This window comes from Pseudomonas sp. A25(2017), from assembly GCF_002001065.1.
In the GTDB taxonomy this organism is placed as follows: domain Bacteria; phylum Pseudomonadota; class Gammaproteobacteria; order Pseudomonadales; family Pseudomonadaceae; genus Aquipseudomonas; species Aquipseudomonas kilonensis.
Genome location: NZ_MUOA01000121.1, coordinates 1 through 56,010 on the forward strand (window position 1 = coordinate 1; position 56,010 = coordinate 56,010).

The following is a 56,010-nucleotide window of genomic DNA, read 5'->3' on the forward strand; positions in this document are numbered from 1 at the left end:
GAGCGGGCTTGCTCGCGAAAGCGGTGGGTCAGCTTGCATCCATTTTGAATGGGCCGACGCCTTCGCGAGCAAGCCCGCTCCCACAGGTGAGATGTGTACGCCGGCCGAACTGTGGGAGCAAAGCTTGCTCGCGATGGGGCCAGTCCAAGTGCCACATTTCTTGCAGGCAAAAACCAAAAAGCCCCGCCATTCACATGGCAGGGCTTTTGTTTTTCAGCGCTCGGTCACTCAGACCATCGGGTCGCCAACATGCAGGATTTTCATCCCGTTGGTGCCGCCGATGGTGTGGTAGCTGTCGCCCTTGGTCAGGATGACCCAGTCGCCGGTCTGCACCACGCCGCGCTTGACCAGTTCATCCACCGCCGCCTGGCTGACTTCGCCCGGTTGCAGGGCGGCCGGGTCGAACGGCACGGTGTAGACACCACGGAACATCGACGCGCGCGCCTGGGTTTCGCGGTGCGGGGAGAACGCGTAGATCGGCACCGAGGAACGGATGCGCGACATGATCAGCGGCGTGTAGCCACTTTCGGTCAGGGCGATGATCGCCTTCACGCCCGGGAAGTGGTTGGCGGTGTACATCGTCGCCAGGGCGATGCTCTCGTCGCAGCGCTCGAAGGTCTTGCCGATGCGGTGGCTGGAGGTCTTGCTGGTCGGGTGCTTTTCAGCGCCGATGCAGATGCGTGCCATGGCCTGCACCGCTTCGAGCGGGTAGAGACCGGCGGCGCTTTCGGCCGAGAGCATCACGGCGTCGGTGTAGTCGAGTACGGCGTTGGCTACGTCGGACACTTCGGCGCGGGTCGGCATCGGGTTCTGGATCATCGACTCCATCATCTGGGTCGCGACGATCACCGCTTTGTTGTGGCGGCGTGCGTGCAGAATGATCTTCTTCTGGATGCCCACCAGCTCGGCGTCGCCGATTTCCACGCCCAGGTCACCACGGGCCACCATCACGGCGTCGGACGCCTTGATCAGGCCATCGAGGGTTTCGTCGTCGGCCACGGCTTCGGCGCGTTCGATCTTGGCCACCAGCCAGGCAGTACCGCCGGCTTCGTCGCGCAGTTGACGGGCGTATTCCATATCGGCGGCGTCACGTGGGAAGGACACGGCCAGGTAGTCGACTTCCATTTCCGCGGCCAGCTTGATGTCGGCCTTGTCTTTTTCGGTCAGGGCCGGTGCGGTCAGGCCACCGCCGCGACGGTTGATGCCTTTGTGGTCCGACAGCGGGCCGCCGATGGTCACGACGCAGTGCAGTTCAGTGGCGGTGGCGGTTTCGACGCGCATCACCACGCGACCGTCGTCGAGCAGCAGCTCGTCGCCCACGCCGCAGTCCTTGACCAGGTCCGGGTAGTCGATGCCGACCACTTGCTGGTTGCCTTCGGTCAGCGGATGGCTGGTGGAGAAGGTGAAGGCGTCACCGATCTTCAGCTCGATGCGCTTGTTGGCGAATTTGGCGATACGGATCTTCGGGCCTTGCAGGTCACCCAGCAGGGCAACGAAGCGGCCGTGCTTGGCGGCGAGGTCGCGCACCAGCTTGGCACGAGCCTTGTGCTCGTCGGGGGTACCGTGGGAGAAATTCAGGCGGGCAACGTCCAGGCCAGCCAGAATCAGCTGTTCGAGAACTTCCGGCGAATTACTGGCCGGGCCAAGGGTAGCGACGATTTTGGTGCGACGGACGGACATGCAAGACTCCTCAAGTTCAAGCGCCAGCGAAGGCTACTATGCTCTTTGGGTGTAGTCATTGTTCATATGCACTACTTTTTCGTTTGTTTTTCGAAATGAACATTCCTGAAAATTTTTGCGCCTTGGATGAGCTTTCAAGTACAGCTTGGTGGTGAGCTGGAATGATCTGTGGGAGCAAGGCTTGCTGGTGTGGTGGATGATCTGTGGGAGCATAGCTTGCTCGCGATGGCGATCTCGAGTGTGCCATCGCGGGCAAGCCTTGCTCCCACAGGTCTTCATTCACATCTCTGCTCCCCAGGCCATCATTCCCATCCAGTTCCCATGGCTCATCATTCCCCTTGCCAGAGGGACAGCGTCCGGTCCATTTTCAGGCTGAAGATTTTCCCAGCCAGGTCGATACAGAGCTCAAGACAGGAGAACCTCCCATGCGATTCGTGCTTTTTGTTGCCCTGGCCCTGAGCGTCACGGGCTGCACCCGTTGGTCGATGAACCATCACATGAACCTGGCCTACAAGGCCTATGAACGCGGCAATTGCGAGCAGGTCATGCTCGAACTGTCCCAGGTCGACCGCGCCAGCCGTGCCCGCCGCTATATGCAGCCGGAAGTCTCGATGCTGCGCGGCCAGTGCCTGGAACGGCAGAAGCTGTTTGTCGATGCGGCGCAGACCTACCAGTTCATCATCGTGCAATACCCTAACAGTGAATACGCCTTCCGCGCCCGCGCTCGGCTCGAGACCCTGCAGAGCCTGGGCCATTACCCGACCCGCAGCGCGTCGGCGATCCGCCCGTCGGCGTCCTGACAGGCTCACCAAGCCATTGGCCGGGGCGATCCCCGGCCACAAGCGCCTGGCGTGTTTTTGTTTATGAAAGGTTTGCGCAAGGACTGGCCGCCACACCACCTTGAGCTATATTTGTACAAATCGTCATTAGAGCTAAATCTCTAACTTCAAGCGGCACCTGTGACCGGCAGCACTAGGGCCTGAACGCTTGCGAGCGTCTGGCACCGGGATCGGGGAGAGCGAGCTGACGTGTGCTCGTTCCGAAGTATTAGGTTGCCCCGATTCGGGGTCGTTCAAAAAGCGATACAGGACATGTACAAAAAACGGCGAATCGAACGGCATCAGCTGCCGTGTTTCCTGAGAGTGTTCAATGGCGTCAACGGCAAGCCCATCGGTTTTTTGGGCAACGTTTCTGCAGATGGCCTGATGCTGATCAGCCATTTACCGTTGATGGTCGGCGCGGACTTTGACCTGCTCCTGAAAATCCCTGCCGATGAGGGACCGCAGCAGAACATTGTGCTCAGGGCCAATTGCCTGTGGTGCCGCGAAGACGTGACGCCGCAGCATTTCGACGCCGGTTTCAGCCTGAAATGGGCGCCGCCGGAGTACGGGCAACTGATCAGCGCGTTGCAGCAATATTTCAGTTTTTATCCGTTGCCGGAATCGGCCTGAGATCGGGCTATGGAATAACCAGCCTGGTTGATACCTCTGTGGGAGCAAAGCTCGCTCGCGATGGCGATTCCACGGACGCCATCGCGAGCAAGCTTTGCTCCCACAGGTTACTTAGAAACAGTCCAAAGCTTCAGCGCTGAACCTTCGCCTCGTTATCCAGCATCTTCTCCAGCAACAACACCCCCATCTCGCCCATCTGGTGAATCGCCAGGGCCAGGTTGCGCGGGGCGCCTTCCAGGTCTTCCGATAAATCCAGGATCAGCGTGCTCACCGAACAGAAGGTTTCGTAGGTGTGCGCGAGCATGCCTTCGGGGTCGGCGTCGGGGGCGACGATGAAGTAGTCCGGTTGTTTGTAAGGCTTTTTGTCGGGTTGGCCGTGGTTGGGCTTGAGGTAGTAGTCGAGGGCTCTTTGAGCGGCTTCGTCGAGCTTTTCGGGGTCGAGGGTTTCGTGGGGTGGATTTGGAGTTGGCTTAATCATATTTACTTTTCCATGATGGGGCTGCCACCCGGTTCGCGACTAAACGAAGGGTGGCGGCTGGACGCAGGTTAGTCGACCGGTGGAAAAGCGAAGCCCGGCGCGCCCGAGGGCGCCCTGCGCACAGCCACCATCAAGTACGGGGATAGGGAACCCGACTGGATGAAGCTTGTGCACATCACTTTTACCGCCGGGCGACTAAACCCGATCGCTGGATATCAGCGACGCGAATCAAGTTACGGGGCGACGTCAAAGCGCACAAGCCGGCGGATTCTGGCGGATCTGTAGTCCGTTGCGCAAGGCGTTGTAGTCAGCCGGAGTTTTGCTGGCTCGCTGTAGGACCTAGACGGTCCCGGCCTTTTTCCAGGCCAGGTATTGGGTCACCAGGTCCGCACCTAATTCACTAGGACGCGAATCCAGGGCCGGGACGCCGTGGGCGGCCAACTGCTTGTGCAGTTCGGCCCGGGCATTCAAATAATCCACCGTCCCGCAGTAGGCCAAGGCCTCGGGCAAGGTTTGCACCGGCGCCTGGCGCAACCGGTCGAGGGCCTCTTCCCGCAGGCTGGCCACCAGCACCCGATGCTGCTGGCCCAACCGTTTGACGGCCGCGAGCAGATCCGCGTCGTCCTCATCCCGCAGGTTGGTCACCAGCACCACCAGGGCCCGGCGTTTTTGCCGGGCCAACAGCTGGGTGACGGCGGCCTGGTAGTCGGCGGGGCGTTGGCTGCTGTCGAGGTCGTACACGGTGTTGAGCAGGACGTTGAGCTGGCCGGTGCCTTTGACCGGGGCGAGGTAGCGGGTCTGATCGCTGGCGAAGGTGTTCAGGCCCACGGCATCGCCCTGGCGCAGCGCGGTGTAGCTGAGCAGCAGGCAGGCGTTGAGGGCGTGGTCGAAGTGCGACAGCTCGCCGTCCTGGCTGCGCATGCGCCGGCCGCAGTCGAGCATGAAGATGATCTGTTGGTCGCGCTCGTCTTCGTATTCCCGGGCAATCGGCGTGCGATGGCGGGCCGTGGCCTTCCAGTCGATCTGGCGCAGGCTGTCGCCCTCGCGAAATTCGCGCAGTTGATGGAATTCCTGGCCCTGGCCGCGCCGTTGTCGCTGACGGATGCCGAGCTGGCTCAGCCAGTTGTCCACCGCCAGCAGTTGACCGTCGTAGAGCCTGGCGAAATCCGGGTAGACGCGGGTGTGGTCGACAGCGTCCAGCAGGCGTCTGTCGGTCCACAGGCCTAGCGGGCTTGGCAGGCTGGTTTCGCACCGGGCGAAGGTGAAGTGACCGCGCTTGAGCGGGCGCAGGCGGTAGCCGGCCTGGCTGCGCTGGCCGGGTTGCAGCTCGACCGACAGCGGCAGGTTTTCGAAGTCCAGGCCATCGGGTACATGGTCGAAGAGCTGCACGTGCAGCGGTTGGGCAAAGTCATGGCTGATGTCCAAGCGGATTTCACCCCAGCGACCCAGGGCCAGGCTGCCGGGCATCTGCCGTTGTACCCGCGGCGAGGGCAGGCGCCTGACGCGCACCGCGTCGAGCAGCGCCAGGGCCAGCAAGGCCAACAGCAGCGCCCAGTTGATCGACAGCAGCGTCGATGGCACCGCCATGCCCAAGGCCCGCAGCGCGCCGAGCACGATACTCACGGCCAGCAGCACGGCGAGCCAGGTCAGCAGCAGGCGCGAGGGTTTCATGGGTGCGTGCCCTTTAGAGGAGATGCAGAGCGGGCTTTTGTGGCGAGGGGATTTATCCCCGCTGGGCTGCGAAGCGGCCCTAAAGCCAGGCAACTCGGTGTGTCAGGCTGATTGAGCTGATGGTTTTGGGGCTGCTTCGCAGCCCAACGGGGATAAATCCCCTCGCCACAGATAAATCCCCTCGCCACGGAAGTCTCCTTTCCCTCAGTGAGTATGTTCATCACCCTACCGATGCTCACAACCGCGGCGCCGGCACTTGATCGAGCAGTTGCCCCAGCACCTGGTCCACCGACAGCCCTTCGATGTCCAGTTCCGGCGCCAGGCGCACGCGATGGCGCAGCACGGCCAGGGCGCAGCCCTTGATGTCATCCGGCACGACGAACTCGCCGCCGCGCAACAACGCCCGGGCCCGGGCGCAACGTACCAGCGCAATCGACGCGCGCGGGCCGGCGCCGAGGGTCAGGCCCGGCCAACTGCGGGTGGTGCGGGCCAGGCGTACGGCGTAATCGAGCACCTGGTCGTCCATCGGCAGGTCGCTGGCAATGCGTTGCAGTGCTTGCACGTCCTTGGCCTGCAACACCATGCGCAGCGGCTGCACGTCGAGCATGTCGGCGCGGGTCGAGCGGCTGACCTGGCGCACCATGTCCAGCTCCTGGTCGGCGTCCGGGTAGTCCATGCGCACCTTGAGCATGAAGCGGTCGAGCTCGGCTTCCGGCAGCGGGTAGGTGCCTTCCTGTTCGATGGGGTTCTGGGTGGCGAGGACCATGAACGGCTGGCTGATGGGCAGGGCGCGGCCTTCGAGGGTGACCTGGCGTTCCTGCATGGCTTCGAGCAGCGCGGCCTGGGTCTTGGCCGGTGCGCGGTTGATCTCGTCGGCCAGCAGCAGGTTGGTGAACACCGGGCCCTTGCGCAGCTTGAACTGCTCGGTCTGCAAGTCGTACACCGCGTGCCCGGTGACGTCGCTGGGCATCAGGTCGGGGGTGAACTGGATACGCGCGAACTCGCCGTTGAAACACCGGGCCAGGGCCCGCACCAGCAAGGTCTTGCCCAGCCCGGGAACGCCTTCGAGCAGCACGTGCCCGCCGGCGATCAGCGCGGTGAGCACATCGTCGATCACCGCGCTCTGGCCAACCACCGCTTTGCGCAGCTCGGTGCGGATGGCCTGGGCCAACTGACTGGCGCGCTGGCGCTGTTGGGCGGCGTGGGCCTGGCCGTCGACAGGTTCGTTCTGTTCAGTCATAAGGCATTCCTAAGGGTTTGCAAATGGGCAACCTGGCGGCAGAAATCGGCGCGGGACAGGCGCTGTTTCGGCCGTGGGCTCAAGGCCTGGCTGATGGCCCGCGTCGGTTGTCGGGTCAGGCGGGCGAGTACCTGCCATTGTTCGGCGACGGCCAGTTGTTCGAAGCCTGGGTGGAGATGACGTGCCCGGCGCAGCACGTCTTGTTGCAAGGCATGCAACAGGTACTCCTGGCCGTTGTGCCGCAGGTGGAAACCGGCGCCGGCCTGCACATGCTCTTCCAACTGACGCCGCGCCTTGGAGGCCGGTTGTTGCAGTGGGCCATGGCGCACCGCTGAACGCCAGAACCACAGGGCAATCAAGGCCAGCAGTGCCACCAATGCCTGGGGAAAATAGCGCAGCAGCAGGGTCAGCAGGTTGTCGTGGTCGGTGTTGAACAGCAGCGTGACGTCCGTGTCGGCGCTCAAATACCAGAGCAGCCAGGCGTTGTCGTACTGGTCGATCTTCTCGTTCTTCCACAGCTCGGCGTCGGTGATCACGGTGATCGAGCCGAGGCCGAGGTTCAATTGCATCATGTGGGTCGCCAGCGCGCTGTTGGCCCAGGCCTGGGCCAGGTCATGCGGGTCCTCGAGGTGGAAGTCGGTGTCGAAGCCGACATACGCCGGCGCCTCTTCGTCTTCCAGATAGAGTTTGGTCAGTTCCGGGTAACGGTCCTTGATCAGTTTGGGCGCCGGTTCCTTGAGGTCCTTGCTCAAGGATTGGCGCAGGCGCACGCGGTCGAGCAGCAGGTCGCCGCTGTTGCCGGTACTGTCGTCCCACAAGGCTTCGGCAACGAAAAGCAAGCGCCCGCCGGCCCGGGTCCAGTTCATCAACTGCTCGACTTCCCGTGGCGTCATGTGGGTTCGTTCGCCTAGCAACAGCAGGCTGTGCTGGCGAGGTTCCAGGGTGGGCAGCACACCCAGGCTGTTGGCGTGCTCGATGTTGATACCCTTCTGGCGCAGGAAAAGCTCGGCGGCCAGATAAGGATTGGCCTGGGCTTCAGGGGAGGGGCCGTGCTCGACGACCTCCTCATAGGGCACGGCCTTGGTGTAGAGGTAGAGACCGAATGCGCACACCAGCGCGGCCAGCACGGCGCCGATCAGCCATCCCGCGTGCCGGCTCATCGAGACGCCCCCGGACCGAACAGCGCGCGCCAGCCGTCACACAGTTCCTGTTGCAGGTGTGTCGGTGGGGGGCGATGCCCATAGGCAATGTTCTGCCAATGCAGGGTGAGGTTTTTGCTGAAGCCCAGCAGGTTGTCCTGCTTGAGCTGTTCGACGCGTTCCAGCACCTGACCTTCGGTGTCGGCCGGTTTCAAGGGGATCTTGAAGTCATGATGCAACCGGCTGAGCAGCGCCCGGTACAGCAGGCCCAGGGCTTCACGGGGTTGCGTGGCCCACAGTTGCTCGACGTTGGCCGCCACGTCGGCGGGCAGGCTCTCTTCGCGAATATCCAGGCCGAACATGCGCGCCGGTACGGCGCGTTCCACCGGCAGGCGCTGCGTCGGTCGGCGATTGGCCAGGGCCTTGAGTCGTTCACGGTAGCGCCAGGCCAGCCAGACGATCGCCGCCACCAGGCAGGCCCACAGCACCACCTGGATCAGTGCGGCGGCGATGTCGAAACGTTGGCTGCCGAGCCATTTGAACAGGTCCTTGAGCCAGCTCGGTTTGGCCTCGGTTTCGGTCTCGGACTCGGGGGATTCGGCCGTTTCTTCGCCGAAACGATAACGAATGACGGTCTCGGGGTTCTTGAACGGCGGGGCGTCGAGGATTGCCTTGATACCGTCCCGGGAGGCTTCGCTGGTGAGGGGCTGGTTGAGCAGTCGGGGGCTGTCGGGGCCGCTGCGGTCCTCATCGGCAAACGCCGGGGGCGCCAGCGGCAGCAGCATGAACACCAGCAGCATCAGCACCGGGGCCACGCCGCTCAGGCGTTGGCGCAGGCGTCGGAACACCAGCTCGATGTCCCACGCCTCGAGGATCGTGCGCCGGTTCAGGTAGAGGCTGAAGCCACAGGCGACATATATCGGCTCCCATAAGATCAGCAGCAGCGGATAGAGGAAGTTGACCAGGTGTTCGAACCACAACCAGTCGTGCTCGGCCGCTGACACCAGCGTCTCCCAATCCCATTGCAGTTCGACTTGTTGCGGCACGAACAGATAGAACAGGGCCATCAGGCCGAACCACAAGGCGGTTTCCAGGTGCACGCCGATGACGGTCAACCATTGCGCCGCGCCGCGGTTGCGTTGCTGCAATACCCGCAAGCGCTGCGTCCGGGCCTCACCGCTAAGCCCCTCGAGTTGCACCACCGGCATCAGGAAACTGCGGCTCAGGCTCAACCGGCGCCAGGTCAGGCTGGCCAGCAATTGCGGCTTGAGCAGCGCAGGCCACTGGCGCAACGCCTGCCGCAAGGTGGGGGTTTCGCCAAACAGTGCCTTGGACAGAATGTACAGCGGCAGCCGGTCGAAGGCCGGCTTCAACCACCAGAACAGCATCACCACCAGCGACGGTGACTCCCACAGCAGCAGGGTCAGCAACAGGTACACCGGCAACGTGATGATCGCCCAACTGGTCATCAGCAGGCGTCGATGCTGCTGACTCATCAACACGCCAAGGTCCATGGCTTCCCAGGTGGTGCGTGGGCGGATGACGACGGTGGCGTCACTCAGGCGCATGGCGGACCCGTCCGGCAAGCGACAGATAGCTGATCACCAACAGCCACAACAAGGCGCCTACCGTGTATTTGGTGGCGGGCGTCACGGCGCTGGAAGACCAGTAGGCCTCGATGAACGCGGCAATGAGCAGGAACAGCATCACGCCGCCGATCATCAGCACGCTTTTGCCCGCCGCGAGCCGCAAGGCCTCGCCTCGGGTCAGGCGTCCCGGCGCAATCAAGGCCCAGCCCAGTTGCAGGCCTGCGGCCCCGGCCAGGGCGATGGCGGTGAGTTCGAAGGCACCGTGGCCGATCACGAACGACCAGAACGTTCCCCCAGAGCCGATCTGGGTCAGGTGCCCGGCCACCGCGCCGATGGTCAGGCCATTGAAAAACAGGAAAAACGCGCTCCCCAGGCCAAACATCAAGCCACTGGCAAAGGTCTGAAAGGCAATGCCGATGTTGTGCATGATGTAGTAACCGAACATGACCCAGTCCTCGCTGGCGGCCCGCTCGACCGAGCGCCCCAGGTGCCCGGACGCCGGGTCATACATGCTGCGGATCTGGCTGATTTCGTCAGCGCCGAGCACGCTGTAGACCAGTTCCGGGAACAGATAGACCAGCAACCCAATGCCCACCAGGCTGCCCAGGAACATCAGGCTGGCGGCCAGCACGAATCGCCATTGTTCACGCACCAGTCGAGGAAAACCGGCCAGGATAAACGCCGAGAGACTGGCCGATGGCCGGCTGCGGTCCCGGTAGAGTTGCTGGTGACCGCGCAGCGCCAGTTGTTGCAGGGTGTCGACCAGCAAGCTGCTGTAGCCCCGGGCCTGGGCCAGTGCCAGGTGATGGCAAAGCCGTCGGTAGGTGGCAGGGAAGTCGCTGCTCTGGGGTACGCTGCGGCTGCGCTCCAGTTGGTCGAGTTGCCGGGTCAGGTGCTCCCATTCCCCCTGGTGACGGCTTTCGAACAGGCTTTGCTTCATGTTGGCCCCAGCAGGCCGCGGGCGACGCCATTGAGTTCGGCCGCGGCGTTTGGCACCTGGACGTTCAGTGGCGCGGCCAGGATGGCAGCCAGTTCGTTGACCCGCGCCTGGGACAGTTCTGTCTGGCGTTCGGCGAAGCCCAGCACGGCGCGTTGCTCATTCAGACTGAGGGTGAAAGGCGTGCGTATCGGCGGGGCCATCGGCAAGGCGGGGCGTTTGACCGGCTGTTCGCGATACACCACCAGCGTGCCGGCCGCGAGGTCGCCCAAGCGCTTGAACGCCGGATGCTGCAGGCAACTGATGGCCCCGAAGGTGTAGCCGAAGGGCAGCATGTCGACGAAACGCAGCAGGTTGCGGATCAACGACGCCGACCAGCCGATGGGCCGGCCATCGTCCTGCACCACGCGCAGCCCCATGATCTGCTTGCCGGGAGAGCGCCCCTGGTTGAGCACCTCGAACAGCACCATGTACCACCAACTGACGACAAACAGCAGGATGGACCCAAGGCCCATCCCCAGTTCGCCGAAAAACGCCAGGACCAGGAAGAAAAGCCCCAGGACCAGCCCGCGTATGCCCAGGTCGATGGCGAAGGCGATTGCACGCGGCATCAGTCCCGCCGGGCGCAGCGGCAGGTCGATGCCTTCGGGCGTTTCAACCTGATAGCGCGTGTCCAGGGGCGCGGGCAGCGTCGCGTTCCTTTGCAGTGCTGGTGTCTCGAGCATGGGCAACCTGTGATGGGCCAGACCGAACGTTCAATCTCGGCCCAGATGCTAGCAGTCTTCGTGCGGGCAAACGATAGAGCTGTGTGTGTCATTTCATGGTTTGTAACAGGATTGAGCGCGTGAACGTTGTCTGCATCATTCTGCGCCCCCTCAGTGTTCACAGATCCTTGTGGGAGCGGGCTTGCTCGCGAAGACGGCGGTACATTCAACATCGATGTCGCTGACCCACCGCTTTCGCGAGCAAGCCCGCTCCCACATGGGTTCTCGGGTGTTTACAGATCCAATATCCACCCCCGTGTCGGCATTCAAAAGTTACAGGACTGCTGGTCGCAGGCGGGTTCGAGCGCCTAGACTTCGCCAGTCTTCAGTTCAGGAACAGCCCGTGACTTCCATTTTCTGGTACGACTACGAAACCACTGGCATCAACCCGCGTTGCGACCGGCCCTTGCAGGTGGCGGGTATCCGTACCGATTTCGAACTCAATGAAATCGACGAACCGGTGAACCTGTATTGCCAGCCCAGCGATGACATCCTGCCGCATCCGGCGGCCAGTGCGATTACCGGTATCACGCCGACATGCCTGGCCGAAAAAGGCTTGAGCGAAGCCGATTTCATGACCCGCGTCCACGGCCACCTGGCCGCGCCCGGTACCTGTGGCGCCGGCTACAACACCCTGCGCTTCGACGATGAAATGACCCGCTACAGCCTCTATCGGAATTTCTTCGACCCGTACGCGCGGGAATGGCAGGGCGGCAACAGTCGCTGGGATTTGATCGACCTGGTGCGCGCGGCCTATGCGCTGCGCCCGCAAGGCATTGTCTGGCCGCAAGAGGACGGTCGCGTGACCCTCAAGCTCGAGCGCCTGACCGCCGCCAATGGCATCGACCATGGCCAGGCCCACGATGCGTTGTCGGACGTGCGCGCGACCATCGCCCTGGCCCGGTTGATCCGTCAGCAGCAGCCCCGGCTCTACGACTGGCTGTTCCAGTTGCGCAGCAAACAGAAGGTGATGGACCAGATCCGTCTGTTGCAGCCCATGGTGCATATTTCCGGTCGCTTCTCGGCGGCGCGCAACTACATCGGTGTGGTCTTGCCGCTGGCCTGGCACCCGAAAAACCGCAACGCCCTGATCGTCTGCGACCTGCATCTGGACCCCCAGGGCCTGCTGGACGACGATGCCGAAAGCCTGCGCCAGCGTTTGTATACCCGCCGTGAAGAATTGCTCGAAGGTGAGTTGCCGGTGCCGCTCAAGCTTATCCATATCAACAAATGCCCGGTGATCGCGCCATTGTCGGTGCTGCGTGCCGAGGACCAGCAGCGACTGGAACTGGACATGGAGGGCTATCAGCAGCGGGCATTGCGGCTAACTGACGCACAGAAAGTTTGGCAAGATAAACTTCAGGCTATTTATGGGCGCGAGGATTTCACCGCCAGCGAGGATCCCGAACAACAGTTATACGCGGGCTTCCTGGGGGATCGCGATCGACGTTTATGTGAACAAGTGCGCATGGCTGACCCCGCGCAATTGGCTCAAGAGCGCTGGCCTTTCGATGATGAGCGTTTGCCAGAACTATTGTTCCGATATCGCGCGCGCAACTTTCCAGACACGTTGAGTCCTGAAGAGCAGGCGCGTTGGAGACTTTTCTGTCAACAACGGCTGTCATCCCCGGAGTGGGGGGCGCCTAATACCTTGGAAAGTTTTGATGCGGCGATGGGAGAGTGGATGGCTCTGTCTACACCCGTGCAGCAAGAAGTACTCAGGGAGTGGCAGGGCTACAGCCAGCAATTGCGCAAACGTTTAAGCCTTGAGCCGTGATGAAGTAAAAAGATGACAGGCATAAAAAACGCCAGCAATCGCTGGCGTTTTTTTGTTCGCTAAGAACGGTGCGAACCGGTGAGGCTTAGCCCAGCAGGGTTGCCCAGCCTTCAACCACGTCACCGCCCCACTTGGCTTTCCACTCTTTCAGAGTCTTGTGGTTGCCACCTTTGGTTTCGATGACTTCGCCGTTGTGCGGGTTCTTGTATTGCTTAACTTTGCGAGCGCGTTTGGTGCCGGTAGTTTTCACGGCGCCACGTGGTGCTTTGCTCGACTTGGCTTCTGGATCCAGCAGGGCAATGATGTCGCGCAGCGACTTGGAGTATTCGCCCATCAGAGTGCGCAGTTTGCCTTCGAATTCAAGCTCGGTTTGCAGTTTGTCGTCTTGGGACAGGTTTTTCAGGCGAGCTTGCAGTTCTTTGATGGCTTCTTCTGTGGCGCGGTATTCATTGATCAAGGACATGTGGACTACCTTATGTAGGACGCGGGTGACAAGGACACAGTGCGGCAATAGTAATCAGACAGTTTCATCAAGTAAACATTTAACCGGTGTTTTATTTAATTAATTAGTGCTGTGCCACAAAAACGCCTGTTGCAGTTAAATGCCGCGACAGAGTCTTCACATCTTTTCACACATATAGCCTGCTTCCCCAGGCCACGCAGATCGCAGCGATAGGCCGTCGCGGAGGGTTTGGCGTGTCATCGATACTGCAGTTTTGCCGCGCAATGGCTAGAATGGCCGCCTTTGCGAAGTTCTGGAGTTTCCCTAATGCGCACTTTTCGTCTGGTGATTGCTTGCCCGGACCGCGTCGGCATCGTTGCTAAAGTCAGTAACTTTCTGGCGTCCCATAACGGCTGGATCACCGAAGCAAGCCATCACTCGGACAATCAAAGTGGTTGGTTTTTCATGCGTCACGAGATTCGTGCCGACTCGCTGCCCTTCGGTATCGAAGCCTTCCGTGAAGCATTCGCCCCCATTGCCGAAGAGTTCTCGATGGACTGGCGAATCACCGACACCGCGCAGAAAAAACGCGTGGTGCTGATGGCCAGTCGTGAGTCCCACTGCCTGGCCGACCTGTTGCACCGCTGGCACAGCGATGAGCTCGATTGCGACATCGCCTGTGTGATTTCCAACCATGACGACTTGCGCAGCATGGTGGAATGGCACGGCATCCCGTACTACCACGTACCCGTCAACGCGCAAGACAAGCAGCCGGCGTTCGCCGAAGTCTCGCGGCTGGTCAAGCAGCACGATGCCGAGGTGGTGGTGCTGGCCCGCTACATGCAGATCCTGCCGCCGGCCTTGTGCCGCGAATACGCCCATAAAGTCATCAACATCCACCACAGTTTCCTGCCGTCGTTCGTCGGTGCCAAGCCGTACCACCAGGCGTCGATGCGTGGTGTGAAGCTGATTGGCGCCACCTGTCACTACGTGACCGAAGAGCTGGATGCCGGCCCGATCATCGAGCAGGACGTGGTGCGCGTCAGCCACAGCGACAGCATCGAAGACATGGTGCGTTTCGGCCGTGACGTAGAGAAGATGGTGTTGGCCCGGGGCCTGCGTTATCACCTGGAAGACCGGGTGCTGGTGCACGGCAACAAGACCGTGGTGTTCTGACTGCACTGCAAAGGGCCTGGACGAGCGATCGCCAGGCCTTTTTTCTGAAGAGCAATGATGTCCCTGTGGCGAGGGGATTTATCCCCGTTGGGCTGCGAAGCGGCCCCAATCCAGGCAACCCGGTATGCCAGATTGAGCTCGCCGCTTTAGGGTTGCTCCGCAACCCAACGGGGATAAATCCCCTCGCCACAGGAACTCATACAGTTCAAGGGAGACGCTCGCGCCATGACCGATCCATTGGACAAAGCCACCTCCAAGGCGCCGGCGACCCTGGGCGAGGGCTGCCTCAGCCGCTATGACCCAGATGCGTTGGGCCCGGAGGACGGCACTGAGTTTCCCGATGCCGCCCAATTGTGGGAGCAACTGCATCCCCAGGACGAGCCCGAACAGAAGCCGTGATACGTCAGGCCTGCCTGAGCCTGATCAGTTTCTTGAGCAACGGTCGCCCGACCATCAGGAAGAATACCGGCCCGCCGGCCACCAGATAAAAGTAATAGGTCACCGCCCGCCAGATCAGGATCGCCGCCGCTGCGGTGGATTTGCCCACCATGGGTGCCAGCAGCGCCGCCGACGTCAATTCGGCCGCCCCGGCGCCGCCCGGCAGCAGGCTGAACTGTCCCGCACTCAGGGACAGCATCTGGATCAGGAAACTCCAGGCCCACTGCAAATCCGCCCCCAGTCCCCTCAATGCCAGGTACAACACGCTGTAGCGCAGCGCCCAATGCAGGCAGGTCAGGCCGAAGACCTGGAACAGCGTCTGTCGCGGCAACTTCAAGGTGTCGGTGAACGCCGCCAGAAAGCTCAGGATCTTGCGCGCCCAGCGTCGACGGGTGACGGTTTTTACGCGCAGGTGGCGCAGCAGTCGAGCACCCAGCAGAATCAATCTGCGGTGATACCGGGCCACCAGCACGCAGCCGAACAACCCGCCAAACAATGAAATCGCGCTTAACGCCAGCATCCATTCCATGCGCTGGCTGAGGTTCTGGAACAGCGCGTAAAACAGAATACCCACCAAGGCGCAGAGGAAGAACAGCAAGTCGCTCAACTGATCCATGGCAAACACCGCGCTGCCATGGGCCGGGCGCACGCCGTTGCGCGCCAGCAGGGCCATCAGCGTCAGCGGGCCGCCACTGCCACCGGGCGTCGCGCACATGGCGAACTCGGTGGACATCACCACGCCGATGCTTTTCAGCCCGCCGATGCGCCCACGGTGCTCCCCCAGCAGCAGGCGCAAGCGCACGGAGTTCAAGCCCCAGCACAGCACGATCATGCCGAGCATGGCCAGCAGTAGCGACAACGGAAAGCGCTGCACCCGCGACCACATTTCCCCGCCGCCGACCAGCAGCGGCACCAGTAGCGCCGTGAGCAGGGCGGCACCCAGCCAGATCAGCCGTTTCATGCGGCGCTGCTGACCCGCAGCCCCTGGGTCGCCAGCCAGTCGACTTTGGTCATGGGTATGCGACCGTCGTTGAGCAGGCGTTCGAGGGTGCGCAGCCAATAGTCCCGGGAAAAGGCATGGCGCATGTCCACCGGGTGCAGGCCCAGGCGAATCACCGGGGCCTGGCGCCAGCGCTGTTCGCGTTGGTCGCTGATGACTTTCGACAGGCCACGGCGCCAGGCGCTGCGGGCACTCCAGACCAGCCCCGGCGCATCGATGGCGGTGAAGTCAGGCAGGCGATAAAGGTGTTGGGTGTCACTGGTGTAGCTCAGCGGCAACTGGCGCAAGGCCTGGCGCGTGCCTTCGCTCATCAGCCAGGCCGGGGCGACGAAACCCTCCAGTGGCCAGTGGTAGCGTTCAAAGGTTTCGATACCGGCGCGCAGGCGGGCGAGGGCGGCGGCCTCGGACAGGTTGTAGAACTCCCCCTCATGGGTATAGACCCGGCGCATGAACCACTCCTTGGGGTGGCGGGCGGCAGGGCCGTCGTCGCAATGGTAGTAGCCATGCAACACCAGTTCGTCGCCGCGCTCGACCCGGCTGTCGAGCAGGCGTCGAAAGCCGGGGTCAGCCTCCAAGGCATTGTTGCGGTGAAAGTCCGGCACCACCAACCAGGTCATCGGCACCTGGCCGAGGGCGTCAACGGCTTCGACGAAGGGCTGGTAGTCGGGCCAGGTTTGCGGTGCCACGTCATGCAGCACCAGGAGCACGCTAGTGTCCTGTATCACAAATACTGTTCCTTTTTGACGGTGTCTGTTGTCGTCATGCTGCGTTGCCGCTCCTCGCCATAGCGGGCTATGACTCGTCGCGGCGCCTTGCCTGACGACAACAGCCACTCGCCAAGAAAGAAACGTATTTGCGAAACAGGACACTGGGCGAATGATTCATCGACACGGACCTCGCCTCAACCATTGGCCAGCAGTGGCATCTGCCCGCCGAGCACGGCGTAGTAGTGCCCCAGCAAGCTGTTGACCACGGTATCCCAGGCGTAATGCTGCTCCACATGCTGGCGCGCCAGCACACCACGGCGCTGGCAGCCTTCGGCAAACAGTTGCCGCACGGCATTGGCCATGGCCTGTGGATTGTTGGGTGTGCACAGCAGGCCGCAGTTTTCATCGACGATTTCAGTGAAAGCCCCGGCCGCCACTGCCACGACCGGAATACCGCTGGCCATGGCTTCGAGAATCACCAGGCCGAAGGTCTCCTGGTCGCCAGCGTGCAGCAGGGCATCGGCGCTGGCCATGAGCCGGGCGACTTGTGGCGCCGGGCAGAATTCATCGACCACCGTGACGTTGTCCGGCACCACGGCGGGCATCGACGAGCCCACCAACAATAAGTGGTAGCGCTCGCCCAGGCGCTTCATGCACTTGAGCAGCACCGGCAGGTTTTTTTCCTTGGAGCCGCGCCCGGCGAAAATCAGCAGGCGCGTGTCTTCGGCGATGCCCAGCTCGGCGCGCAGCTCCGGGTCGCGGGCGGCCGGGTTGAAGGTTTGCAGGTCGACGCCCAACGGTTGCACGAAGACGTTCTTGACCCCCAACCCGGTCAGTTTGTCGGCCATGACCTGGCTCGGCGCCAGGACCCGGTCGAAATTGCCGTACAACTTGCTGACATAAGCTTCGATGTTGGGGGTGAACCAGTTGCCCATGCGGTTGCTGACCAGCAGTGGCAGGTCGGAGTGATAGAAACCGATGACGGGGACGTCGAGCTGGCGACGGGCATCCAGCGCGGCCCAGGCCGTGAGGTAGGGATCGCCGACTTCAATCAGATCGGGCTGTAGATCGCGCAGGACATTGCGCCAGGGGGCCAGGCGAAGGGGGAAGCGGTAGCCCTTGCCGAATGGCAGTGCTGGGGCTGGAACCTTGTAGACTCCGTCATGCACGCTCAAATGCGCGCCGGGAATCAGCAGGCTGTGGCGAATACCGGGCCGATCGCCCAGGCGCCGGTGCTTGGCATCCAGATAAGTGCGCACGCCTCCGCTGGCGGGGGCGTAGAACATGGTTATGTCCGCTATATGCACGATGAACGTCCCTCCGGTCAGTGTTCTCCTGTGTTGACCTTTAGTAAGAATAGATGTTCGGTTGGGGTTGTGGTGACGTAGCGGTCATGCAGATTCCTGTGGCGAGGGGATTTATCCCCGCTGGGCCGCGAAGCGGCCCCAAACCATGCAACTCGGTGTGCCAGGATGATGGAGTACGCTGCTTTAGGGCTGCTGCGCAGCCCAGCGGGGATAAATCCCCTCGCCACATAGGTCCGGCCAAATACAGTGTTGACTGTGCATTCAAGCCTTAATGCGCCAGACATGCTTTTATATAAGCGTGCAAAATGGCGTCATATCGCAAACACCACGGGTGACCACATGCCTGACTCATCGCAACTCATTATCGGCGCCGACCTTAGCGGCCAGCCCATCGCCCAGGCCATGCGCCTGGCGAATCGTCATGGTCTGGTGGCGGGCGCCACCGGTACCGGCAAGACCGTCACCTTGCAGCGCCTGGCCGAAATGTTCAGCGATGCCGGCGTGGCGGTGTTCGCGGCGGACATCAAGGGTGACCTGTGCGGCCTCGGCGCGGCCGGCAACCCCCAAGGCAAGATCGCCGAGCGTATCGCCGGCATGCCTTGGCTCAACCACAAGCCCCAGGCTTATCCGGTGACCTTGTGGGATATCCACGGCCAGTCCGGTCATCCACTGCGCACCACCTTGAGTGAAATGGGTCCGTTGTTGATCGGCAGCCTGCTGGAACTGACGGACAGCCAGCAGTCGGCGCTCTACGCCGCGTTCAAGGTGGCCGACCGCGAAGGCTTGTTACTGCTGGACCTCAAGGACCTGAAAGCGCTGCTCAACCATCTCAAGGACAACCCTGAGTTGCTGGGGGACGACGCGGCGCTGATGACCACGGGCTCCAGCCAGGCGTTGTTGCGACGCTTGTCCACTTTGGAACAGCAGGGTGCGGATGCGTTGTTCGGCGAGCCGGCCTTGCAGCTCGAAGACATCCTGCAACCGGCCAGCGATGGCCGTGGCCGCATCCACTTGCTCGACGCCAGCCGCCTGGTCCACGAAGCGCCGAAGGTCTACGCGACATTCCTGTTGTGGCTGCTGGCCGAGCTGTTCGAGCAGTTGCCTGAGCGCGGTGATGCGGACAAGCCGTTGCTGGCGCTGTTCTTCGATGAGGCGCACCTGCTCTTTGCCGGGACGCCCAAGGCCTTGCAGGAGCGCCTGGAGCAAGTGGTGCGGCTGATCCGTTCCAAGGGCGTCGGGGTGTATTTCGTGACCCAGTCGCCGGGCGACTTGCCGGACGACGTGCTGGCGCAGTTGGGCTTGCGCATCCAGCACGGGTTGCGGGCCTTTACGGCCAAGGAGCAGAAATCCCTGCGGGCGGTGGCTGACGGTTTCCGGCCCAACCCGCAATTCGATGCCCTGGCGGTGCTGACCGAACTGGGCATCGGTGAAGCCCTGGTGGGCACCTTGCAGGAAAAAGGCACGCCGGAAGTGGTCCAGCGCGTGCTGGTGGCGCCACCGCAATCGCGCATCGGGCCGCTGAGCGAGGCCGAACGCGCCGGGTTGATCGCTAGTTCGCCGTTGCAAGGACGCTATGACAAACCCATTGATCGTGAATCAGCCTATGAAGTGCTGATGGGCCGCAAAGGGCTGGAACCGCAGGCCGAAGAGGCGCCGGGCAAGCCGACGGCGGAAGAACCGAGCTTCACCGAAAAGGCCGGCGAGTTCCTCGGCACCGCGGCCGGCCAGGCGCTTAAATCGGCGATGCGCCAGGCGGCCAATCAGTTGGGCCGGCAATTGGTGCGTGGGTTGATGGGGTCGTTGCTGGGGGGCAGCAAGCGCCGGTAGTCAGGACCGAGTCGCCCCTTTCGCGAGCAAGCCCGCTCCCACAGTAGATTTTTGCCAGACACAGAATGTGTGCCCGCTGCAGATCCACTGTGGGAGCGGGCTTGCTCGCGAAGACGGTTTAGCAGGCGAAAAATAGGCTGGCTGATCTGCCGCCATCGCGAGCAGGCTCGCTCCCACAGTGGGTTTCTGCCAGACACAAAATTTGTGTTCGCCTAGATCCACTGTGGGAGCGGGCTTGCTCGCGAAAGCGATTCAACAGGCGCCGAAAATCTCAATCCTTGGGCCGCGCATGCGCCGCCAACCGCTCCAGCGCCGCCCGCAGGTTGGGATCGCTGATGCCATCCGCCGTGGCTTGAATGGTCGCGGCGGCGTCGGTGGACAAATCCAGCGTGTGCCCCTTGGCGCCGACCTGGACGGTGGGCGGTTGTACCTTGAACAGGATCCGCGTCAGGTTGGCGAATTCTTCGAACGCCTGGAGTTGGCGCAGCAGGCGTTTTTGCTGGTAGCGCAGGCGTGTGGCCCAGTGGCCGTCGGTGACGATCAGCAGCAGGCTGCCTTCGCGCCAGGACGCCACGTGGCAATGTTCGCGCGCGGCCGGTTGCAATTGGCTGTCGAGCAGGCGTTGCAAGTGACCCAGGCGTTTGGCGTGGCCGAAGATGGCTTTCAGCGGCTTGGCTTCGCGCAGCAGAACGGCGGGCGCCTTGGCTGGAAGAGGGCGAAAGGCCATGAATGAATACCGCAAGTGACAGAGGCACCATGGTAGCAGAAAGCACCGGATGCGCCTCGACCCTCTCGCCCAGTGGCTTTTAGCTGCACAATCAATAAGTAACTTCTGCGCTTTGTGGGTTGAAGTTCGCGCAAAAGCCCTTATTTTAAGCAAGCCCCGTCACAGCGCTGTGCCAGCATCGTGGAATAACGCCACTTTCCTCTCCATCGTTTCCGGGTAGAATGCTCGTTCGCATGCGGCCATGAGGGCTGCACGGGCGACTCACGGGGCCGCCCTCCATCCCTTTAGTGTGGAAGATCCTGCCGATATGTTTGCGCCTTTGTTAAAGAAACTTTTTGGAAGCAAGAACGAGCGTGAAGTCAAACGCATGCTCAAGACGGTACAGACTGTCAATGCCTTCGAAGAGCAAATGGTGGCCCTTTCGGACGATCAGTTACGCGCCAAGACTGCCGAATTCAAGGACCGCATCGCCAAGGGGGAAACCCTTGACCAACTCCTGCCCGAAGCCTTTGCGGTCGCCCGTGAAGCCGGCAAGCGGGTCATGGGCATGCGCCACTTCGACGTCCAGTTGATCGGCGGCATGACCTTGCACGAAGGCAAGATCGCCGAAATGCGTACCGGTGAGGGCAAGACCCTCGTGGCGACCCTGGGTGTCTACCTCAACGCGCTGTCCGGCAAGGGCGTGCATGTGGTGACGGTCAACGACTACCTGGCCCGCCGCGACGCCAACTGGATGCGCCCGCTCTACGAATTCCTCGGCCTGAGCGTCGGCGTCGTCACGCCGTTCCAGCCGCCGGAAGAGAAGCGCGCCGCCTACGCCGCCGACATCACCTACGGCACCAACAACGAATTCGGTTTCGACTACCTGCGCGACAACATGGCGTTCAGCATGGAAGAAAAATTCCAGCGTGAACTCAACTTTGCCGTGATCGACGAAGTCGACTCCATCCTCATCGACGAAGCCCGTACCCCGCTGATCATTTCCGGTCAGGCCGAGGACAGCTCCAAGCTGTACATCGAGATCAACAAGCTGATCCCGCAGCTCAAGTTGCACGTCGAGGAAGTCGAAGGCGAAGTGACCCAGGCCGGGCACTACACCGTTGACGAGAAGACCCGTCAGGTCGAGCTCAACGAAGCGGGTCACCAGTTTGTCGAGGAAATGCTCACCCGTATCGGTTTGCTGGCCGAAGGCGAGAGCCTGTACTCGGCCCATAACCTGGGCCTTTTGACCCACGTCTATGCCGGCCTGCGTGCCCACAAGCTGTTCCATCGCAACGTTGAATACATCGTGCAGGACGGCCAGGTCGTGCTGGTGGACGAACACACCGGTCGTACCATGCCGGGCCGTCGCCTGTCCGAAGGCCTGCACCAGGCCATCGAAGCCAAGGAAGGCCTGAACATCCAGGCCGAGAGCCAGACCCTGGCCTCCACCACCTTCCAGAACTACTTCCGCCTGTACAACAAGCTGTCCGGCATGACCGGTACCGCGGACACCGAAGCGTTCGAATTCCACCAGATCTACGGCCTGCAAGTGATGGTGATTCCACCGAACAAGCCGCTGGCCCGTAAAGACTATAACGACCTGGTGTTCCTGACCGCCGATGAGAAATACGCGGCGATCATCAACGACATCAAGGAATGCATGGCCCAGGGCCGTCCGATCCTGGTGGGTACCGCCACCATCGAGACCTCCGAGCACATGTCCGCCCTGCTCAACAAGGAAGGCATCGAGCACAAGGTCCTCAACGCCAAGTTCCACGAGAAGGAAGCCGAGATCATCGCCCAGGCCGGTCGCCCGGGTGCGCTGACCATCGCCACCAACATGGCCGGTCGTGGTACCGACATCCTGTTGGGCGGCAACTGGGAAGTGGAAGTCGCCAGCCTGGAAAACCCTACGCCTGAGCAGATCGCGCAGATCAAGGCCGACTGGCAGAAGCGTCACCAGCAGGTACTCGAGTCCGGCGGTTTGCAGGTGATCGCTTCCGAGCGTCACGAATCGCGTCGTATCGACAACCAGTTGCGTGGTCGTGCCGGTCGCCAGGGCGACGCCGGTTCCAGCCGTTTCTACCTGTCCCTGGAAGACAGCCTGATGCGCATCTTCGCCTCTGACCGGGTGAAGAACTTCATGAAGGCCCTGGGCATGCAGCCAGGCGAGGCGATCGAGCACCGCATGGTGACCAACGCCATCGAGAAAGCCCAGCGCAAGGTCGAAGGCCGCAACTTCGATATCCGCAAGCAACTGCTGGAGTTCGACGACGTCAACAACGAACAGCGTAAAGTGATCTATCACATGCGTAACAGTTTGTTGGCCGCCGACAACATTGGCGAAACCATCGCCGATTTCCGCCAGGACGTGCTCAACGCCACTGTCAGCGCCCATATCCCGCCGCAGTCGCTGCCGGAACAGTGGGACGTCGCCGGCCTGGAAGCCGCCTTGCAGAGCGACTTCGGCGTGGCATTGCCGATCCAGCAATGGCTCGACGAAGACGATCACCTGTACGAAGAAACCCTGCGCGAGAAACTGCTGGCCGAACTGATCGCTGCCTACAACGAGAAGGAAGACCAGGCGGGCGCCGAGGCGCTGCGCTCCTTCGAGAAGCAGATTGTGTTGCGAGTACTGGACGACCTGTGGAAAGACCACCTGTCGACCATGGACCACCTGCGTCACGGTATCCATTTGCGTGGTTACGCCCAGAAGAACCCGAAGCAGGAGTACAAGCGCGAGTCCTTCACGCTGTTCTCCGAATTGCTCGATTCGATCAAGCGCGACTCGATCCGTGTGCTGTCCCACGTTCAGGTTCGCCGCGAAGACCCGGCCGAAGAAGAAGCTCGCCTGCGTCAGGAAGCCGAAGCCCTGGCTGCCCGCATGCAGTTCGAACACGCCGAGGCCCCGGGCCTGGAAGTGGTCGCCGAAGAGGGCGTCGATGTGGATGTCGCCCTGGCGACCGCACCGGTGCGCAACGAGCAGAAGCTGGGCCGTAACGAACTGTGCTATTGCGGTTCGGGCAAGAAATACAAGCATTGCCACGGGCAGATCCAATAAACCCGTTCCAACGCTGAACCACCCGCGCCGCGACCGGATTCTATCCGTCGCGGCGTTTTGCCATTTTCAATCGCCGTCCCGATGAGGACGGCGTCGATAGACATCTCATTTAGGAGCGCATTCATGGCTGTTGGTCTTGGTCCGTTGCCAACGTTGCACCCGGTTGCCGGTTTTGAACTCGGTATTGCTTCGGCGGGCATCAAGCGCCCCGGGCGCAAGGATGTCGTGGTCATGCGTTGCGCCGAAGGCTCGACGGTGGCTGGCGTGTTCACCCTCAACGCCTTCTGTGCCGCTCCAGTCATCCTGGCCAAGCAACGCGTGCAGGGGCCGGTGCGTTACCTGTTGACCAACACCGGTAACGCCAACGCCGGCACCGGTGCGCCAGGTTTGGCCGCCGCCGAGCGCACCTGCGCCAAGCTGGCGGAACTGACCGGCGTTGACGCCAGCCAGGTGCTGCCGTATTCCACCGGCGTGATCGGCGAACCGCTGCCGGTCGAGAAGATCGAAGGCGCGCTGCAAGCCGCCCTTGATGACCTGTCGGAGAACAACTGGGCTGCGGCCGCCACCGGCATCATGACCACTGACACTTTGCCCAAGGGCGCGAGCCGCCAGTTCGAGCACGATGGCGTGACCATCACCGTCACCGGTATCAGCAAAGGCGCCGGCATGATCCGTCCGAACATGGCGACCATGCTCGGCTACATCGCCACCGACGCCAAAGTCTCGCGCCAGGTGCTGCAAGACCTGATGCTCGACGGTGCCAACAAGTCGTTCAACCGCATCACCATCGACGGTGATACCTCCACCAACGATTGCTGCATGCTGATCGCCACTGGCCAGGCCAACCTGCCGGAGATTACCGAGGCCAGCGGCGCGCTGTTCGCCGCCCTCAAGCAGGCGGTGTTCGAAGTGTGCATGGAAGTGGCCCAGGCTATCGTGCGTGACGGCGAAGGCGCGACCAAGTTCGTGACCGTGCAGGTCAATGGCGGTGGCAATCACCAGGAATGCCTGGATGTCGGCTACACCGTGGCCCACTCGCCGCTGATCAAGACCGCGCTGTTCGCCTCCGACCCGAACTGGGGCCGCATCCTCGCCGCCGTGGGCCGTGCCGGCGTGCCTGAGCTGGACGTGAGCAAGATCGACGTGTTCCTCGGCGAAGTTTGCATCGCCAGCCAAGGTGCTCGTGCTGCGACCTACACCGAAGCCCAGGGCGCGGCGGTCATGCAACAGGAAGAAATCACCATCCGTATCGAGCTGGGACGGGGTGATTGCAGCGAAACCATCTGGACCACCGATCTGTCCCACGAGTACGTCAAGATCAACGCTGAGTACCGGACTTAATCCGCTCGGGACCGAGTCGCTCCTATCGCGAGCAGGCTCGCTCCCACAGGGATCTGTTGGGTGACTGAGAAAGTCCTCACACCACCAATCCCCTGTGGGAGCGGGCTTGCTCGCGAAGGCGCCAGTACGGCCTCTACAAAACCACAAGAAAGGAATCCACATGAGCCTGCACCTGATCATCGGCGACCAACGCATTTCTTCCTGGTCCCTGCGCGGCGCGCTGGCCCTGGCGCTGACCGGCGCGAAATACACCGAAGAGCTGGTCAGGCTCGACCAGCCCGACACCCGCGAGAAGCTGCTCAAGTATTCGGCCACGGCCAAGGTCCCGTTACTCAAGACCGAGTTCGGCGTGATCGCCGATTCCCTGGCGATTGCCGAATACCTGGCTGAACAGTTTCCCGAGGCTAATCTCTGGCCCAAGGATGTGGCCGCCCGGGCCCAGGCACGCTCGGCCTGTGCACAGATGCACAGCGGTTTTTTCGCCCTGCGCAGCCACATGCCCATGGACCTGCTGCACGATGCGCCGTTGTCGCCGATGCCATCTGATGTGCAGGCGGAAATCCAGCGGATGCTGGCGCTGTGGGCCGAATGCCGTGCCGCGGCGACCGAAGCCGGTCCCTACCTGTTTGGCCGCATCAGCCTGGCCGACGTGTTTTTTGCCCCTGTTGCCGTGCGCTTGCGCACTTATCAGGTGAAACTGTCGGAGGTCGATGAGGCCTACGTCGAAACCCTATATCAATGGCCAGCGTTCAAGGCGTGGCAACAGGCTGGCCTGGAGGACACTGCGCGGTGAAACGAGTCCATGTGGCGGCAGCGGTCATCCGCGATGCCGCCGGTAAAATCCTGATCGCCCGACGGGCCGACACCCAGCACCAGGGCGGCCTGTGGGAATTCCCCGGTGGCAAGGTCGAGGCCGACGAGTCCGTCGAAACCGCCCTGGCCCGCGAGCTTCATGAGGAACTGGGTATCGTTGTCGGTGCCGCCCGGCCGTTGATCAAGGTGCGTCACGACTACCCGGACAAACAGGTGTTGCTGGATGTCTGGGAAGTCTCGGCCTTCACTGGCGAGCCTCACGGTGCCGAAGGGCAGCCGTTGGCTTGGGTGACGGCCCGCGACCTGACGAACTATGCGTTTCCGGCGGCCAATCAGCCGATCGTCGCGGCGGCCCGTTTGCCGGGTGAGTACCTGATTACCCCTGAAGGCCTGGAGACGCCGGCCTTGCTGCGGGGTATGCAGAAGGCGATTGCCGGCGGGATCAAGTTGGTCCAACTGCGTGCCCCCGGTGGCTACGACCCGAAATACCGCGATCTGGCGGTGGATGCGGTGGGGTTGTGTGCCGGCAAGGCCCAACTGATGCTCAAGGGGCCGTTCGAATGGCTGGGGGATTTTCCCTCCGCCGGTTGGCACATTACCGCCGCGCAACTGCGCAAGCATGCCGCGGCCGGTCGCCCGTTCGGCAAGGACCGCTGGCTGGCGGCCTCCTGCCATAACGCCGAAGAACTCTCCCTGGCACAGCAGATGGACGTGGACTTCGTGACGCTCTCGCCGGTGCAACCGACCCAGACCCATCCTGACGCACAGCCGTTGGGGTGGGCAGAGGCGGCGCGGTTGATCGAGGGCTTCAACAGGCCGGTCTATCTGTTGGGTGGGGTCGGGCCCGGCGAGCGGCAAAAAGCCTGGGAGACCGGGGCGCAGGGTGTGGCGGGGATTCGGGCGTTTTGGCCTGAGGCTTGATGGTGTGGTGTGACTGCTGGCCTCTTCGCGAGCAAGCCCGCTCCCACAGTAGATTTCTGCCAGGCACAGAATGTGTGCCTGCCGCAGATCCCCTGTGGGAGCGGGCTTGCTCGCGAAGGCGGCCTGACAGGCAATACACCTCTCTGATCAATTCCCAGGCTTGGCCGCCGCCACCCAAAGCACTTCCGCCACCCCTTGCCGCCGGGCAATGACCCGTGCGGCCACGAACAGCAGATCCGACAATCGATTGATATAGGCCAGCCCCGGCCCGGCCAGCGGTTCCACCGCGTTCAGTTGCTGGCAACGGCGCTCGGCGCTGCGGGCCAGGCTGCGGCAGACATGGGCCTGGGCGATCAGCGTCGAACCACCGGGCAGGATGAAGTTTTCCAGGGGCCCCAATTCCTCGTTCCACACGTCGATCGCCGCTTCCAGCCGCTCGATTTCCGCCACGTTCAAGGCCTGGTAGGCCGGCATCGCCAGTTCACCACCGAGGTCGAACAAGCGATGCTGACAAGGCCCCAGCACTTCACTGACTTCCTTTAGCGCCGGGTATCGGGCCGTTTCAGCGGCGAGCCCGGCCAGCAATAAGCCCAGCTGGCTGTTCAGCGTATCCACTTCGCCGATGGCCTCGACCCGTGGGTGGTCCTTTGCCACGCGGCGACCATCGCCCAACCCGGTTTCACCCTTGTCGCCGGTGCGGGTGTAAATCTTCGACAGGCGAAAACCCATGCTCAGCGCTCCAATTGTTTGTGTTCCTGCGGCACCATCGACGTGCCGGCCAGCGGCAGGCGCAAGGTGAAGCAGGTGCCTTGGCCCGGCGCCGACTGCACTTCCATCTGGCCCTTGTGGTTATTGGTGATGATGAAGTACGAGACCGACAACCCAAGGCCTGTGCCTTGGCCGATCTCCTTGGTGGTAAAAAATGGCTCGAAGGTGCGTTTGCGCACGTTCTCGCTCATGCCGATGCCGTTGTCCTCGACCTGGATTTCCGCCCATGGCGGGTTCAACCGCGTGCGCAGGACGATGCGTCCCGGTTCGCTGTCGTCCTGGCGTTGATGGATCGCCTGGGCGGCGTTTTTCAGCAGGTTGAGCAGCACCTGTTCCAGTTCGTTGGCCGTGCCGGGCACCGGGCCCAGGTTCGGATCGAACTGGCGGATGATCGCTTGGCCCTTGAAGTCGAAACCGATCGCCAGGTCGAAGTCGTTACCGGCGATTTCTACCGCCTGGTCGATCAGCGCCGGTAGGTCGCAGGGTGCCATCTGCCGCGTGCTGAGCCGGCTGAAGCTGAGCATATGGGTGACGATTTTTGCCGCTCGGGCGCCGGCTTGCTGGATGCCGTCGAGCAACTGCGGGATCTCCCGACCCTGGAGGTAGCGATTGACCTCCTCCAACGGGATACCCAATTGTTCGGCCTGTTCGAGGTTCTTCGGCAATTCCGGCGACAGGCGTCGGCGGATGTTCTGCACGTTGTGCAGGATGGCGCCCAGGGGGTTGTTGATCTCATGGGCCATGCCCGCCGCGAGGCCGCCGACCGAGAGCATTTTCTCCGATTGCACCATCATTTCTTCCAGCGACAGGCGCTGGGTGATGTCATCGATCCGGATGACCACGCCACGTCCGGCACCGCCCATCAGTGGGTAGAACGTGAGGGCGTAGTGGCGGGCTTCGTCGTCCTTGGTCCAGGTGACGCGTTCGATCTTGGCGACCGTATGTTGCTCGACGGTCTGCTTGAGCTGGGGCAGGTACGGCTTGAGCGGTTCGAAAGCGAGGAAGATCGGCTGGTTCAGCGCCTCGTCCAGCCGTGTGCCGGAGAGGGCGCTGGCTTCCTGGTTCCATTGGGTGACGTAGAGTTGCTCGTCGAGGGCGATCAGCGCCGAGGGCATGGAGTCGATGATGCTGTTGAGGTAATTCTGAAAGCCGGTGAGCTTTTTCTCGATCTTGCTGCGCACCTGGACTTCCAGCTCCAGCTTGCGATTGGTATGGCGGGTTTCTTCCGCCAGGCCCTGGGCCTGGTCGTAGGCGGCCTGGGAGTCGTCCCGCGCGCGCTTGAGTTGCTGTTCCCGGGCTTCGATCCGCGACAACATGGTGTTGAACGCCTCGGCCAGGCTACCGATCTCATCGTGGTTGCCGCGTGCGGCACGCAGGGCATAGTTTTCTTCGCGGGTGACCTGGCGTGACAGTTCTTCAAGCTGATGAATCGGCTGGGTGATCAGGCGCTTGATCTGCTGGGCAATGATCAACCACAGCAACACGCTGAAAATCAGGATGCCGAGGCTGGCGGTCAGGGTGCCGGTGTAGAACGCGGTCGGCAATTCACTGCTGGCCACCAGCAACAGATGGCCAGGCGCCGTGCCGGGACGGGGCAGGGTAATGACCTGGTTGCTGCGAAACTCACCGGCCTGCCAGGCCTGCATGTTGCGGTAATGGTCCGGCAGCTTGAGCTTTTCGCCCTGTTGCAGTTGTGCCAGGCGTTCGCCCTGGCCGTCATACAGCGCCGCCGCCCGCAGCGGTGCATAGCTGTTGAGCTCATCGAGCAAGCGCTGGGCATTTTGTGGCGATTGCAGGGCGTCGGAGATCAGGCTCGGATTGGCCACCAGTCGGCCAATGGTCTGCAGGGCCTGGGGCGCCATGCTTTCCTGGGAGATGTAGTAGGCGGCGCTGATAAAGGTCAGGTTGGCCACCAGCAGGACAGTGGTCAACAACACCAACAGGGCAGCCAGCAGTTTCTGGCCGACCGGGAGGTTTTCAAGGCGCTGGCGCAATGGCATCAGACTCGTCGCTAAAAAGGAACACGAGGGCCAGCGTAGCCGCTGCTCAGTCGCTGGGCAATGCGAGGTTGTGCAAGTGGGCAATCAGTCGCTGGCGCAGTTGCTCCAGGTGCGGCACGGTCAGCTCGTGGCGTTGGGCGACCTTGCAGGCGTAACCGAGCAAGTAGCTGATTTCGGTGCGGCGCCGATTGGCGACATCCTGGTACATCGAGGAGTAATTGGCGGCCGTGGCCTGGATCACCCGTTCGACTTCCGGCTGCAAGTCTTCGGCAGCCGCAGGCTGGCCGCAACGTTCGAGCAGGTCGGTGAGTTCCACGCACAGGGTCGCCACTTCGCAACGGTGTTCCTGCAAGCCGCCATTCTTGCAGTGGTGCAGTACGGTCAGCGGATTGATTGCACAGTTGAGCGCCAGTTTGCGCCAGAGCCGGGTGAGGATGTCGGCGCTCCATTCGTGGGGAATGCCGGCGGCGCTCAGGTCGTCCAGCCAGAACGGTGCCACCGGGTGCGCGGGGTCGCCCAACCAGGTGTAGCCGTGGCCGGCGAACACCACGCGCCAATCACCGTCGCGGAACGCGCCTTCGGTGCTGGAAGCGCTGATGCAACGGGCCTGGGGCACACAGTTGGCTACTGCGTCCTGGCTGCCGAGGCCGTTCTGCAACAGGATCAGTTCCGATTCGGCGTCCAGGCGATGGGCCACCGAGGCCACGGCCGCTTCCGCGTCGTAGGCTTTGCAGGCCAATAGCAGGCGCCTGATCGGTTCCGGGCTGTCCGCCGTTTCGCCAGGTATCGGGTAGCTCTGCGCCTGTCCCTGTTCCACCAGCGTCAGGCCGCCGGCGCTGCGGTAGGCCTGCAAGCGGGCTTCGTTGCGCAGCACCAGCCGCACCGGCAACCCGGCCCGGGCCAGGCGCGTGGCCCACAACGTGCCGAGACTGCCGGCCCCGAGGACATGCCAGGTAGTGGACATCAGTTTTTTACTCGGATTGGCGCAGGCATCTGAGGGCTCGCAGTGTCGGCAGGAAAAGAGCCGTTATAATGAGCCCGATTTTAACCACAAGCCAAGTGCGCGCCGTTGATACTGGCGCGCCTTTTTATTTGGAGAACACTACATGCCGTCATTCGACGTGGTATCCGAACTGGACAAACACGAAGTCACCAACGCGGTTGAAAACGCCGTCAAGGAACTCGACCGTCGTTATGACCTCAAGGGCAAGGGCAGTTTCGAGTTCAAGGAAAAAGACCTGACCGTGAACCTGACTGCCGAGGCCGATTTCCAGCTCGAGGCGATGATCGAGATCCTCAAGCTGGCGCTGGTCAAGCGCAAGATCGACGTGCAGTGCCTTGAGGTCAAGGACGCCTATGCCTCCGGCAAGCTGATGAAACAGGAAGCCGTGCTCAAGGAAGGCATCGACAAGGAACTGGCGAAGAAGATCGTCGCTCATATCAAGGACGCCAAACTCAAGGTGCAAGCCGCCATCCAGGGCGAGCAAGTGCGGGTCACCGGCAAGAAGCGTGACGACTTGCAGGAAGCCATTGCCGCACTGCGCGGCAAGGAATTCGGCATGCCGCTGCAATTCAACAACTTCCGCGACTGATACTGGATTGTATTAAACATTGTGGCGAGGGGATTTATCCCCGCTGGGCTGTGCAGCAGCCCCCAAACCAGACAACTCGGTGTGCCAGGAAGATTGAGTTGATTTAGGGCTGCTGCGCAGCCCAGCGGGGATAAATCCCCTCGCCACAAAATGCCGCGTGCAACAGGAATAGGAGAGAAAGATGGATTTGAATGCTGAAGTGGACAACCTGGTCAAGGCTTCCCAGACCTGGATCCCCATGATCATGGAATACGGCAGCCGCGTGCTGCTGGCGGTCATCACCCTGGCCATCGGCTGGTGGTTGATCAACAAAGTGACGCAGAAACTGGGTGCGTTGCTGGCCTTGCGTAACGCCGACCTGGCACTGCAAGGGTTTATCAGTACCCTGGCCAACATCATCCTGAAGATTTTGCTGATCGTCAGCGTCGCTTCGATGATCGGTGTGGAAACCACTTCGTTCGTCGCCGCCATCGGTGCCGCCGGCCTGGCCATTGGCCTGGCCTTGCAAGGCAGCCTGGCGAATTTCGCCGGTGGCGTACTGATCCTGCTGTTCCGCCCATTCCGCATTGGTGACTGGATCGAAGCCCAGGGTGTGGCCGGTACGGTCGACAGCATCCAGATCTTCCACACCGTGATTCGCACCGGTGACAACAAGACCGTGATCGTGCCAAACGGCAATCTGTCGAACGGCATCATCACCAACACCAACCGCCAGCCGACCCGCAAGGTGGTGTTTGATGTCGGCGTGGATTACCAGGCCGACCTGCAAAAGGCCCGGGAAGTGTTGCTGGCGCTGGCCAAGGATGAGCGCGTGCTGGCGGATCCGGCACCTGAAGCGGTGATTTCCATGCTCGGCGACAGCTCCATCACGGTGTCGCTGCGTATCTGGGTCAAGACGGCGGACTATTGGAGCGTGATGTTCATGCTCAATGAACAGGCGCGGGATCGCTTGAAGGACGCGGGCATTGATATTCCGTTTCCACAGCGCGTGATTCGGGTCGTTCAGGAAGGGCCAGCGCAATAACGATTCGACGATAACTTGGCACTGGGGTCAGGTTATGTTTAGTTAGCTTGCTATTTAACAAGTTGTGTTAAAGCGGGCGTTGCAATAGATACAAAAAAACCGCTCACCTGGATCAGGTGAGCGGTTTTTGTTTGTTGCGGGTGCAGCTATCGAACTAGCACTGAATTACAAGATGCTCAGTGGGTATTCGACGATGAAGCGGAAGTCGTTGTTGTCGCGGTTACCGGTACTGTCGGAATAAGAGCTGTTAGCGCGGTAGAACGCGCTACGAACACGGAACGACAGGTCTTTGGCTGGACCGCTTTGCATAACGTACTTGGTTTCGAAGTCCCACTCGTGCTCTTTTGCTTCGCCGTCAGCGGTGGAGATGTTGTCACCGGTGACATAACGGGTCATGAAGCTCAGGCCAGGAACGCCGTAAGTTTTCATGTTCAGGTCGTAGCGCGCCTGCCAGGAACGCTCGTCCTGACCGTTGAAGTCGGAGTACTGGATGGAGTTGGCGAGGAAGATAGTGCCGTTGCCGTCAGTGCCGTAGACGTAGCCGGTGTCACCGGTGGAGCGCTGGTGAGCCAGGGTGAATTTGTGGGCGCCGATGGCATAGGCTGCTGCGAGGGACCAGATGCGGTTGTCAACGTCGCCGCTGAGCTTCTGGCCTTGGTCCTGGCTGTCATAGCCGTTGAAGTCGAAGTTCAGGGACTGATCTTCGTTGATCGGCAGGGTGTAGTTCAGGTTGATGTATTTCTTTTTGTAGTGATCTTCAACATCGGAAGCCGCTACACCGGCTACGAAATTGTCGGTGAACTGGTAGGTTGCGCCGACGATATCAGCGGATGTCAGGTCAAGGCCGTCATCACCCATGCCAGTTTGCGAACTGATGGCGTTGAAATGACCTGCGCTCAGCTCCAAGCCTTTGATTTCTTTACTGGTGATCAGCGTACCGGTAGCAACTTCTGGCAGCAGACGGCTGTCGTCAGTAGAGAAAACCGGGCTGGCAACCACTTGATTACCGTATTTCAAGACAGTGTCGGACAGACGGAACTTAACCGCGCCGCCAGCCTTCGATTGGGTGTGTTCCAGGTCGCCATCGTCTTGCTGGGCGAACAGACCGTTACCGGCACGACCAGCACTGCCGTCGAAACGGGCGGAGCCGAATGCGAAGGCATCGGCGCCTACACCAACGGTACCTTGGGTGAAGCCCGATTCGTACGTGGCACGTACGCCAAGGCCGGCTTCTTCACGATAACTTTGACGAGTGCTTACTTCGTTCTTGAAGTCGCGGTTCATGTACAGCATGCGGCTCAGAACATTCAAGCTCTGATCTTCAAAAAAGCCCTTGGATTCTTCCTGGGAAGAGGCCATTGCGAACTGCGAGGTACTGGCCGATACAGCCAGTGCGATCATGCTCCACTTCATCACGCGCATCGTGATTTGCTCCTTTGGTTTTTAGAAGAGTACTGCCGTCCCACCTGTTTTTTTATCTGGGCGGCTCTTTCTTTTTGTGTCGGCGCAAACTTATATCACGTCGACATTCTTTGGCGATACTTGCCCATTCAACCTTTCAGCTTCTTTACGACCGTGTCGCCAATGGCTCGATCCATGTCGCATTTCAGCTGATCCGACGCAACCGTATTCACAACTTTAATGTTGTTTTTTCTTTCCGGCATCGGTGTAAAGAGTCCGTCATTACCGCGCTTGAAGCTCCTGTGGGCAGCCTTGCCACTTTAATTTGTATGTCGGCAGGTTCTCGCTTCCGGCGAGACCTTTGGACAGTGCGAGTATGCTTGCAACAAGCATGCTCAAACCCGAATTTTGTTTACATTTTTTTCACATTTGACCGGTTGACGCGGTGAAACCTCATGAAACCGGGCTCCAAAGGCCTTGTTTTAAATAGGGTTGACTCGTGTGCGGCTCTCGTGATTGACGCCCATAAACGTGGCGAGACCACCAAAAACGTTACCGGTTCACCCTACCCAGTGAGTAAATCACGGATGCTCTGTGCACTGAGCGTAGACGCACTGTGCTGTTTTGGTGCAGAAAATTTTCCGGTTGTACGAAAATCTTACAACGTCGAAGCCTTGCCTGGGCCCCTGGCACGGTCCTGTCAGGACGGTGTGGTGCCGCCTGCGCTGTGTTGGTGCGTCAGCTTGCACAGGTTGATGCTGTGTGTTGAAAAAACTTCGCAGGACGAGCATCAGGACGGTACGCCGTGATCGATTCGGCGTTCGCGGGTATGCTGCGCACCTGAGTCCGATGCAGGCCTGCGGGCCGCCAAACCGGGCAGAACCGATAACGAGCGAGGAGTACGCGCGGTGTTTGCTTTAGATCCACGACTGCAACAAGACACATTGCCCATCGGCGATTTCCCGCTGTGCCGGTTGCTCTTGTCCAACGATTCGAATTATCCGTGGTTCATCCTCGTGCCGCGGCGGGAAGATATCAGCGAATTATTTCAATTGGATGACGCTGATCAACAGCAACTGTGGAAAGAAACCACGGCGCTGGCCGAAACCCTCAAGGATTCGTTCGATGCCGACAAGATGAACGTTGCAACCTTAGGTAACGTTGTCAGTCAATTGCACATGCACGTCATCGTGCGCAAACGGGATGACGCCGCCTGGCCTGCGCCTGTCTGGGGCAAGCACCCGGCCCAGCCTTATAATGCAGGGCAGGTCACGGCTATTCGTGAACGGTTGCGAGTGGCCTTGACCGATGATTTCAAGTTTCTGGAGGGCTGAACCATGAACCTTGAAGACCGTGTAACCGATCTGGAAAGCCGCTTGGCGTTTCAGGATGACACCATCCAGGCGTTGAACGATGTGCTGGTCGAGCAGCAGCGGGTCGTCGAGCGTCTGCAGCTGCAGATGGCGGCGTTGCTCAAGCGCCAGGAAGAGATGGTCGGGCAGTTCGAGTCGTTCGAAGAAGAGGCGCCGCCGCCTCACTACTGACTTGCCCGATTCCCGATTGATGGGCAATAAAAAACCGCGAGCAGCCAGGCTGCATCGCGGTTTTTTACGCTTGGATCAGCGGCGCGGCAGCGCGGCGATCACATCTTCGGCCTGCAGGCCCTTGTCGCGGTTCATCACGGAGAACTCCACACGCTGGCCTTCCACCAGGACGCGATGGCCTTCGCCACGAATGGCCCGGAAATGCACGAAAATATCATCGCCGGAGTCGCGGGAGATGAAGCCGAACCCTTTGGACGTGTTGAACCACTTCACCGTGCCGGTATCGCGGTTGGACATGTCGTAGTTCTGCGCAGCGGCGGCCGGCGACGACTTCTTGTAGAAGCTGACGGCCAGGTGCAGTGCCACGGCGAGCAGTGCTGCGCCCAGGCTGAACAGAATGGCCGGTTGACCGCCGATTTCCGGCATAGGCGCCAGCAGGGCCAGGGTTTGCAGGGCAACGGCCAGCACCAGCAGGGCGCTGACCAGGTTTTGCAGTTGGTGACGTGGACCTTTGTTCCAGTAAGGGATGACGGGTGCAAGGGTCAGGTTGAGCAGGCCGAAAAAGGCCAGGTACAGTGCATCGGGGTGTTGCAGGTAAGGTGTGGCTTCGGAACCCAGGCTAGGGATGAAGGACAGCAGCAGGGCAGCTGCGCCCATTAGCAAGTGGACGATTTTCAACATTTTGATTGGCTCACGGTTAAGACAGATCACAAGGAAGAGCGGGTCGGGGACGGTTCGCTTCGAAACAATGAGAGGCGTTGGACACGTACCCGAATCAGCCTATGCGTTACGCCCGGAAAAATAGGCGTAGCGACACACTGCCTATTTAACAGCAAAGCCCCGGCCTTCTCAAACGCGTTACGGGCGCGTACCGCGCTGTTCGTCGGCCAGAAAAGCCCCGCCGGTGCTTACTCGGTGTATGCGCGCCTGTCTTCTATTAAAGAAGAGGAAGGTGTGCCGGGTGCCGAAGACATGATCCGGCAAGTGATGACGTGGCGTGGGCCACATTCCCAGCGTGCGGCGTGTAGGACGGCGTAATTCGTCGCCTGCCTACTGTTGGCTTGTCCTACGTCCACGGTCATAAAGTCGTCTGGAACTGGCGATGCCGTTGAGCTTCCATAGAGCCACAGATGGAGTGTTCCAACTGAGAGGTTCGTATGGCAAAGGAGTGTCAACGGTATGATTCAAGGAAAAGAACCGGGGGAGGGTGTGCATGGGCGCTTTCAGTCCATCCGCGTCGATCCGTTCGTCAGGGGGTTCGACATGCAGCTGGCGCGTCCCCTGGCCCGATCCATTCGTCTGAACGGGTTCGCCACCTGCCTGCGGCTGGAGCAGGTCTATTGGGATATCCTCGGTGACATGGCCCAGCTCAACAGCTGCTCCATCAGTACGTTGCTGTCCCATGTGGACAGGGAGGTGCACCTGCGCCATGGCGGGGTGCGCAATTTCAGCGCACTGGTGCGTGTGGTTTGCGTGGTGCACAGTTTGAAGGAAGCCGGGATGGATCATGGTGGGGCGTAGGAGCTGCCGAAGGCTGCGATCTTTTGATCTTGATCTTGATTTCTCGCTTGCGACTCAAGTCTCTGGGGCAAGATCGCAGCCTCGTTGCACTCGTCAGCTCCTACGCGCGGTCTTACGGCTGCACAGGCCGCATTTAATGGATATAATCTCGCTCTTTGCCGCAAAGCCCAGCCTTTGCGCGAGTAACCTGATCGCCGAGACAACCCCATGCCGATGTACGACTATCAATGTGCTTCCTGTGGTCATCAGATGGAAGCCATTCAAAAGATCAGCGCGGCACCGCTGGTCGACTGCCCTGCCTGCCAGGCGCCGGAACTGAAAAAGATGCTGTCCATGCCTGGTTTCCGCCTCGGCGGCACAGGCTGGTATGAAACCGACTTCAAGACCGGCGCCAAGAAGAATCTGGCCGGTGGCGACAAAGCTGATTGAGTTGAACACGCGCGAGTGCTTGCACGGGCAGGTCCTCCAACCGAATTTCGAATTACGAGAAGTGAAACCACTACCATGATGCGCAGCCATTATTGCGGCCAACTGAACGAAAGCCTGGAAGGTCAGGAAGTTACTCTTTGCGGATGGGTCCATCGTCGCCGTGACCATGGCGGGGTGATTTTCCTCGATATCCGTGATCGTGAAGGCCTGGCCCAGGTGGTGTTCGATCCGGACCGCGCTGAAACCTTCGCCGCCGCCGACCGCGTGCGCAGCGAATATGTGGTCAAGGTCACCGGCAAGGTGCGTCTGCGCCCGGCTGGCGCCGGCAACGCCAACATGGCGTCTGGCATGATCGAAGTGCTGGGCTACGAGCTGGAAGTGCTCAACGAATCGGAAACCCCGCCGTTCCCACTCAACGAATACTCCGACGTGGGCGAAGAAACCCGCCTGCGCTACCGCTTCATCGACCTGCGTCGCCCGGAAATGGCCGAGAAGCTGCGCCTGCGTTCGCGCATGACCACCAGCATCCGTCGTTACCTGGACGAGAACGGCTTCCTCGACGTCGAGACGCCGATCCTGACCCGCGCCACGCCGGAAGGCGCTCGCGACTACCTGGTGCCGAGCCGTACCCACCCCGGCAGCTTCTTCGCCTTGCCGCAATCGCCACAGCTGTTCAAGCAACTGCTGATGGTCGCCGGGTTCGATCGCTACTACCAGATCGCCAAGTGCTTCCGTGACGAAGACCTGCGTGCCGACCGTCAGCCTGAGTTCACTCAGATCGACATCGAGACCAGTTTCCTCGACGAAAAAGACATCATGGGCCTGACCGAAGGCATGATCCGCAACCTGTTCAAGGAAGTGCTGGGTCTGGAATTCGGCGAGTTCCCGCACATGACCTTCGAAGAGGCCATGCGCCGCTACGGTTCCGACAAACCAGACCTGCGTAACCCGCTGGAGCTGGTGGACGTGGCCGACCAGCTCAAGGAAGTGGATTTCAAGGTGTTCAGCGGCCCGGCCAACGACCCGAAATGCCGTATCGCGGCCCTGCGCGTTCCTGGCGGAGCCAGCATGCCGCGCAAGCAGATCGACGACTACACCAAGTTCGTCGGCATCTACGGTGCCAAGGGCCTGGCCTACATCAAGGTCAACGAGCGCGCCGCGGGTGTTGATGGCCTGCAATCGCCGATCGTGAAAAACATCCCTGAAGCCAACCTCAATGTGATCCTCGATCGCGTGGGCGCGGTTGACGGCGACATCGTGTTCTTCGGTGCCGACAAGGCCAAGATCGTCAGCGAAGCCCTGGGCGCGCTGCGCATCAAGCTGGGTCACGACCTGAAGCTGCTGACTTGCGAATGGGCGCCAATGTGGGTCGTTGACTTCCCGATGTTCGAAGAAAACGACGACGGCAGCTTCTCCGCGCTGCACCACCCGTTCACTGCGCCGAAGTGCTCGCCGCAAGAGTTGGAGGCCAACCCGGCCACCGCTCTGTCGCGCGCTTACGACATGGTCCTGAACGGCACCGAATTGGGTGGCGGTTCGATCCGTATCCATCGCAAGGAAATGCAACAGGCCGTGTTCCGCCTGCTGGGCATCAACGAAGCCGAGCAGGAAGAGAAGTTCGGCTTCCTGCTCGACGCCCTGAAGTATGGTGCGCCGCCCCACGGTGGCCTGGCCTTCGGCCTGGACCGCCTGGTGATGCTGATGACCGGCGCCCAGTCGATCCGTGAAGTGATCGCGTTCCCGAAAACCCAGAGCGCGGCCGATGTCATGACCCAGGCGCCGGGTGTGGTGGATGCCAAGGCATTGCGCGAGTTGCACATTCGTCTGCGTGAACAGCCAAAGGCTGAGTAAGGCTGGCACCTGAGAGGGCGCATCTTCGGATGCGCCTTTTCATTGGGGTCGATATTTCTGATTGCCGGCCACTGCGTACGCGCAGGGCGGGCAATGTTCCAAAGAGAAACGGAGCGAGTTATGGCAGGTCATTCCAAGTGGGCGAACATCAAGCACCGCAAAGAACGTCAGGATGCCAAGAGAGGCAAGATCTTCACCAAGTGGATCCGTGAGCTGACGGTCGCGGCCCGCCAGGGCGGCGGCGATCCGGGTTCCAACCCGCGCTTGCGCCTGGCCCTGGACAAGGCGCTGGGTGCCAACATGAGCCGTGACATCATCGACCGGGCCATCGCCCGTGGCGCCGGTGCGACCGAGGCTGACAACGTTGAAGAGCTGACCTACGAAGGTTACGGCCCGGGCGGTGTGGCGGTGATGGTCGAATGCATGACCGACAACCGCAACCGCACTGCGGCAGCCGTGCGTCACGCGTTCAGCAAATGCGGTGGCAACCTGGGCACCGACGGCTCCGTGGCCTATCTGTTCGAGCGCAAGGGGCAGATCAGCTTCGCGCCGGGCCTCGATGAAGATGCCCTGACGGAAGCCGCCCTGGAGGCCGACGCCGATGACGTGGTCAGCCACGAAGACGGCTCGTTCGACGTGTTCACTTCGTTCGCCAGCTTCTATGCCGTGCGTAACGCCCTGGAGGCGGCCGGTTTCAAACCCGCCGACGCAGAGATCGTCATGCAGCCGACCACCAGTGCCGAACTGGACCTGGAAGGTGCCGAGAAGGTGCTCAAGCTGATCGACATGCTTGAAGACCTGGACGATGTGCAGAACGTCTACTCCAACGCCGACATTCCGGAGTCGGTGGCTGAACAGCTGGGTTAATGATCTTCTATTGAGGCGCATGATTATCAGGGTGGGAGCGGGCTTGCTCGCGAATGCAGTGCATCAGTCGACATCGATGTCGAATGTGACGACCTCTTCGCGAGCAAGCCCGCTCCCACAAGTTCAGGTAACCCCCTTCAAACCGCAGGCGCTATGACTTTAATCCTTGGTATCGACCCTGGTTCGCGCATCACCGGCTACGGTGTGGTTCGCGATACCGGGCGCGGCTGCGTGTACGTCGCGTCTGGTTGCATCCGCACTGGCGCGGGTGAGCTGCCTGAGCGCTTGCAGATCGTTTATCGCGGCGTTCGCGAAGTCATCCAGACCTACGGGCCGGTGACCATGGGTATCGAAAGAGTCTTCATGGCGCGCAACGCCGATTCGGCCCTGAAGCTGGGGCAGGCCCGGGGCGCGGCAATCGTGGCGGGTGCCGAGGAAAACCTGGAGATCGCCGAATACACCGCGACGCAAGTCAAGCAGGCGGTCGTCGGAACCGGGGCGGCGAACAAGGAGCAGGTGCAAATGATGGTGATGCACCTGTTGAAACTGGTCAGCAAGCCGCAGATCGATGCCTCCGACGCCCTGGCCATCGCCATTTGCCATGCCCACACCCGTTCCAGCCTGTTGCCTCATGGCCTGGGGACCGCACGCAGTCGTGGCGGGCGCCTGCGTCTCTGATAGCATCAGCGCTTCATTCACGAACCCGAGTCAATTGCGCCTGTGTCGTCGGCCTTTATGCTCGTGTTGATATTCGCCAGCCAGCGGCTGGCCAACACCCAAGGATCTGAAACGTGATTGGACGCTTGCGCGGCACCCTGGCTGAAAAACAGCCGCCGCACCTGATTCTGGATGTAAACGGCCTGGGCTATGAGCTGGAAGTGCCCATGACCACGCTGTATCGCTTGCCGTCGGTCGGCGAGCCGCTGACCCTGCACACCCATTTGGTCGTGCGCGAGGATGCGCAGTTACTCTATGGCTTCGTCGGCAAGCGCGAGCGGGACTTCTTCCGCGAACTGATCCGTCTCAATGGCGTCGGCCCGAAACTGGCCCTGGCCTTGATGTCGAGCCTGGAGGTCGATGAGTTGGTGCGTTGTGTGCAATCCCAGGACACCTCGGCCCTGACCAAGGTGCCGGGTGTGGGCAAGAAAACCGCCGAGCGCCTGCTGGTCGAGCTCAAGGACCGTTTCAAGGCCTGGGAGGCGGCACCGGCGATGTTCGCCCTGGTGCCGAACCAGCCGGACGCGCCGGTGCCTGCGGTCAGCGCCGAAAACGATGCGGTCACCGCGCTGATCTCCCTGGGCTACAAACCGCAGGAAGCCAGCAAGGCGATTTCCGCTATCAAGGAAAAAGGCCTGAGCACTGAAGATATGATTCGTCGTGCCCTGAAGGGAATGATTTAAGTGATTGAAGCTGACCGCCTGATCGCCGCCACGGGCGCGCCCCGTGACCGCGAGGAAATCCAGGACCGCGCGATTCGTCCTGTCAGCCTGGCCGACTACATCGGTCAACCGACCGTGCGTGAGCAGATGGAGCTGTTCATCCAGGCCGCCCGTGGGCGCAGCGAGTCGTTGGACCATACCTTGATCTTCGGCCCGCCGGGCCTGGGCAAGACCACCCTGGCCAACATCATTGCCCAGGAAATGGGCGTCTCGATCAAGAGCACGTCGGGGCCAGTCCTCGAGCGACCGGGCGACCTGGCGGCGCTGCTGACCAACCTTGAGCCTCATGATGTGCTGTTCATCGACGAAATCCATCGGCTGTCGCCGATCGTCGAGGAAGTGCTGTACCCGGCCATGGAAGATTTCCAGCTCGACATCATGATCGGCGAAGGGCCGGCGGCACGCTCCATCAAGCTCGACCTGCCGCCCTTCACCCTGGTGGGCGCCACCACCCGCGCTGGCATGCTGACCAACCCGTTGCGGGACCGTTTCGGTATCGTCCAGCGCCTGGAGTTCTACAACAACGCCGACCTGGCGACGATTGTCAGCCGCTCGGCGGGCATCCTCGGGTTGCCGCTGGACCCGGACGGTGCGTATGAGATCGCCCGGCGTGCCCGGGGCACGCCGCGGATCGCCAACCGCCTGCTGCGCCGGGTCCGGGATTTTGCCGAAGTCCGGGCCAAGGGCCACATCACCAAGCCGATTGCCGACCTGGCGTTGAACCTGCTGGACATCGACGAGCGTGGCTTCGACCACCAGGACCGGCGCCTGCTGCTGACCATGATCGAGAAGTTCGACGGTGGCCCGGTGGGCGTGGACAGCCTGGCCGCGGCCATCAGCGAAGAGCGCCACACCATTGAAGATGTACTGGAACCGTACCTGATCCAGCAGGGCTACATCATGCGTACCCCTCGCGGGCGCGTGGTGACCCGCCATGCTTATCTGCACTTTGGCTTAAACATCCCGACACGAATGGGTGAGATGCCAGTGGTAGACGAATTCCTCGATGCCGTGGACGATTGAACGCGCTCGGTACGCCGACTTTTTTCCAGTTCGTGCTGTCCCAGACGACGCCTGGAGCGTCAATGCGTTCGAGAATGAAAAAACAGTTGCCTGGCCGATTGGCAACCTGAGGAGTAAGCACTAGAGTATGCGCGCGCAAAACGGGCTGGAGTCGTTCGCACATCGCTGTCGCGTTTATTACGAGGACACCGATGCTGGCGGCATCGTCTACTACGTCAATTACCTCAAGTTTATGGAACGGGCTCGAACCGAACGGCTGCGGGAACTGGGTTTTGCCCAATCCGCGCTGGCAGGGGAGGACCTGTTATTCGTCGTGCATTCCAGCGAAGCGCGCTACCACGCGCCGGCGCGACTGGACGACGAACTGGTGGTAAGTGCCGATGTCATCGAATTGAACCGTGTCAGCCTGCGCTTCAAGCAGCAGGTCAGGCGGGCTACGGATAACGTGCTGCTCTGTGAAGGGCAGTTTTTGGTGGCCTGTGTGCGCACCCATAGTTTGAAACCCCGGGCCATTCCCGAAGCTCTACGTGCGGCCTTTGCCGGCGTGAGCGGCGCGGGTACACACTCAGAGCAGGAGATAAAGCGTGGAAGCTAACGTCGTCGACCATTCCTCCATGTGGAGCCTGGTCAGCAATGCCAGCGTCGTGGTGCAACTGGTAATGCTGACCCTGGTAGCCGCATCGGTGACCTCATGGATCATGATTTTTCAGCGCAGCAATATGCTGCGCGCCGGTCGTCGTGCCCTGGAGAGCTTCGAGGAGCGCTTCTGGTCCGGTATCGACCTGTCCAAGCTCTATCGCCAGGCTGGCAGCAATCCGGACCCGGATTCGGGCGTCGAGCAGATCTTCCGCGCCGGTTTCAAGGAGTTCTCTCGCCTGCGCCAGCAGCCGGGCGTCGACCCTGAAGCGGTGATGGAAGGTGTGGCCCGTGCCATGCGCGTGGCCATTTCCCGCGAGGAAGAAAAGCTCGAACAAGGCCTGTCGTTCCTGGCCACCGTCGGTTCGGTCAGCCCGTACATCGGTCTGTTCGGTACCGTGTGGGGGATCATGAACTCCTTCCGTGGCCTGGCTTCTGCCCAGCAAGCAACCCTGGCCACCGTGGCCCCGGGCATCGCCGAGGCACTGATCGCCACCGCCATCGGTCTGTTCGCGGCCATCCCGGCCGTTATCGCCTACAACCGCTTTGCCGCCCGCAGCGAAATGCTGACCGGCCGTTACTACACCTTCGCCGATGAATTCCAGGCGATCCTGCACCGCAAAGTGCACACCAGCGAAGAATAAGCAGGTATTTCCCAATGGCTTTAATCGCTCGAGCCCGAAAAAAGCGCAAGCCGGTTGCCGAGATGAACGTGGTGCCCTACATCGACGTGATGTTGGTGCTGCTGGTCATCTTCATGGTGACCGCGCCGATGCTCAATCAGGGCGTGAAGGTCGATCTGCCCAAGGTTTCCAGCGAAGCCTTGCCGCAGGACAACAACACCCAGGTACTGACCATTTCGATCAAGGCTGACAAGACCTACTACTGGAACCTTGGCAGTGAAGTGGACACCGAGAAGCAGCAGGACCGGGCCATGACCTTGCCGCAGATGACCGATGCGGTGACCAAGATCATTCGTGTCGGCAACGATGCCGGCAAGCGCACGCAGGTCTTCATTCGCGGCGACAAGACCGTCGACTACGGTGCCGTGATGGGCGCCATGGGCGGCCTGCAGAAAGCCGGGGTCGGTAATGTTGGCTTGATCACCGAGGCCCCCTGATGCAGCAACAGCGAGAGCCGTCCGCCTCGGAAAGCTACTTCTGGCCCAGTGTCCTGGCCATCGGCTTGCATGTGCTGGTGTTCGGCATGCTGTTCGTCAGTTTTGCCATGACCCCGGAGCTGCCGCCGGCCAAGCCGATCGTGCAGGCGACCTTGTACCAGCTCAAGTCGAAAAGCCAGGCCACCACGCAGACCAACCAGAAGCTTGCCGGTGAGGCGAAGAAATCCGCCGCGCGCCAGACCGAAGTCGAGCAGATGGAACAGAAGAAGGTCGAGCAGGAAGCGATAAAGGCCGCGGAACAAAAGAAAGAGGAATCGGCTCAAAAGGCCGAGGAAGCCAAGAAGGCCGATGAGGCGAAGAAAGCGGACGAGGCGAAAAAGGCTGACGAAGCCAAGAAAGCCGACGAAGCGAAGAAAACCGCCGAGGCCAAAAAGGCAGAAGAGAAACAATTGGCTGATATAGCCAAGAAGAAAGCCGAAGAAGAAGCCAAGAAAGCCGCTGAAGAAGAGGCCAAGAAAGCGGCCGCTGAAGAAGCGAAGAAAAAGATCGTCGAGGACGCGAAGAAAAAAGCAGCCGAAGACGCCAAGAAGAAAGCTGAAGCTGACGAGGCGAAAAAGAAAGTCGCCGAAGACGCGAAGAAGAAAGCCGCCGCCGACGCCGCCAAGAAAAAGGCCCAGGACGCAGCGCGTAAATCCGCCGAAGACAAAAAGGCCCAGGCCTTGGCAGATTTGCTTTCCGACACGCCGGAGCGCCAGCAGGCCTTGGCCGATGAGCAGGGCGATGAAGTCGCCGGCAGCTACGATGATCTGATTCGTGCCCGAGCGGCAGAAGGCTGGGCTCGTCCACCTTCGGCGCGTAAAGGCATGACGGTAGTATTGCAAATCGGCATGTTGCCCGACGGTACGGTTACCTCGGTCAGCGTCGCCAAGTCCAGTGGTGACGGCCCGTTCGACGCTTCGGCGGTCGCAGCGGTCAAGAACATTGGGCGATTGACGGAAATGCAAGGAATGAAACCGAGCGACTTTGCTCCCTATCGTTCATTCAAGATGACATTCACACCTGAGGATCTAGCCTTGTGAGAAACCTTCTTCGATCAATGCTGGTCGTTATCTGCTGCCTGGCAGGGATAGCGGTAGCAGAGGAAAAGAACATTCTGGTCACCAGCGGCAGCGACCGGGCGACCCCGATCGCCGTCGTACCGTTCGGCTGGCAGGGCGGTAACGTCCTGCCGGACGACATGGCGGAAATCATCGGCAACGACCTGCGCAACTCGGGTTACTACGCGCCGATTCCGAAACAGAACATGATCAGCCTGCCGACCCAGGCCAGCGAAGTCATCTACCGTGACTGGAAGGCCCTGGGCGCCCAGTACATCATGGTCGGCAGCATCGTTCCGGCTGGCGGTCGCCTGCAGGTGCAGTACGCCCTGTTCAACGTCGCCACCGAGCAGCAAGTGCTGACCGGCAGCGTGTCGGGCAGTGTCGATCAGCTGCGCGACATGTCGCACTACATCGCCGACCAGTCGTTCGAGAAACTTACCGGCATCAAGGGCGCGTTCTCTACCCGCATGCTCTACGTGACGGCCGAGCGTTTCTCCGAGAACAACACCCGCTACACCCTGCAGCGTTCCGACTATGACGGCGCGCGTGCGGTGACCTTGCTGCAATCGCGCGAGCCGATCCTGTCGCCGCGCTTCGCCCCCGATGGCAAGCGCATCGCCTATGTCTCGTTCGAGCAGAAGCGTCCGCGCATTTTCGTGCAGCACATCGACACTGGTCGTCGTGAGCAGATCACCAACTTCGAAGGCCTGAACGGCGCGCCAGCCTGGTCGCCGGACGGTTCGCGTCTGGCGTTCGTACTGTCCAAGGACGGTAACCCGGACATCTACGTGATGAACCTGGCTTCGCGTTCGATCTCCCGCGTCACCAATGGCCCGGGCATCAACACCGAACCGTTCTGGGGCAAGGATGGCTCGACCATCTACTTCACCTCCGACCGTGGCGGCAAGCCACAGATCTACAAGACCGGTGCCGGTGGTGGCGGTGCCGAACGCGTGACGTTCGTCGGTAACTACAACGCCAACCCTAAACTGTCGGCAGATGAAAAGACCCTGGTGATGATCCATCGCCAGGATGGTTTCACTAATTTCAAGGTGGCGGCCCAGGATTTGCAGCGCGGTAGCGTAAAAATCCTCACTGATAGCACTCTGGACGAGTCACCCACTGTTGCGCCCAACGGCACCATGGTAATCTACGCCACCCGCCAGCAGGGCCGGGGAGTCTTGATGCTCGTGTCCATTAACGGACGCGTGAGGCTCCCGCTTCCTACCGCTCAAGGCGAAGTCAGAGAACCGTCCTGGTCCCCTTACCTGAACTGACGCGGCGCTATACGTTTTACTTAACACACTGGGGTTCATTAGGAGTTTCACGATGGAAATGCTGAAGTTTGGTAAATTTGCTGCGCTGGCTCTGGCCATGGCTGTAGCTGTAGGTTGCTCGTCCAAAGGCGGCGACAATGCCGGTGAAGGCGCTGTTGATCCAAACGCTGGTTACGGCGCTAACACCGGTGCAGTTGACGGCTCCCTGAGCGAAGAAGCTGCTCTGCGCGCAATCACCACCTTCTACTTCGAATACGACAGCTCGGACCTGAAGCCAGAAGCCATGCGCGCTCTGGACGTTCACGCCAAAGACCTGAAGTCGAACGGCGCTCGCGTTGTTCTGGAAGGCAACACCGACGAACGTGGTACTCGTGAGTACAACATGGCACTGGGCGAGCGTCGTGCGAAAGCCGTTCAACGCTACCTGGTACTGCAAGGTGTTTCCCCAGCTCAGCTGGAACTGGTTTCCTACGGCGAAGAGCGTCCAGTTGCTACCGGCAACGACGAGCAGTCCTGGGCTCAAAACCGTCGCGTCGAACTGCGTAAGTAATTCGTCATGCGAACGTGCCGTCGTGCTGTAACTGTTCTGGCTCTCAGCCTCGCGCCGCTTGCGGCGTGGGCTGCGGTTCCTGTGGTCGATAACGATGCCGGCTATAACAATAGCGGGAGCAGCTATCCGCCTGCAGGTTACGGTACGAACGGCGCCTATGCCGGGGGAGGGGTTTCGGCCCCTGTCTCGGCACAGGGCGAGCTGTTCAACCAGCTCCAGCAAATGCAGGATCAGCTTTCGCGCCAGCAAGGCGTGATCGAAGTTCTGCAGAATGATATTTCGCGCATGAAGCAGGAAAACCTGGAGCGATACCAGGATCTTGATCGGCGCATAGGATCCGGCGTTGCACCTGCCGCGACTCCCGAGAATTCTCCAGCCGGTGGCGACTTGAACGCCCCCGGTGCAGCCGCAGGCGCGGGGGCAGCCGCTCCCGCAGCACCTGCCGCCGGTGGCGAGCCGGCTGATCCGGCGAAGGAAAAGCTCTATTACGATGCTGCCTTCGACCTGATCAAGGCCAAGGATTTCGACAAGGCCAGCCAGGCCTTTGGCGCTTTCCTGCGCAAATACCCAAACAGCCAGTACTCGGGCAATGCCCAATACTGGTTGGGCGAAGTGAACCTGGCCAAGGGTGACCTGCAAGGCGCTGGCCAGGCGTTCGCCAAGGTTTCGCAACTGTATCCCAAGCACGCCAAAGTGCCGGATTCGCTGTACAAGCTGGCTGACGTAGAGCGCCGCCTCGGTCACACCGACAAGGTAAAAGGCATTCTGCAGCAGGTGGTGGCCCAATATCCGGGTACATCCGCCGCCCAGTTGGCCCAGCGTGATCTGCAACGCATGTAAGCTGGCTTGACCTGTTTTGAAGAAACCCGCGCCTGCCGCGGGTTTTTTCGTTAGAATTCACGCCCTTTTTATGAAACACGCTTTTTGGGATCTGCGCGTTGGCGGGGTTCCTTGAAGTGCCTGACGGAGGCGGACAGCCTGTTTAGCTGTTACGCCCGTGGCGACTATGCAAGACACATTGAGAATCACCGAAGTTTTTTACTCGTTGCAGGGTGAAACGCGGACGGCTGGGCTGCCCACAGTATTTGTGCGCCTCACCGGTTGCCCGTTGCGTTGCCAATACTGCGACAGTGCCTACGCGTTCAGCGGCGGCACCTTGCGAACCCTCGACGATATCCTGGAGCAAGTGGCCAGTTATCGTCCGCGTTATGTCTGCGTCACGGGCGGCGAGCCATTGGCGCAACCCAACGCCATCCCCTTGCTCAAGCAGTTGTGTGATGCCGGATATCAGGTTTCCCTGGAAACCAGCGGCGCCTTGGATATCTCGGCCGTCGACCCGCGTGTCAGTCGCGTTGTGGACCTGAAGACTCCAGGTTCCAAGGAAGCGCACCGCAACCGTTACGAGAATATCGAACTGCTGACGCCCAACGATCAGGTCAAGTTCGTGATCTGTTCCCGGGAAGATTACGACTGGGCCGTGTCCAAGCTGATCCAGTACGGACTCGACCAGCGGGCCGGCGAAGTATTGTTGTCGCCGAGCCATCACGATTTGAGCGCCCGGGACCTGGCGGACTGGGTGGTGGCGGATAACCTGCCGGTGCGCCTGCAACTGCAGCTGCATAAATATCTTTGGAACGACGAGCCGGGGCGCTGATATGACAGAACATTCGAACATTGCAGAAAAACGTGCGGTCATCCTGTTGTCCGGCGGCCTGGATTCGGCCACCGTCGTGGCCATGGCCCATGCCGAGGGTTACCGCTGCTACACCATGAGTTTCGATTATGGTCAGCGCCACCGCGCAGAACTGCACGCCGCCGAGCGAGTGGCCCGGGACCAGGGCGTGGTGGAACACAAAGTGATCGGCCTGAACCTCAACGGCATCGGTGGCTCGGCCTTGACTGACAGTTCCATCGACGTGCCGGAGGCGCCTAGCGAAGGCATCCCGGTGACGTATGTGCCGGCGCGTAACACCGTATTCCTGTCCTTGGCATTGGGCTGGGCCGAAGTGCTGGGCGCCCGTGACATTTTCATCGGCGTCAATGCCGTGGATTATTCCGGTTACCCGGATTGTCGCCCGGAGTTCGTCGAAGCCTTCGAGCGCATGGCGAACCTGGCGACCAAGGCCGGCGTAGAAGGGCAGGGTTTCCGCATCCAGGCGCCGTTGCAGAATCTCAGCAAGGCCGACATCGTCAAGGCCGGTGTGAAGCTTGGCGTGGACTACGGGCTCACTGTTTCCTGCTATCAGGCCGACGATCAGGGCCGTGCTTGCGGCAAGTGCGACAGCTGCCGCCTGCGCGCAGAAGGCTTTGCCGCGGCGGGTGTGAGCGATCCAACCCGTTATTTTTGATTTATTTCAAATTAGGTGTTGAATAGTCCTTAAAAATCAGTATTATACGCGCCACCACACAGCGGGTCGTTAGCTCAGTTGGTAGAGCAGTTGGCTTTTAACCAATTGGTCGTAGGTTCGAATCCCACACGACCCACCATTTTTTGCAGTTTTAAAAGTCTGGAAGGCCCACGAAAGTGAGGATTTCCGGATTTTTTTTTGCCTGAAATTAAGTGTCCCCCCGCCCAAGGGCAGGGAGTCAGCAGTCCTGTTGTAGAGCCGTCGCCATGCTCACGACTGCCAGGGCCTTCAGCCCTTTTTCTCGCCCGACGCGTAGCGATGAACGCCAGGAACCAGCGCTTCCCACGCGAGCCAACGTCCTGCCTGGATCTGCCATGAGGGCACCCGACAGGACCATTCGTTCTGTGGTTTCCTGGCGAATACCGGTAGCCGAGGTTTGCGCACAACCTTGCTATTGAGCGTGCTCACACAGAACTTCGAGTAGTTTTTCAGTTCTTTGAGTTCAAGTGACAGCATGTCTTTTGGGCACAGTAACAGTACGTCCCCAAAGGAATATAACTGGAACGCCTCGACTTCTATTTTTTGCGCAGCAACCTGACGTGTTTTCCACAGGGTGGCGCTCAGGTCCTGCAGCTTTATATCCTCTGGCAAGGTGTATCGCTCCGCCGTTTGTTGGCGAACCGATAAGCCGCCTGCTGCGATGTAGGTGATCTGGCTCAAACTGCCCGGCGAGAGCAATGTGAAGACGCAAAAGGCGAAGATCATTGCGACCAGGCCATTGAAGGTCCGCCTGTAGATATCCCCCTTGAAACAATAAAATATGACGACCGGTAGCAGGGTGAAGATGAGTGTCAGCCAGGACAGGCCCGCCACGTAGGGGACGGTGTCAGGCGTTTCCCTCTCCATATATGAACGTATCGTCAGCAGGATTGGAAAGGCGGCGAAGATCACGGTGACGAATATGGAGATCGAGAGCAGGGTGACGAGCCAGAACTCTTTGCGAGCCCATACCCACGACTGTAGCCGCTGCCATTTTTCTTTTAGCCAGAGCCACGCTGGCGTCGTCTTGTTCTTGAGTGCCTGCCAATAGGTGAGCCATTCTTGCGACCAGGTCTTCTGGGCGGGGGCTGCCTTGTGCTGCAATTTTTTCCGCTTTATTTGTTGATGGGCTGCCAGGCGCTTCAAGCGGGCTCGATCCAGCCTGGCTTGGACAAGTGTGCTTTTCCTGATGATTCTTTTGAACGGCGTGAATGCGTACATGAGAAAGCACGCAACGAAGACGATCAGGAGTAACGCCGCCATTGTCGCCCAGTGGTTCAATAAAGTGGGCAAGAAGAAGGTGGCCCAGATGAACGCGCTAAATCCCACAACCGTGGGGAACACCAGATAGAAAACAATCTTCGGTTGGTGGTCCTTCATGTTTGAAAAAAGCGAAACCGAGCAGCCGAACATCCACGTTGTTGCCCCCAGGATGAACAAATACGAAAGCATCAGCAGCAGGACCAGCACGACCCAGACCAACAGCGCAGACTTCACATCGATCGACGGCATGAAAAGGTCGATACGTCCAATCGTGCGGGTATAGAGATACAGCGTGATGAACCCAAGCCCTGTCGCGAGCAGGCCTAACGTGACGGTGATTTGGGTCCAATAGGAAAGAATGCGTTTGACGGTTCGCTTTAGCACTTCAGCGAAGGTTCTGTCAGGAATGACGGACAAGGCGTAGCTCCCTTACGAGGTAAAAATCCTGGCAGGTATAGTAACGCCAAGTCGCACCCGCTAAATCTTCAACCTATCAAGTCCTCCTACTGGAAATTCAGCGGATGTGCTGTCCGTAACGTTTTGGGTCCAGGCGCGATACCATCACCATCATCAACGCCATGACCGCCGTGAGCGACCACCAGGCCCACTCAAAACTCCCCAATTGGTCGCGGATCATCCCGGCAATCAATGGCGAGAGCCCTGCGATGAGATAGCCGACACCCTGCACGAACGCGGTAAGGCCACCGGCCCGACGTGGGTTATCCAGGTGGTCGAGGGATACGATCAGGCTCATGGGGAACAGGCCGCCGATACCCAGCCCCAGCAGGCAGGCCCAGAGCAGGCTGAAGCGTTCCGGACTGAGGATCAGGCCGCAGAAGCCGCCGATGATCAGGGCTAGCAGGACGGTGAGCACCAGGCGTTTATCCCGGCTGCGGTTGGCAATCGCCGGAGTGATCAGGCCGGACAACACTTCCATTGCCGTGAGGAACCCCAGCAGCAGGCCAGCGTGCTGTTCGCTCCAGCCCTTTTCCACGTAGTACGGCGCCAGCCAGGCCAGCACGCAGGTGTAGGAGGCGGTGCCCAGGCCAAAGAAAATCGCCAGGAGCCAGGCCCGGGCGTTGCTGGAAAACGCTTCGTGATGCCGGGACGCTGCTTCGGGCAAGGGCGTGATGTTCGAGCGCTGGGCGTACCAGCAGCCCAGGGCGACCAGTGCCAACAATGCCCAGATCGCCAGGCCGACGCGCCAACTGCCGGTCTGCGTCAGGACAAAGGGTGAAAGCGATGCGGCAAGCGCCGCCCCGCCCATGATGGAGGTGACGTACAAACCCATGAACAGCGAGACGTTGTCGGCGAAGCGCGATTTGATCAGTGCCGGCATCACCGCCTGGATCAAGGCGATCCCGAGCCCGGCCACGATCGCACTGGCGATCAACCCGGCGGCGCTGTCCAGGTACAAGCGCGAGGCCGTGGCGAGACCAATGATCAACAGCGACAGCACGATGGTGCGGTGTTCACCGATGCGCAGGGCGATGCGCATGCCCAGGAACATCGCGAGGCCCATCGCCATGACGGGCAACATGGTCAACAGCGAGGCGGTACTGAAACTCAAGGGCACCTCGCCGCGAATAGCCGACAACAACGGCCCGACCGCCGCCATCGAGGGCCGCAGGTTCAGCGCGACCAAGACGATGCTGACCATCAGCCAGACGGCGTGGGTGGTTGAGGTTCGAATGTTTTCCATAACAGGGCCTTGGCTGGATAAAGCCCCATTTAGGCCAGGGCACCTTGCGATGGGCAAACTGAAAACTGGTGAGGCTTATTTAATAATTAAATGTTGCTCGCTTTTGTGGCGAGGGAGATTGCTCCCGCTTGACTCTGTAGGAGCTGGCGAAGCCTGCGATCCTTTGTTTTTTTGCTCGTTCGCTCACGACTCAAGTGTCTGGGACAAGATCGCAGCCTCGTTGCACTCGACAGCTCCTACACGCACCCCAGCGGGAGCAAGCTCCCTCGCCACGGATTCAGTGGGGCGTTAGTCGTTTATTCCATCCCCGGGCTCAGCGTCCCCAGCCACGCCACCAACCCCAGGATGATCACCGCGACAGTGAACTCCAGGACCATGCTGCGCCGCAGGGCATTCACCGCGACCCCGTGCTCACCGGTCTTTCGGGCCTGCTCCAGCAGTGGGCTCAGGTGAAAACGGTTCAGCGCGGCGAACACCAGCATGGCCGCGAACAAGATGAGTTTGAGCGCCAGCAACTGTCCATAGGTACTGTCGAACAAGCCTGCGACGTTTGGGCCGACGATAAACAGATAATTCACCACCCCCGTCACGCTGATGACCACCACGATCACCGCCCCGGCGGTTTCAAACCCGGTCAACGTCCGGGCCAGTACCGCCAACTGCGGTTCGGTCTGGCGAAGCAGCAGGGCGAACGCAGCCAAGGCGCCGACCCAGCCTCCCGCCGCCCACAGGTGCAGGAAGTCGGTGATGAAGTGCCAGTTGCGGCGTGTGCCTTCGTCCATGGCGCCATGCCCTGCCCAGGCCAGCGTCGCCAAGGCCACCGCCCCGCCCAGCATCGCCAGGCCCAGGCTGGCGGTCGGCCAACGTGTATTGAGCGTCACGGCGAAGCCGGCCAGCAGCAGCGCCGCTATCCGCAGCGTCCAACTCAAGCCGAAATCGGTCTCCATCACCATCATTTCAACGTGCGGCCACAGCTCGGCCCAGTCCGCAACGCCGCTCATGGCCCAGGCCATGCACGCCATGGCGGCGAAGGAGAGCAACCCGCCCAGCACCGCCGTGGTCAGCAGCAGCGGCGTGAAAGGCAACTGCGCGCCCGACACCCGCTCCTGGCCTCGCAGGCTATAGAGCCCGAACGCGGCCAGGCCGAACAACAGCATCAAATCCAGGTACAGGGCAAAGCGCAGTGCGATGTTGATCGAGTCGCTCATCAACTCACTTCACCTTGAACGTGACGTTACCGGTGATCGGGTGAGTGTCGGACGACACCGCGCGCCACTGGACCTGATAGGTGCCGGCGGTGAGGGGACCATTCGGGACAATGACCATGGTTTTCGGGTCATCGCTGCCGGAAACCTTGGCTGGCATGGGCATGGGCGAATGCGCCGCCATGCCGGGCATGGCGGTCATCATCAGCTTGGCGCCGGAAAACTTGGTCAGCAGGTTTTCGGAAAAATGCAGCTCGATTTTTGCCGGTGCCGCCCCGTCTGCACCTTCGGCAGGGGTAGAGGACAGCAGTTTCGGGTGGGCCTGGGCCAGGCCACTGACCAACAGGCCGGTGGATAAGGCAACGGCGACAACAGCGGTTTTGATGAATGACATGCAAGGACTCCTACAGCTTGGTTTTTAGTTTTGAGTGAAGCAGGTCAGCGGCTCAGAACCACATGCGCACGCCCAGCACCAGGCGCGCTTCGCTGCGGTCTTCGCCTTCTTCCCGGGCGTAGTCGGCGGTGTTGCCGTAGACCCGATTCCAGGTGACGCCAATGTAGGGTGCGAATTCGCGGAGTATTTCATAACGCAGCCGTACGCCGAGTTCGGTGTCCGACAGCCCTGAGCCGACACCGCGGGCGGGGTCGTTCTTGCCATAGAAGTTGACCTCGGCGGTGGGCTGCAGGATCAACCGATTGGTCAGCAAGATGTCGTAGTCGCCTTCCAGTCGCGCCGCGCTCTGGCCGCCTTCACCGATGAATGCGGTGGCTTCGGCTTCGAAGTTATACAGCGCCATGCCTTGCACACCGAAGGCGGCCCAGGTTTGCGGATCGCCTGGCTTGAAGTCCTGGCGTACGCCGGCCACCACGTCCCACCAAGGACTGATGGCGTGGCCCCATAGGGCTTGAAGCTCTGCCTCTTCGGTCTTGCCGTTGAGGCGTTCACCTTCGGAGCGCAGCCACAAGCGATCGATGTCGCCACCGATCCAGCCGGAGGCGTCCCAGCTCAGGGCGCTGCCGTCATCGGCGTCTTGCCACTCCAGCTGGTCGATGAGGAAAAACGAATGGATGGCGCTGTCATGCACCGCGTGTCCGCCATGATCCTCGTAGACGGCGGCGCGGTCGGCGGCGGTCAGTTCCGGGATCGGTGTGCGGCTGCTGGTCGGCGCTGATTGCATGGGTTCCATGCCCTGCATCGAGTCCATGCCTTGCATCTGGCTATGGTCCATCCCGGGCATCTGGCTGTGATCCATGCCTTGCATGTCGTTGCCCGCCGCCCAGGCCGAGGTGGCGCCGAGGGTCAGGCTGGCAATGAGTGCCATGGGGTAGTGAAAAACAGTGGTCATGGTCGGCTCCTCATTCCTGCACCCGAACTTCACGGAACATCCCCATCTCCATGTGAAACAGCAGATGACAGTGGTACGCCCAGCGCCCGAGGGCATCGGCGGTGACGCGGTAGCTGCGCTTGGTGCCCGGCGGCACGTCGATGGTGTGCTTGCGCACCATGAACTGGCCGTTCTCATCCTCCAGGTCGCTCCACATGCCGTGCAGGTGGATGGGGTGGGTCATCATGGTGTCGTTGATCAGCACGATGCGCAGTCGTTCGCCGTACTTGAGCAGCAGCGGCGCGGCGTCGGAAAATTTCACGCCGTTGAACGACCAGGCGAATTTCTCCATGTGCCCGGTCAGGTGCAGCTCGATCGTACGGCCCGGCTCGCGGCCGTCGGGGTCGGGGAAGGTGCTGCGCAGGTCTGAGTAGGTCAGCACTTTGCGGCCGTTGTCGCGCAGCCCCATGCCCGGGTCGTCGAGCCTGGGCTTGACGCTCATGGCCTGCATGTCCACCAGGGGGTTGTCGTTCTCGGTGTCGGGATGCGACTGCATGCCGTCCATGCCTTGCATGGCACCGTGATCCATACCGGCCATGTCGCCCATGCCCTGCATCTGGCTGTGATCCATACCTTGCATCGAGCTGTCGTCCATTCCCGCCATGCCCTGCATCGAGCCATGGTCCATGCCACCCATGCCCATGTCGTCCATGGTCACCAATGGCCGCGGGTCCAGGGCCGGCACCGGTGCCGACAACCCGGCCCTGGCCGCGAGGGTGCCGCGGGCATAGCCGGTGCGGTCCATGGACTGGGCGAACAGGGTGTAGACCTCCTGGGTCGGTTCGACGATGACGTCATAGGTTTCGGCCACGGCGATCCGGAACTCGTCGACGCTCACCGGTTTGACGTATTGGCCGTCGGACGCCACCACCGTCATCTTCAAGCCAGGAATGCGCACGTCGAAATAGCTCATGGCCGAGCCGTTGATAAAGCGCAGGCGAAGACGTTCGCCAGGCTTGAACAGGCCAGTCCAGTTCATATCCGGCGCCTGGCCGTTCATGAGGTAGGTGTAGGTGGCGCCACTGACGTCGGCCTGGTCAGTGGGATTCATCTTCATCTCGGCCCACATCTTGCGATCGGCCACGGTGCTGGCCCAGCCGTTCTTGCCCACATCGTCAATGAAGTCGCCGACGGTGCGTTTGTTGTAGTTGTAGTAGTCCGACTGTTTCTTGAGCTTGCGAAGGATGTCGGCGGGGTCTTCATCGGTCCAGTCGGTGAGCATCACCACATAGTCCCGTTCGTACTGGAAGGGCTCCGGCTCCCTGGCGTCGATCACCAGCGGGCCGTAGACCCCGGATTGTTCCTGGAAGCCGGAATGGCTGTGGTACCAGTAGGTGCCGTTTTGCCGGACCTTGAACTGATACACGTACATGCCGTCGGGTTCGATGCCTTTGAAACTCAACCCCGGAACGCCGTCCATGTTGGCTGGCAGCAGGATGCCGTGCCAGTGGATGGACG

55 protein-coding genes, 1 tRNA gene and 1 pseudogene (1 of these 57 only partly in view) are annotated in these 56,010 nt (G+C 60.9%); 32 read left to right on the top strand and 25 right to left on the bottom strand.

From position 1 onward, the window contains the following. Positions 1–228: 228 nt before the first annotated feature. Positions 229–1,680 (bottom strand): pyruvate kinase, encoded by a 1,452-nt coding sequence (pyk, locus tag B0E42_RS27290; protein ID WP_018605630.1) that lies wholly within the window; start codon positions 1,678–1,680, stop codon positions 229–231. 55 nt (positions 1,681–1,735) lie between these two features. After that, the gene (locus tag B0E42_RS30880) at positions 1,736–1,963 is read right to left on the bottom strand and encodes a hypothetical protein (RefSeq protein WP_139213011.1); all 228 of its coding nucleotides are present in this window, start codon (positions 1,961–1,963) and stop codon (positions 1,736–1,738) included. Positions 1,964–2,105: 142 nt separating this feature from the next. Between B0E42_RS30880 and B0E42_RS27295 the strand changes: the two genes are divergently transcribed. Both B0E42_RS27295 and B0E42_RS27300 read left to right on the top strand, forming a co-directional pair. Further along, positions 2,106–2,480 (top strand): tol-pal system YbgF family protein, encoded by a 375-nt coding sequence (locus B0E42_RS27295; RefSeq protein ID WP_018605632.1) that lies wholly within the window; start codon positions 2,106–2,108, stop codon positions 2,478–2,480. 291 nt (positions 2,481–2,771) lie between these two features. Then, positions 2,772–3,131, top strand: a complete 360-nt coding sequence (locus tag B0E42_RS27300; protein WP_018605633.1) for a PilZ domain-containing protein — start codon at positions 2,772–2,774, stop codon at positions 3,129–3,131. 130 nt (positions 3,132–3,261) lie between these two features. On the opposite strand, the gene B0E42_RS27305 is transcribed toward B0E42_RS27300, so the two are convergent. The 7 genes from B0E42_RS27305 to B0E42_RS27335 all read right to left on the bottom strand — a co-directional run bounded on the left by B0E42_RS27305 (position 3,262) and on the right by B0E42_RS27335 (position 10,910). Continuing rightward, the gene (locus B0E42_RS27305) at positions 3,262–3,609 is read right to left on the bottom strand and encodes a DUF6124 family protein (protein ID WP_046062649.1); all 348 of its coding nucleotides are present in this window, start codon (positions 3,607–3,609) and stop codon (positions 3,262–3,264) included. Between the two features lie 339 nt (positions 3,610–3,948). After that, entirely contained in the window at positions 3,949–5,280 is a 1,332-nt protein-coding gene (locus tag B0E42_RS27310; protein ID WP_077508507.1) for a DUF58 domain-containing protein, read from the bottom strand. Positions 5,281–5,515: 235 nt separating this feature from the next. Beyond that, positions 5,516–6,520 carry a MoxR family ATPase gene (locus B0E42_RS27315; RefSeq protein ID WP_077508509.1) on the bottom strand — a complete coding sequence of 335 codons (1,005 nt, stop codon included), beginning with the start codon at positions 6,518–6,520 and terminating at the stop codon, positions 5,516–5,518. Beyond that, complete coding sequence (locus B0E42_RS27320; RefSeq protein ID WP_077508511.1) at positions 6,517–7,680, bottom strand: DUF4350 domain-containing protein; 1,164 nt, start codon at positions 7,678–7,680, stop codon at positions 6,517–6,519. Before B0E42_RS27320 ends, B0E42_RS27315 begins: the two co-directional genes overlap by 4 nt. Further along, positions 7,677–9,227 (bottom strand): DUF4129 domain-containing protein, encoded by a 1,551-nt coding sequence (locus tag B0E42_RS27325; protein WP_077508513.1) that lies wholly within the window; start codon positions 9,225–9,227, stop codon positions 7,677–7,679. The genes B0E42_RS27320 and B0E42_RS27325 overlap by 4 nt, the downstream gene beginning before the upstream one ends. Further along, a complete protein-coding gene (locus B0E42_RS27330; RefSeq protein WP_024617548.1) occupies positions 9,214–10,188 on the bottom strand; it encodes a stage II sporulation protein M in 975 nt (324 codons plus the stop codon). The genes B0E42_RS27325 and B0E42_RS27330 overlap by 14 nt, the downstream gene beginning before the upstream one ends. Next, positions 10,185–10,910 carry an RDD family protein gene (locus tag B0E42_RS27335; RefSeq protein WP_077508515.1) on the bottom strand — a complete coding sequence of 242 codons (726 nt, stop codon included), beginning with the start codon at positions 10,908–10,910 and terminating at the stop codon, positions 10,185–10,187. Before B0E42_RS27335 ends, B0E42_RS27330 begins: the two co-directional genes overlap by 4 nt. 382 nt (positions 10,911–11,292) lie before the next feature. Between B0E42_RS27335 and sbcB the strand changes: the two genes are divergently transcribed. Further along, positions 11,293–12,726 (top strand): exodeoxyribonuclease I, encoded by a 1,434-nt coding sequence (gene sbcB / locus B0E42_RS27340; RefSeq protein ID WP_077508517.1) that lies wholly within the window; start codon positions 11,293–11,295, stop codon positions 12,724–12,726. Between the two features lie 85 nt (positions 12,727–12,811). Here the strand turns inward: sbcB and mvaT are convergent, their stop codons facing one another. Beyond that, a complete protein-coding gene (gene mvaT / locus B0E42_RS27345; protein WP_003205091.1) occupies positions 12,812–13,189 on the bottom strand; it encodes a histone-like nucleoid-structuring protein MvaT in 378 nt (125 codons plus the stop codon). 306 nt (positions 13,190–13,495) lie between these two features. On the opposite strand from mvaT, the gene purU reads away from it, so the two are divergent. After that, a complete protein-coding gene (gene purU, locus B0E42_RS27350) occupies positions 13,496–14,344 on the top strand; it encodes a formyltetrahydrofolate deformylase (protein ID WP_018614294.1) in 849 nt (282 codons plus the stop codon). A 225-nt stretch (positions 14,345–14,569) separates the two neighbouring features. Next, positions 14,570–14,743 (top strand): hypothetical protein, encoded by a 174-nt coding sequence (locus tag B0E42_RS31235; protein ID WP_003205087.1) that lies wholly within the window; start codon positions 14,570–14,572, stop codon positions 14,741–14,743. A 4-nt stretch (positions 14,744–14,747) separates the two neighbouring features. On the opposite strand, the gene B0E42_RS27355 is transcribed toward B0E42_RS31235, so the two are convergent. The 3 genes from B0E42_RS27355 to B0E42_RS27365 form a co-directional block, all read right to left on the bottom strand. Continuing rightward, positions 14,748–15,743, bottom strand: a complete 996-nt coding sequence (locus tag B0E42_RS27355) for a lysylphosphatidylglycerol synthase transmembrane domain-containing protein (protein ID WP_077508519.1) — start codon at positions 15,741–15,743, stop codon at positions 14,748–14,750. Continuing rightward, on the bottom strand, positions 15,740–16,504 hold the full coding sequence (locus B0E42_RS27360; protein WP_077508622.1) for a DUF2334 domain-containing protein: 765 nt from the start codon (positions 16,502–16,504) through the stop codon (positions 15,740–15,742). Before B0E42_RS27360 ends, B0E42_RS27355 begins: the two co-directional genes overlap by 4 nt. Positions 16,505–16,683: 179 nt before the next feature. Then, positions 16,684–17,775 (bottom strand): glycosyltransferase family 1 protein, encoded by a 1,092-nt coding sequence (locus B0E42_RS27365; protein ID WP_077508521.1) that lies wholly within the window; start codon positions 17,773–17,775, stop codon positions 16,684–16,686. Between the two features lie 360 nt (positions 17,776–18,135). Here B0E42_RS27365 and B0E42_RS27370 point away from each other — a divergent pair, with 360 nt between their 5' ends. Next, a complete protein-coding gene (locus B0E42_RS27370; RefSeq protein WP_024619387.1) occupies positions 18,136–19,623 on the top strand; it encodes a helicase HerA-like domain-containing protein in 1,488 nt (495 codons plus the stop codon). A 271-nt stretch (positions 19,624–19,894) separates the two neighbouring features. Here B0E42_RS27370 and B0E42_RS27375 read toward each other — a convergent pair whose 3' ends face one another. Further along, positions 19,895–20,350 (bottom strand): DUF721 domain-containing protein, encoded by a 456-nt coding sequence (locus B0E42_RS27375; RefSeq protein WP_018614283.1) that lies wholly within the window; start codon positions 20,348–20,350, stop codon positions 19,895–19,897. Positions 20,351–20,657: 307 nt separating this feature from the next. Here B0E42_RS27375 and secA point away from each other — a divergent pair, with 307 nt between their 5' ends. The 4 genes from secA to B0E42_RS27395 all read left to right on the top strand — a co-directional run bounded on the left by secA (position 20,658) and on the right by B0E42_RS27395 (position 26,468). Then, positions 20,658–23,393, top strand: a complete 2,736-nt coding sequence (secA, locus tag B0E42_RS27380; protein WP_018614282.1) for a preprotein translocase subunit SecA — start codon at positions 20,658–20,660, stop codon at positions 23,391–23,393. A 123-nt stretch (positions 23,394–23,516) separates the two neighbouring features. Further along, entirely contained in the window at positions 23,517–24,734 is a 1,218-nt protein-coding gene (gene argJ, locus B0E42_RS27385; RefSeq protein WP_053181341.1) for a bifunctional glutamate N-acetyltransferase/amino-acid acetyltransferase ArgJ, read from the top strand. A gap of 160 nt (positions 24,735–24,894) precedes the next feature. After that, positions 24,895–25,527 (top strand): glutathione S-transferase family protein, encoded by a 633-nt coding sequence (locus B0E42_RS27390; protein WP_077508523.1) that lies wholly within the window; start codon positions 24,895–24,897, stop codon positions 25,525–25,527. Further along, positions 25,524–26,468 (top strand): Nudix family hydrolase, encoded by a 945-nt coding sequence (locus tag B0E42_RS27395; RefSeq protein WP_024618671.1) that lies wholly within the window; start codon positions 25,524–25,526, stop codon positions 26,466–26,468. Before B0E42_RS27390 ends, B0E42_RS27395 begins: the two co-directional genes overlap by 4 nt. A 147-nt stretch (positions 26,469–26,615) precedes the next feature. Here B0E42_RS27395 and B0E42_RS27400 read toward each other — a convergent pair whose 3' ends face one another. The 3 genes from B0E42_RS27400 to B0E42_RS27410 are packed head-to-tail and all read right to left on the bottom strand — an operon-like array spanning position 26,616 to position 30,200. Beyond that, complete coding sequence (locus B0E42_RS27400) at positions 26,616–27,197, bottom strand: cob(I)yrinic acid a,c-diamide adenosyltransferase (protein WP_053181337.1); 582 nt, start codon at positions 27,195–27,197, stop codon at positions 26,616–26,618. 2 nt (positions 27,198–27,199) lie between these two features. After that, positions 27,200–29,236: a HAMP domain-containing sensor histidine kinase gene (locus B0E42_RS27405; RefSeq protein WP_018614275.1), complete on the bottom strand. Its 2,037-nt coding sequence runs from the start codon at positions 29,234–29,236 to the stop codon at positions 27,200–27,202. 46 nt (positions 29,237–29,282) lie between these two features. Beyond that, entirely contained in the window at positions 29,283–30,200 is a 918-nt protein-coding gene (locus B0E42_RS27410; protein WP_018614274.1) for a putative 2-dehydropantoate 2-reductase, read from the bottom strand. 142 nt (positions 30,201–30,342) lie between these two features. Here B0E42_RS27410 and B0E42_RS27415 point away from each other — a divergent pair, with 142 nt between their 5' ends. After that, positions 30,343–30,828, top strand: a complete 486-nt coding sequence (locus B0E42_RS27415; protein WP_003205057.1) for a YajQ family cyclic di-GMP-binding protein — start codon at positions 30,343–30,345, stop codon at positions 30,826–30,828. Positions 30,829–31,009: 181 nt separating this feature from the next. Then, entirely contained in the window at positions 31,010–31,852 is an 843-nt protein-coding gene (locus B0E42_RS27420; protein WP_077508525.1) for a mechanosensitive ion channel family protein, read from the top strand. A 165-nt stretch (positions 31,853–32,017) separates the two neighbouring features. Here the strand turns inward: B0E42_RS27420 and B0E42_RS27425 are convergent, their stop codons facing one another. After that, the gene (locus tag B0E42_RS27425; RefSeq protein WP_077508527.1) at positions 32,018–33,274 is read right to left on the bottom strand and encodes an OprD family porin; all 1,257 of its coding nucleotides are present in this window, start codon (positions 33,272–33,274) and stop codon (positions 32,018–32,020) included. Positions 33,275–34,161: 887 nt separating this feature from the next. Between B0E42_RS27425 and B0E42_RS27430 the strand changes: the two genes are divergently transcribed. Together B0E42_RS27430 and B0E42_RS27435 are read left to right on the top strand one after the other, a co-directional pair. Next, on the top strand, positions 34,162–34,587 hold the full coding sequence (locus tag B0E42_RS27430; protein ID WP_024618677.1) for an HIT domain-containing protein: 426 nt from the start codon (positions 34,162–34,164) through the stop codon (positions 34,585–34,587). 3 nt (positions 34,588–34,590) lie between these two features. Then, complete coding sequence (locus B0E42_RS27435; RefSeq protein WP_018614263.1) at positions 34,591–34,797, top strand: SlyX family protein; 207 nt, start codon at positions 34,591–34,593, stop codon at positions 34,795–34,797. A gap of 75 nt (positions 34,798–34,872) precedes the next feature. On the opposite strand, the gene B0E42_RS31660 is transcribed toward B0E42_RS27435, so the two are convergent. Then, the gene (locus tag B0E42_RS31660; RefSeq protein ID WP_003205048.1) at positions 34,873–35,478 is read right to left on the bottom strand and encodes a cold-shock protein; all 606 of its coding nucleotides are present in this window, start codon (positions 35,476–35,478) and stop codon (positions 34,873–34,875) included. A 222-nt stretch (positions 35,479–35,700) separates the two neighbouring features. Between B0E42_RS31660 and B0E42_RS31610 the strand changes: the two are divergent. From B0E42_RS31610 to B0E42_RS27530, 18 genes and pseudogenes are all read left to right on the top strand, one after another. Beyond that, a pseudogene (locus tag B0E42_RS31610) lies at positions 35,701–35,832 on the top strand (hypothetical protein); the annotation flags it as partial. Between the two features lie 144 nt (positions 35,833–35,976). Beyond that, positions 35,977–36,318 carry a ribbon-helix-helix domain-containing protein gene (locus B0E42_RS27450; RefSeq protein WP_018614259.1) on the top strand — a complete coding sequence of 114 codons (342 nt, stop codon included), beginning with the start codon at positions 35,977–35,979 and terminating at the stop codon, positions 36,316–36,318. Between the two features lie 207 nt (positions 36,319–36,525). Next, positions 36,526–36,747, top strand: coding sequence for an FmdB family zinc ribbon protein (locus B0E42_RS27455; RefSeq protein ID WP_003178589.1), 222 nt, complete (start codon positions 36,526–36,528; stop codon positions 36,745–36,747). A gap of 75 nt (positions 36,748–36,822) precedes the next feature. After that, on the top strand, positions 36,823–38,598 hold the full coding sequence (aspS, locus tag B0E42_RS27460) for an aspartate--tRNA ligase (RefSeq protein WP_014339921.1): 1,776 nt from the start codon (positions 36,823–36,825) through the stop codon (positions 38,596–38,598). A gap of 120 nt (positions 38,599–38,718) precedes the next feature. Beyond that, entirely contained in the window at positions 38,719–39,465 is a 747-nt protein-coding gene (locus tag B0E42_RS27465; protein ID WP_018614256.1) for a YebC/PmpR family DNA-binding transcriptional regulator, read from the top strand. A gap of 153 nt (positions 39,466–39,618) precedes the next feature. Then, positions 39,619–40,143 carry a crossover junction endodeoxyribonuclease RuvC gene (gene ruvC / locus B0E42_RS27470; RefSeq protein ID WP_018614254.1) on the top strand — a complete coding sequence of 175 codons (525 nt, stop codon included), beginning with the start codon at positions 39,619–39,621 and terminating at the stop codon, positions 40,141–40,143. Positions 40,144–40,256: 113 nt separating this feature from the next. After that, positions 40,257–40,865, top strand: coding sequence for a Holliday junction branch migration protein RuvA (gene ruvA, locus B0E42_RS27475; protein ID WP_077508529.1), 609 nt, complete (start codon positions 40,257–40,259; stop codon positions 40,863–40,865). Then, on the top strand, positions 40,866–41,927 hold the full coding sequence (gene ruvB, locus B0E42_RS27480; protein WP_003178599.1) for a Holliday junction branch migration DNA helicase RuvB: 1,062 nt from the start codon (positions 40,866–40,868) through the stop codon (positions 41,925–41,927). Between the two features lie 127 nt (positions 41,928–42,054). Continuing rightward, positions 42,055–42,522 carry a tol-pal system-associated acyl-CoA thioesterase gene (ybgC, locus tag B0E42_RS27485; protein WP_003205037.1) on the top strand — a complete coding sequence of 156 codons (468 nt, stop codon included), beginning with the start codon at positions 42,055–42,057 and terminating at the stop codon, positions 42,520–42,522. After that, positions 42,512–43,207, top strand: coding sequence for a protein TolQ (tolQ, locus tag B0E42_RS27490; protein WP_014339916.1), 696 nt, complete (start codon positions 42,512–42,514; stop codon positions 43,205–43,207). Before ybgC ends, tolQ begins: the two co-directional genes overlap by 11 nt. A gap of 23 nt (positions 43,208–43,230) precedes the next feature. Further along, complete coding sequence (gene tolR, locus B0E42_RS27495) at positions 43,231–43,683, top strand: protein TolR (protein WP_161798348.1); 453 nt, start codon at positions 43,231–43,233, stop codon at positions 43,681–43,683. Further along, on the top strand, positions 43,683–44,762 hold the full coding sequence (gene tolA, locus B0E42_RS27500; protein WP_053189762.1) for a cell envelope integrity protein TolA: 1,080 nt from the start codon (positions 43,683–43,685) through the stop codon (positions 44,760–44,762). Before tolR ends, tolA begins: the two co-directional genes overlap by 1 nt. Further along, a complete protein-coding gene (tolB, locus tag B0E42_RS27505; protein ID WP_024616314.1) occupies positions 44,759–46,060 on the top strand; it encodes a Tol-Pal system beta propeller repeat protein TolB in 1,302 nt (433 codons plus the stop codon). The genes tolA and tolB overlap by 4 nt, the downstream gene beginning before the upstream one ends. 52 nt (positions 46,061–46,112) lie before the next feature. Continuing rightward, positions 46,113–46,610 carry a peptidoglycan-associated lipoprotein Pal gene (gene pal, locus B0E42_RS27510; protein WP_003205029.1) on the top strand — a complete coding sequence of 166 codons (498 nt, stop codon included), beginning with the start codon at positions 46,113–46,115 and terminating at the stop codon, positions 46,608–46,610. A 6-nt stretch (positions 46,611–46,616) separates the two neighbouring features. Beyond that, the gene (ybgF, locus tag B0E42_RS27515) at positions 46,617–47,450 is read left to right on the top strand and encodes a tol-pal system protein YbgF (RefSeq protein ID WP_014339914.1); all 834 of its coding nucleotides are present in this window, start codon (positions 46,617–46,619) and stop codon (positions 47,448–47,450) included. Between the two features lie 166 nt (positions 47,451–47,616). Further along, positions 47,617–48,264, top strand: coding sequence for a 7-carboxy-7-deazaguanine synthase QueE (gene queE, locus B0E42_RS27520; RefSeq protein WP_018614239.1), 648 nt, complete (start codon positions 47,617–47,619; stop codon positions 48,262–48,264). 19 nt (positions 48,265–48,283) lie between these two features. Next, a complete protein-coding gene (gene queC, locus B0E42_RS27525; RefSeq protein ID WP_168188547.1) occupies positions 48,284–48,958 on the top strand; it encodes a 7-cyano-7-deazaguanine synthase QueC in 675 nt (224 codons plus the stop codon). Between the two features lie 63 nt (positions 48,959–49,021). Further along, positions 49,022–49,097: transfer RNA gene (locus tag B0E42_RS27530), tRNA-Lys, on the top strand. Positions 49,098–49,246: 149 nt separating this feature from the next. Here B0E42_RS27530 and B0E42_RS27535 read toward each other — a convergent pair. From B0E42_RS27535 to B0E42_RS27560, 6 genes are all read right to left on the bottom strand, one after another. Then, complete coding sequence (locus B0E42_RS27535) at positions 49,247–50,677, bottom strand: hypothetical protein (RefSeq protein ID WP_077508533.1); 1,431 nt, start codon at positions 50,675–50,677, stop codon at positions 49,247–49,249. Between the two features lie 97 nt (positions 50,678–50,774). Then, a complete protein-coding gene (locus B0E42_RS27540) occupies positions 50,775–51,962 on the bottom strand; it encodes a cyanate transporter (RefSeq protein WP_077508535.1) in 1,188 nt (395 codons plus the stop codon). A gap of 296 nt (positions 51,963–52,258) precedes the next feature. Beyond that, on the bottom strand, positions 52,259–53,170 hold the full coding sequence (gene copD, locus B0E42_RS27545; RefSeq protein ID WP_053181319.1) for a copper homeostasis membrane protein CopD: 912 nt from the start codon (positions 53,168–53,170) through the stop codon (positions 52,259–52,261). Between the two features lie 4 nt (positions 53,171–53,174). Further along, a complete protein-coding gene (copC, locus tag B0E42_RS27550) occupies positions 53,175–53,561 on the bottom strand; it encodes a copper homeostasis periplasmic binding protein CopC (protein ID WP_077508537.1) in 387 nt (128 codons plus the stop codon). 52 nt (positions 53,562–53,613) lie between these two features. Further along, positions 53,614–54,513 carry a copper resistance protein B gene (locus tag B0E42_RS27555; protein WP_077508540.1) on the bottom strand — a complete coding sequence of 300 codons (900 nt, stop codon included), beginning with the start codon at positions 54,511–54,513 and terminating at the stop codon, positions 53,614–53,616. Positions 54,514–54,523: 10 nt separating this feature from the next. Continuing rightward, on the bottom strand, positions 54,524–56,010 hold the 3' portion of the coding sequence (locus tag B0E42_RS27560; RefSeq protein WP_077508542.1) for a copper resistance system multicopper oxidase. 289 nt of this gene lie beyond the right edge of the window; the window shows 1,487 of its 1,776 coding nt (coding positions 290–1,776); the start codon falls outside the window, past its right edge; its stop codon occupies positions 54,524–54,526.

Excerpts from the sequence above, each read along its gene's own strand:
- B0E42_RS27450 (WP_018614259.1), top strand. The coding sequence starts at position 35,977 with ATGATTCAAGGAAAAGAACCGGGGGAGGGTGTGCATGGGCGCTTTCAG.
- B0E42_RS27405 (WP_018614275.1), bottom strand. The coding sequence starts at position 29,236 with ATGCCATTGCGCCAGCGCCTTGAAAACCTCCCGGTCGGCCAGAAACTG.
- pyk (WP_018605630.1), bottom strand. The coding sequence starts at position 1,680 with ATGTCCGTCCGTCGCACCAAAATCGTCGCTACCCTTGGCCCGGCCAGT.
- B0E42_RS27435 (WP_018614263.1), top strand. The coding sequence starts at position 34,591 with ATGAACCTTGAAGACCGTGTAACCGATCTGGAAAGCCGCTTGGCGTTT.
- B0E42_RS27320 (WP_077508511.1), bottom strand. The coding sequence starts at position 7,680 with ATGAGCCGGCACGCGGGATGGCTGATCGGCGCCGTGCTGGCCGCGCTG.
- B0E42_RS27410 (WP_018614274.1), bottom strand. The coding sequence starts at position 30,200 with ATGTCCACTACCTGGCATGTCCTCGGGGCCGGCAGTCTCGGCACGTTG.
- secA (WP_018614282.1), top strand. The coding sequence starts at position 20,658 with ATGTTTGCGCCTTTGTTAAAGAAACTTTTTGGAAGCAAGAACGAGCGT.
- B0E42_RS27455 (WP_003178589.1), top strand. The coding sequence starts at position 36,526 with ATGCCGATGTACGACTATCAATGTGCTTCCTGTGGTCATCAGATGGAA.
- B0E42_RS27310 (WP_077508507.1), bottom strand. The coding sequence starts at position 5,280 with ATGAAACCCTCGCGCCTGCTGCTGACCTGGCTCGCCGTGCTGCTGGCC.
- B0E42_RS27420 (WP_077508525.1), top strand. The coding sequence starts at position 31,010 with ATGGATTTGAATGCTGAAGTGGACAACCTGGTCAAGGCTTCCCAGACC.
- B0E42_RS27315 (WP_077508509.1), bottom strand. The coding sequence starts at position 6,520 with ATGACTGAACAGAACGAACCTGTCGACGGCCAGGCCCACGCCGCCCAA.
- B0E42_RS27295 (WP_018605632.1), top strand. The coding sequence starts at position 2,106 with ATGCGATTCGTGCTTTTTGTTGCCCTGGCCCTGAGCGTCACGGGCTGC.
- B0E42_RS27365 (WP_077508521.1), bottom strand. The coding sequence starts at position 17,775 with ATGTTCTACGCCCCCGCCAGCGGAGGCGTGCGCACTTATCTGGATGCC.
- argJ (WP_053181341.1), top strand. The coding sequence starts at position 23,517 with ATGGCTGTTGGTCTTGGTCCGTTGCCAACGTTGCACCCGGTTGCCGGT.
- pal (WP_003205029.1), top strand. The coding sequence starts at position 46,113 with ATGGAAATGCTGAAGTTTGGTAAATTTGCTGCGCTGGCTCTGGCCATG.
- B0E42_RS27300 (WP_018605633.1), top strand. The coding sequence starts at position 2,772 with ATGTACAAAAAACGGCGAATCGAACGGCATCAGCTGCCGTGTTTCCTG.
- B0E42_RS27355 (WP_077508519.1), bottom strand. The coding sequence starts at position 15,743 with ATGAAACGGCTGATCTGGCTGGGTGCCGCCCTGCTCACGGCGCTACTG.
- aspS (WP_014339921.1), top strand. The coding sequence starts at position 36,823 with ATGATGCGCAGCCATTATTGCGGCCAACTGAACGAAAGCCTGGAAGGT.
- B0E42_RS27555 (WP_077508540.1), bottom strand. The coding sequence starts at position 54,513 with ATGACCACTGTTTTTCACTACCCCATGGCACTCATTGCCAGCCTGACC.
- B0E42_RS27390 (WP_077508523.1), top strand. The coding sequence starts at position 24,895 with ATGAGCCTGCACCTGATCATCGGCGACCAACGCATTTCTTCCTGGTCC.
- tolA (WP_053189762.1), top strand. The coding sequence starts at position 43,683 with ATGCAGCAACAGCGAGAGCCGTCCGCCTCGGAAAGCTACTTCTGGCCC.
- queE (WP_018614239.1), top strand. The coding sequence starts at position 47,617 with ATGCAAGACACATTGAGAATCACCGAAGTTTTTTACTCGTTGCAGGGT.
- B0E42_RS27305 (WP_046062649.1), bottom strand. The coding sequence starts at position 3,609 with ATGATTAAGCCAACTCCAAATCCACCCCACGAAACCCTCGACCCCGAA.
- ruvC (WP_018614254.1), top strand. The coding sequence starts at position 39,619 with ATGACTTTAATCCTTGGTATCGACCCTGGTTCGCGCATCACCGGCTAC.
- B0E42_RS27330 (WP_024617548.1), bottom strand. The coding sequence starts at position 10,188 with ATGAAGCAAAGCCTGTTCGAAAGCCGTCACCAGGGGGAATGGGAGCAC.
- ybgC (WP_003205037.1), top strand. The coding sequence starts at position 42,055 with ATGCGCGCGCAAAACGGGCTGGAGTCGTTCGCACATCGCTGTCGCGTT.
- copD (WP_053181319.1), bottom strand. The coding sequence starts at position 53,170 with ATGAGCGACTCGATCAACATCGCACTGCGCTTTGCCCTGTACCTGGAT.
- B0E42_RS27370 (WP_024619387.1), top strand. The coding sequence starts at position 18,136 with ATGCCTGACTCATCGCAACTCATTATCGGCGCCGACCTTAGCGGCCAG.
- B0E42_RS27540 (WP_077508535.1), bottom strand. The coding sequence starts at position 51,962 with ATGGAAAACATTCGAACCTCAACCACCCACGCCGTCTGGCTGATGGTC.
- B0E42_RS31235 (WP_003205087.1), top strand. The coding sequence starts at position 14,570 with ATGACCGATCCATTGGACAAAGCCACCTCCAAGGCGCCGGCGACCCTG.
- B0E42_RS27325 (WP_077508513.1), bottom strand. The coding sequence starts at position 9,227 with ATGCGCCTGAGTGACGCCACCGTCGTCATCCGCCCACGCACCACCTGG.
- B0E42_RS27425 (WP_077508527.1), bottom strand. The coding sequence starts at position 33,274 with ATGCGCGTGATGAAGTGGAGCATGATCGCACTGGCTGTATCGGCCAGT.
- copC (WP_077508537.1), bottom strand. The coding sequence starts at position 53,561 with ATGTCATTCATCAAAACCGCTGTTGTCGCCGTTGCCTTATCCACCGGC.
- B0E42_RS27415 (WP_003205057.1), top strand. The coding sequence starts at position 30,343 with ATGCCGTCATTCGACGTGGTATCCGAACTGGACAAACACGAAGTCACC.
- B0E42_RS27400 (WP_053181337.1), bottom strand. The coding sequence starts at position 27,197 with ATGGGTTTTCGCCTGTCGAAGATTTACACCCGCACCGGCGACAAGGGT.
- B0E42_RS27375 (WP_018614283.1), bottom strand. The coding sequence starts at position 20,350 with ATGGCCTTTCGCCCTCTTCCAGCCAAGGCGCCCGCCGTTCTGCTGCGC.
- B0E42_RS31660 (WP_003205048.1), bottom strand. The coding sequence starts at position 35,478 with ATGTTGAAAATCGTCCACTTGCTAATGGGCGCAGCTGCCCTGCTGCTG.
- purU (WP_018614294.1), top strand. The coding sequence starts at position 13,496 with ATGCGCACTTTTCGTCTGGTGATTGCTTGCCCGGACCGCGTCGGCATC.
- B0E42_RS27465 (WP_018614256.1), top strand. The coding sequence starts at position 38,719 with ATGGCAGGTCATTCCAAGTGGGCGAACATCAAGCACCGCAAAGAACGT.
- mvaT (WP_003205091.1), bottom strand. The coding sequence starts at position 13,189 with ATGTCCTTGATCAATGAATACCGCGCCACAGAAGAAGCCATCAAAGAA.
- ybgF (WP_014339914.1), top strand. The coding sequence starts at position 46,617 with ATGCGAACGTGCCGTCGTGCTGTAACTGTTCTGGCTCTCAGCCTCGCG.
- B0E42_RS27335 (WP_077508515.1), bottom strand. The coding sequence starts at position 10,910 with ATGCTCGAGACACCAGCACTGCAAAGGAACGCGACGCTGCCCGCGCCC.